The sequence below is a fragment of the Nocardiopsis baichengensis YIM 90130 genome (genome assembly GCF_000341205.1).
GTDB lineage: Bacteria > Actinomycetota > Actinomycetes > Streptosporangiales > Streptosporangiaceae > Nocardiopsis_A > Nocardiopsis_A halophila.
Genome location: NZ_ANAS01000027.1, coordinates 1 through 57195, shown reverse-complemented (window position 1 = coordinate 57195; position 57195 = coordinate 1). Strand labels below are relative to the sequence as shown.

Genomic DNA, 57195 nt, shown 5'->3' with positions numbered 1-57195 from the left:
CCGCACCCCGTCGCTGATCGCGATCCCGGCGGAACTGGCCCATGCGACCCTGGCGATCCTCCTGCTGTTCACCGCCCCGCCGCACCTCATTGTGGTGCTGCTTCCCCTGGCCTACGGCACGTACTACATCGTGGGCTCGGTGCTGGCGTGGCGCATGCTGGCGCGCCGGCTGAACGGCCTGGACGGGCGGCGCACCCTGCGGACCCTGCTGCTGCTCTACGCCGCCTCGGTGCCCAGCGCGATCTTCGGGGTCGCCATGGTCCTCGCCTTCGGGGTGCTTCCGGGCACCTATCTGCCCGCGCTGCTGGGCATCCTGGCGGGCGGCCTGGTGGGGATCCTGCTCTTCGTCCTCATCGCCCCCCGCCTCGGGGTGACGGAAGTCACAACATTCTTCGGTATGGTACGAACCCGCCTACTCCGTCGCTGATCACCCTGACCGGATGACCGTACGTAACCGCTGGAAGGAGGGCAGAGTGCGTTCGGTGCGGTGTACTTGTCCTCCGGGGACGCCGCCCAGGCGTCCTAGCATGGAACAGCAGTTCTCCTCCGCCCCACCCGTGAATCTCCGAGCTGCCCGAAGGGAGGTCAGGGACCGCCGACATGGCCGGCCCCAGCGTTGACGGCACCCCGGCGCCCCTCGCGCCCGCCCCGCTGGCCCCCCGGTCGTCGTGTCCGTCACTCCCGGCATGAGCACTTCCATGATCGAGCCGGGCGCGCGGCTCGCAGGCCGCTACCGCCTAGACGAAATGGTGAGCCAGACCGAAGGCGCCTCCTTCTGGAAGGCGACCGACGAGACGCTCGCCCGCCTGGTCGCGGTGTGGACCTTCACCGAAGGCTTCCCCCGGACCGGGGACGCCGTCCGTGCCGCCCGCGCCACCAGCCGCATCGCCGACTCCCGTGTCACCCAGGTCTTCGACGCCGACGACACGGGCCCCACCCCCTACGTGGTCGAGGAGTGGGTCGTCGGCCAGTCCCTGACCGACCTGCTCAAGCAGGGGCCACTGGAGCCCGAGCGGGCCGCCGGCCTGGTCGCCGAGGCGGCCGAGACACTGGCCACGGCCAACGCCACCGGGCTGTTCCACCTCAACCTCACCCCCGACAAGCTCATCTGGAGCGTCGGCGGGGCGGTCAAGCTGACCGGCATCGGGGTGGACGCCGCGCTGCGCGGCATCGCCGCCGAGCACCCCGCCCGGGAGGACGCCCAGGGCCTGGGGCGGCTGCTGTACGCCGCGCTCACCGGGCACTGGCCGGGCCCCGGACGGGTGGACCTGCCCCCGGCGCCGCTGGTCGACGGCCTGCCCCGGCGGCCCGCGCTGGTCGCCTCCGGCGTCCCGCCGCGCTTCGACGAACTGGTGGGCCGCTCCGCCTTCCAGGCCCCGGTGGGGCCCGGACCGGTGGGCAGCGCCCGCGAACTGGCCGAGGCGCTGGCGGACGTGCCGCGCCTGGTGCCGATCCCGGTCTCCCCGGCCGCCGCCCCGTCGGCGCCGGCTCCCGAGCGGGGCACCTCGCGCGACACCGGGCAGATCCCCTCCGCCGAGCACCGCTCGGGGGGCTCCCGCGGACGGGACCGCGGCGGCCGCGCCCGCGAGCAGACCGCGGGCGACCGCCCGCGCGGCAACAGCCCCCTGCCCCGGATCCTCATGGGCGCCGCGGCGCTCATCGTGTTCATCGGCGTCGTCGTCGGCGCCTGGCACATCGGCTCCAGCATGAGCGACGGCGGCGGCACCGAGGGCACCGAGGCCGGGGGCAGCACCGAGACCGACGGCAAGGAAGGTGACGAGGGGGACGAGGTCCAGATCTCCCCCCTGGCTCCGGAGAGCGCCCAGATCATCAGCGACGGCGATGCCGACCACGCGGACAAGGCCGAGCTGACCATCGACGGCGACCCCTCCACCGCGTGGAAGACCTCTACGTACGACGATGTCGACTTCGGCCTGCTCAAGAACGGCATCGGCGTGGTGATCGACATGGGCGGCCCGGTCGAGCTGCACAGCGCTGACCTGGACCTGGGTCCGGGAGGCAGCGACGTGGAGATCCGGGTCGGCGACGACAAGAGCCTCGACGCCCTGCAGCCCGTCGCCACGGAGTCGGGCATCGAAGGACAGAACTCCATCGAGCTGGACGACCCTGCGAAAGGTCGCTACGTGCTCATATGGTTCACTGATATCCCCCAGGTCGACGGTGGATGGCGGGGGAGCATCAACGAAGTAGAGCTGCACGGGAAATCGTGACGAAGGTGATGGACGCAGTCCAAGAGCTCCCCGACAAGGAGCTGTTGTCCAGACACGCTCGCGGTGACGAGAAGGCGTTCGACGAACTGGTCCGCCGCCACCGCGAGCGCATGTGGGCTGTCGCGATCCGTGTGCTGGGCGACCCGGAGGAGGCCGCCGACGCGCTGCAGGACGCCTTCCTGTCCGCCTTCCGCGCCGCCGGCCGGTTCCGCGGAGAGGCCCAGGTGAGCACCTGGCTGCACCGGATCGTGGTGAACGCCTGCCACGACCGGATGCGCCGCCGCATGGTGCGCCCCGCCGTGCCCACCGACGACGCCACCCTGGACGTGCTCTCCAACGAGCGCGCCAAGGCCACCGCGTCGGTCCCCGACTCCGCGGGGCGCAGCGACTCCCGGATGGACGTGCACGCCGCCCTGGACAAGATCCCCCCGGAGCAGCGCCTCGCGCTGGTCCTGGTGGACATGATGGGCTACCGCGTCGACGAGGCAGCCGGGATCCTCGAAGTGGCCCCAGGCACGGTCAAGAGCCGGTGCGCGCGCGGCCGGGCGAGACTTCTTCCCTATCTGACGCACCTGCGGAACCCTGAACGCCCCCGAGACGTCACATCCCCGAGAGGAGGTGACGGGAGACCGTGACGTCTCATGTGGACGCGGAGACTCTCGCGTTGTCGGCCGAAGGGCTACTCGACGACGAAGAAGAGCGCTCCGTCCGGACTCACGTGGCCGGATGCTCCCAGTGCGCGGATATCCAGGCCGCTCTGGGCGATGTCCCCCGGCTGCTGGCGGAGACACCGGTCCCGCCGCTTCCCGAATCGGTCACGGGACGTCTGGACGAGGCGATACGCGCGGAGCGGGCGAACCCGGCCCCCGGCGGCGGCACCCCATCGGCCGCCGGCGAGGACGACGGGTCCACCGGTTCCGACGACCGATCCGCACAGGAGCCGGGCGGGACCGTCGACGGCGACGCCGCCGAGGAACTCCGCTCGCGTGCGGCCGAGGTGGTGCCGATGCGCCGCCGCGGCATGGCGCGCTGGATGCCCTACATCGCCGCCGCGGCCGCCGCCGTCTTCGTGTTCGGCGGGGGTGCGGCGCTGTTGCGGGGCATGGGCGACGATGGGGCCGGGCAGGGCGGTCCCACCAGCCTGGGGACCGGTGAACCCCATGCGATCAAGCCCTACAGCCCGGAGTTCGTGGAGAGCGGCACCGGGTACACCGCGGCGGGCCTGGAAGAACAGGCCGGTGAGGTGCTGGAACTGGCCGACCCTGAGCCGGCCTCCGGCGCCCCTGAGGGCGACGAGGAGGGGACGGGAACCTCGTCCCTGCCGTCGCCCGCGGGGGTGCCCGCCGACGTCTCCTCGTGTGTGGAGGGGATGGGCGACCCGTCACCCGTCCTGGTGGACATCGCCACCTACGCGCCCGAGGGCGGGTCGGCCGAGGCCGCCTGGGTGATGTACACCGACGACGGCTCGGGGTCGTACACGGTCTCCGTGGTCTCCCCGGAGTGCACCTCCGGCGACCCCGCGGACGCCGTGCTCGACTCGGCCGCCGTCTCCGGCCCCTGAGCGTGCACCGGTGCCGGCGGCCCTGCGCCGCCGGCACCGGACACCGCGCCCGCCCTCGTCCTCGGCCCGCTCCGCACAAGTTCTTGCCCGCACAGGTCACAGGCGGGTCTGGCGGGGGCGGGAATGGGGGGCGCCTAGCCTGTGTTGAGAGGAACGATCTACCCGCAGGGTCACGGGCGGAAGTGACCTCCCCCAGCGAACGAAGGGCCGACGAGCGTGAGCGACGTCCGCAACGTAATCATCATCGGGTCGGGGCCGGCCGGCTACACCGCGGCCATCTACGCCGCGCGCGCCTCGCTCGAACCCCTGGTGTTCGAGGGTTCCATCACCGCCGGCGGCGCGCTGATGAACACCACCGAGGTCGACAACTTCCCGGGCTTCCCCGACGGCGTCATGGGGCCCGACCTCATGGACAACATGCGCAAGCAGGCCGAGCGCTTCGGCGCCGAGCTGGTGGCCGACGACGTGACCGAGGTCGACCTGGCGGCCGACCCCAAGGTGGTCAAGGTCGGCGACGAGACCCACCTGGCCAAGAGCGTCATCATCGCCACCGGGTCGGGCTACCGCGAGCTGGGGGTCCCCGGGGAGAAGGAGTTCTCCGGCCGCGGCACCTCCTGGTGCGCCACCTGTGACGGCTTCTTCTTCCGCGACAAGGACATCGTCGTGGTCGGCGGCGGCGACACCGCCATGGAGGAGGCCACCTTCCTGACCCGCTTCGCCAAGTCCGTCACCGTGGTGCACCGCCGCGACGAACTGCGGGCCAGCAAGATCATGCAGAAGCGCGCCTTCGACAACGAGAAGATCCGCTTCGTGTGGAACAGCGATGTCACCGAGGTCCTGGGGGAGTCCAAGGTGACCGGTGTCCGCCTGCGCGACCGCCTGACCGGCCACGAGAGCGTCCTGGACGTCGAGGGCGTGTTCATCGCCATCGGCCACGACCCGCGGGTGGAGCTCTTCTCCGGCCAGCTCGACCTCGACGACGAGGGCTACCTCGCGGTGCAGGCGCCGACCACCAAGACCCGGGTTCCCGGCGTCTTCGCCTGCGGCGACGTGGTCGACCACACCTACCGGCAGGCGATCACCGCCGCGGGCACCGGCAGCGCCGCGGCCCTGGACGCCGAGCGCTACCTGGAGAGCCTCAACGACTGACCGGACGGCGCCCCGCGGCGCCCTCCGGTGACCGACGTCCCGAGCGAAACCCGTAAGGAGTGAACGACGTGGCGGACCTGAAGCACGTCACCGATGCGACCTTCGAGGAGGAGGTCCTCAAGAGCGACAAGCCCGTGCTGGTCGACTTCTGGGCCGAATGGTGCGGGCCGTGCCGCCAGGTCGCCCCCATCCTTGAGGAGATCGCCAAGGAGTACGGCGACAAGCTGAGCATCGTCAAGCTCAACATCGACGAGCAGCCGAACACCACGCGTGAGTACGGGATCATGCAGATCCCCACGATGAACGTGTTCAAGGACGGCGAGGTCGTCAAGCAGATCATGGGCGCCAAGCCCAAGCGGGCCCTGCTGAAGGACCTCGACGGCATCATCTGATCGCCCTGCACGGCGCGAACCGCTCTGCGCGAAGCACACCGCACGAAGGGCCCAAGGGGAGACATCCCCTTGGGCCCTTCGCCGTTTCACGTGAAACCGCGCCTGTGGAACGCCGGCTCCGGACCCATGACGGTTTCTCGTGTCATGGCTTTGTCGCCATATCGCGCTACCGCTTCGTCCCACCGGCCGCACCCCACCCCGTCTCCCCGGCGGCGCTCAGACGTCCACAGGAGCCCCAGAACCTCCTGAGGTATTCCCTGTGCGGACGAACGGCCCCTCGACCCTCCTGGGGGATCTGAGAGCCTCCCCGTGCGCACCTCGGCCGCTTTCCCCGGCCCGGCCGGACCGATGGGCCTCTGACCGATGCGTCGCCGTATCGCCCTATCGCCCTGTCGACATGTCCGCGTCGCACAGGCGTCGCAGCGCATCGGCGCGACGTCAGCCGACCGGGGATGCCAGACGCTCGCGCACCTCCCAGAACCGGGCCGCGAAGTCGTCGCCCGGGCAGGCCGTTCCTCCCCAGTCGCGATGCATGGCGACAGCGTGCACCTTCCGCGAGGCACCGGTCACCGGGTTCGTGTAGTCGACACGGGCGGCCGGATCCACCCCGCTCAGCGCGCACAGCGTCCGCACCACGCGCACCAGCGCGTCACGGGCCTGCCGGGTCGGCATGGCCGAGGTGAAGTCCCCCAGGAGGCACACCCCGATGTTGCCGGAGTTGTGCCCGACGGCGTGGGCGCCGGTGACGCACCGCGCGGAGCCCGGCAGCGGCGCCCCCTGGAACACCGGGAGCGGGCCGCCCGTCGCCCGCCCCTCGTAGACCGTCCCGTCCGGGTCGATCAACAGGTGGTACCCGACGTCGCCCCAGCCGTTCTCCCCGGTGTGCAGCCAGTAGATCGCGCGGACCGTCTCACGCGGATCCCGGGCCACCGGCATCGCGGCGTGGTGCACGGTGACCACCTGGACCGGATGGAACTCCGGTGCCCACCGCTCCGTCCCGTCGCTCCCCCGCCTCAGGTCCTCGTCGGCGCCCCATCCCGCGCGGGTGACGTAGGGCAGGGGCAGCGCCCCCTGCACCCCTCCGGTCTCCACGAGGCCGTCCGCCTCACCGCTCATCCGCCGCCTCCGGCCGGTGCGCGTGTCGATGGCGGTCGTCTCGACCGCCTCCTGGCCCTCCAGTTCCACCTCGTACCCGGTGGCCCCCGACGGTGCACGCAGCAGGGCGCCCCCTTCCTCGCCCGCGTCCGACCCGTGCCCGCCGGGGCGGACCTCGTGCCAGGGCCCCGGACCGTCCGGCCCGAGGAAGCGCATCCGCCCCTCCCCCGCTCCGTCGGCCGGGGCGACGGCGACGTGGTCGAAGGGGCGTCCGGGGACGACCGGACCACCGGCCGCAGGGACGCGCTCCACTGCGGTCCGGGGAAACGACGGCGGCTCCCCCGCCGTCGGCACCGCGCGCGCCAGCGCCTGCGACGCTCCGCCCCAGCCGCCTCCGAGCAGCCGTTCCCCCAGCACCAGCGCCGCCGCACCGGCACCGGCCGCAACCAGCCTCCGCCTACGCACCATGGACCCCGTCCCCCGCCTCTCGAACACCGAGGACCGGCCCTCCGCCGTGCGGAGGGCCGGTCCTCGGCCGGGGCGATGGCCCCGGCGGTTCAGGAGTCTAGGCAGCGCATCGCGTACGCCGCAGGGATTCGCGGATATCCCTGGGGCCGATGTTTCCCGTGAAACATCGCGGAGGGGACGCCGTCCCGGGACGGCATGTCGACACGTCCGCATGCGGGCACATCGGCAGGTGGTCGCATCGACAGGGATACGCGACAGGGGCGCATCGGTGGGTCCGGCGGCCGGAGCACGAAAATCGGCAGGAGGCCCCCGGGCCGCGGTCCTACTCCTTCTCCGGCGCCATCGCCGCGATGATCCGCTCCAGGTCCTCCTTGGTGGCGAACTCGACGACGATCTTGCCCTTGCTGCGCCCCATGTCGACCTTCACCCGCGTGTCGAAGCGGTCGGACAACAGTCCGGCCAGCTCCTCCATCTCAGGGTCGGCCTTCCGCGGCGCCGCCTGCTTCTTCTTGGGCTTCTCCTCCTCGGTCTCCCCGAGGGCGATCAGCTCCTCCAACGCGCGGACCGACAGGCTCTCCTCCACGATGCGACGGGCGAGGCGGTCCTGGGTGTCGGAGTCCTCCACCGACAGCAGCGCCCGGGCGTGCCCGGCGCTGATCACCGACGCGGCCACCCGCCGCTGCACCGCCGGCGAGAGGTTGAGCAGCCGCAGGGTGTTCGTGATGTGCGGACGGGAGCGCCCGATGCGCCGCGCCAGCTCCTCGTGGGTGGTGCCGAAGTCGTCCAGCAGCTGCTGGTAGGCGGCCGCCTCCTCCAACGGGTTGAGCTGCTGCCGGTGCAGGTTCTCCAGCAGCGCATCGCGCAGCAGCTCGTCGTCCCCGGTCTCGCGGACGATGGCGGGGATACGGTCGAGCCCGACCTCCTTGCTGGCCCGCCAGCGCCGCTCCCCCATGATCAGCTCGTAGCGGTCCGGCCCGAGCCGGCGCACCACGATGGGCTGGAGCAGCCCCACCTCGGCGATGGACGCTCGCAGCTCGTCCAAGGCCTCCTCGTCGAAGTGCTGCCGGGGCTGGCGCGGATTGGGCGTCACCGTGGAGAGAGGGATCTCCTCCAGGTAGGCTCCGTCGACGGCGGCGCGTTCGGCCGCGCCGTCCTCGGCGGCATCGGCCGCCTCCTCCGGGGCCGCCGGCCCCTGGGGGATCAGCGCCCCCAGCCCCTTACCAAGACCCCGCCGCTGCTGGCTCACCGACGTCTCCCTTCCTGAACCCTCACTGGACTCCGGCGCCCGCCTCGGCCCGGTAGGCGATCTCCCGGGCGGCCTCCATATAGGCGACCGCGCCGGTGGATCCCGGATCGTAGGTCATCACGGACTGCCCGTAGCTGGGCGCTTCGGAGACGCGGACACTGCGGGGCACCAATGTCTTGAGTACCAGATCCCCGAAGTGTTGGCGGACCTCGTCGGCGACCTGTGAAGCCAGGCGGGTGCGGCCGTCGTACATGGTCAGCACGATGGTGGAGATGTCCAGCGACGGATTGAGGTGCGACTTGACCAGATCGACATTGCGCAGCAGCTGCCCCAGCCCCTCCAGCGCGTAGTACTCGCACTGGATCGGGATGAGCACCTCCTCGGCGGCGACCATGGCGTTCACGGTCAGCAGCCCCAGTGACGGCGGGCAATCGATGAGGATGTAGTCGAGCTCGCTGGTGTCATAGGCGCCCAGGGCGCGCTTGAGCCGCGCCTCCCGGGCGACCAGCGAGACCAGTTCGATCTCGGCGCCGGCCAGGTCGATGGTGGCGGGGACGCACCACAGGTCGGGGATTCCCGGGACCGGGCGGGCCAGATCCCGCAGCCCGGCGTCCTCGATCAGGCAGTGGTAGATGGTGCGGGCGTCCTGGTCGCGCTCCATCCCCAGTGCGGTGGAGGCGTTGCCCTGCGGGTCCAGGTCGACCACCAGCACGCGCTGACCGTGCATCGCCAGCGAGGCGGCGAGGTTCACGGTCGTGGTGGTCTTGCCGACGCCGCCCTTCTGGTTGGCGACGCCGATCACGCGGCAGTTCTGCGGGCGGGGCCAGATGTCGTCTCCGTAACCGCGCACGCTCATCGCGGCCTGGGCAGCGCGCGCTATGGGCGTATCGAGGTCTTCGGCGGGAGCGCCCGGGTCATCGGCGCCGGATCCGGTTTCACGTGAAACAGGGCCATCAGGGTGCAGGTCTCGGGGCGACCAGCTCGGCGTTTCACGTGAAACATCGACGCCGCCATCGGTGTGGTTCTCGGGCACGAATGAGTTCACCTCTTCCGTCCGCGCTTCTTCCTTCCGGCCGCGGCGCGTCGCGACGGGTGCGGACGCTCGGTCTCGGACGTCACCGTGACACGAACGACCGTGGTAGCGGGATCGACTTTACCGCTCCCCACCCGGATCACATCGGCGGCGCAGGGGCGCAGCGCCGACAATTCCCCGCGCGCCGACTCCAGTTCACTTTCCGCCTGCTCCCCCTTCAGCGCGAGCAGGCTCCCGTTCTTGCGCAGCAGCGGCAGCGCCCACCCGGCCAACCGGGTCAGCGGGGCCACCGCCCGGGCGGTGACGATGTCGGCCTTGAGGCCCTTCTGGTCCTCGGCCCGCCCCCGGAGGACGCGGACGTTCTCCAGTTCCAGGGTCTGGACCACCTCGCGGAGGAACACGGTCCGCCGCAGCAGCGGCTCCAGCAGCACCACCGAGATGTCGGGCCGGAGGATACCGAGCACCACCCCGGGCAACCCGGCCCCGGACCCCACGTCGACGAGGTCGGCGTCCTGCGGGACCAGTTCCTCCACCACGGCGCAGTTGAGGATGTGCCGGTCCCACAGCCGCGGCACCTCCCGCGGCCCGATGAGACCCCGCTCCACCCCCGCACCGGCGAGCAGGTCCGCAAACCGCGCGGCCGTCTCGGCCCGATCCCCGAACAGCGCGACCGCCGTTTCGGGCGGAACCGTGCGATGGTCAGCGCCGGAGGTCATCTGTCACCACCTTGGTCTCTCCCATGGTCTCGCCGCCGCCCCGTCACCCCGGCGCTCCGCGCGCCGGTCGGCGTGTCCGCCTATTGGCCTCTCGCCGAATCGATCAACGGACATGTCGGCCGGTCGCCCTGTCGACTTCTCCCCCACGGCGTCCGCATCGTTGCGGCACTGCGGCACTTCGGCGCTGGGACGCGGCCGCACGGGGCGTGAGGCGGCGCGACGGTCGTCAGCGGGGCGCGGTCGGCCCGCGTGGGTCCGGACAGCAAGAGGCGCCCCCCACATCCTATGTGTGAGGGGCGCCCGAGTTTCACGTGAAACGTCGCGCGGACGCTCAGTCGCCGGGGAGCACCACCACATAGCGGTAGGGCTCCTCACCCTCGGACTCACTCGTGAGCCCGGCGTCGGCCACCGCGTCGTGCACGACCTTGCGCTCGAACGGGGTCATCGGCTCCAGCGCCTTGCTCTCCCCGCTCTTCTGCACCTCGGCGGCCGCCTCCGAGCCCAGGGTGCGCAGCTCACTGCGCCGGCCCTCGCGCCAGCCCCCGACGTCCAGCATGAGCCGGCTCCGATTGCCGGTGCTGCGGTGCACCGCCAGCCGGGTGAGCTCCTGAAGCGCCTCGAGCACCTCGCCGTTCTCGCCGATGAGCTCGTCCAGCGTGGCCCCGACCACCGAGACCACCGCACGGTCGCCCTCGACGTCCATGTCGATGTCGCCGTCGAAGTCGGCGATGTCGAGCAGCCCCTCGATGTAGTCGGCGGCCACGTCGCCCTCGTTCTCCAGGGCCTCGATGTCGATCGTCTCTTCGGGCGCGTCCGCCACCGCGACGCTGCCGCCGCTCTCCTCGGGGGCGTCGGTGTTGCCGTTGCTCACAGCGTGCTGTCTCCTCACGTTCGCGATCCCGCCGACCGCGCGCTTCTGGGGCGTCTCGCCTGCGCCCGGACGGCGTGCCCGGCCGGGTCGGCCGGGACTGCCCTACTTCTTCGGACGACCGCCGCCGCCGCGCTTCGCCCGGGGCTGCTTCTTCGGCTGCTTACGCTCGATCTTAGGCTCTTCCACCGGTTCCGGGGCGCTCTCCTTGCGTTTGCCCAGAAGGCCCTTGGCCGACCCGTTGGCGGCGCCCGACGCCCCGCCCGCGGCCGCACCGGCCTTGGCCTCCTCGCTCCCGGGAGCGGGGAACTTGCGGTACATCAGGTGCTGCTGCCCCATGGTCCACAGGTTGGAGGTGACCCAGTAGACCAACACACCGATCGGCATGCCCAGACCGAAGAGACCGAAGGCCGGCGCCAGGTACATCATGATCTTCTGCGACTGCGCCATCGGGTTGTCGGCCATCTGCACCGTGGTGCGCTTCATGCTCTGGCGCATGGTGAGGAAGGTCGTCGTCCCCATGATCACACAGGCGATGACGATGACGATCTTGGCGACCACCGGGTCGGAGCCGTAGCTCTCCAGCTCGGCCGAGGAGCTGGTGAACTGGGCGGCGACCGGGACGTGGAAGATGAGGGCGCCGCGGGCGCTCTCCACCAGGTTCTCGGTGAAGCCGTACTGCGCCTCGCCCTGGGCGACCGAGCGCAGGACGCTGAACAGGGAGAAGAAGACCGGCATCTGCAGCAGCAGGGGCAGGCAACCCATGATGGGGTTGGTCCCGCTCTCCTGGTAGAGCTTCATCATCTCTTGCTGCTGGCGCTGCTTGTCGTTCTTGTAGCGCTCTTTCACCTTCTGCAGCTGCGGCTGCATGTCCTGCATCTTCCGCTGCGTGTGCATCTGCTTCACGAACAGCGGGACCATGATCAGCCGCATCAGGACCGTCAGCAGCACGATGGACAGGCCCCACGCCCATCCGCCGTCGGGGTCGAACCCGATGAAGGTCAGGGCCGAGTGGATCTGGATCAGCACCCACCCGACGATGTTGTACAGCCAGTCCAGCACCGGCCAACTCCCTCTTATGTCAGTTCGGCGACGGGTTCGCGGATCCGGTCCCGGACGCGCCGGGGCCCTCTCCCGTGTCGCTCGGTTGGTGGTCGCGTGCCCCCGGGCGCGGGGGAACCGGGTCGAGTCCGCCCGGATGGAAGGGGTGGCAGCGCGCGATCCGGCGCACGGCCAGCCACAGCCCCCGCAGCGCTCCATGTACCTGGAGCGCCTGCACCGCATAGGCGCTGCAGGAGGGGTAGAAGCGACAGACCGGGGGGAACAGCGGCGAGACGAACCGCTGGTACCCCCTGATGGGCACGATGAGGGCCCGCGCAAGGGGCCGGGGTCTGTCGTCGGTCATGAACCCGCCCGCTGATCTCCGTCGGCGCGAGCGGCGTCGCCCCCACCCCGTCCCTTGCGGCGGCGTGTCGCACCGCTCTTGGGGCGCCGGACCGCGGCGAGGGCGGCGTCGAGCCGCTCGGCCAGAGTGTCGTATCCAACGTGGGCGGCCAAGGGTTTGGCCCGCACTACCAGCAGGCTACCCGCAGGCAGGTCGGCGATCCGGTCGCGCATCAGGTGGCGCAGGCGGCGCTGCACCCGATTGCGCACCACCGCCGACCCCACCGCCTTGCTCACGGTGAACCCGACCCGGGGCCGGGCGTCGGCGTCCGGGTCGTCGGGGCGGGGCAGGAGCAGCACGACGCCCAGGGCGTCACGGCCGGCCCGCCGCCCCCGTCGCATGACGCGGCCGAAATCGGCGCTGCGCCGCATGCGGTTGCGGGACGACAACATGGGTTCGGTCCTCGAACACAAGAAGGGGACCGGCCTGCGGGCAGACCGGTCCCGAAGTCATCGGCTGAGCCGTGGGTCAGTGGCTCGCGGTCAGGCGCGCGCGCCCCTTCTTGCGACGGGACGCGATGATGGCACGGCCGGCGCGGGTCCGCATGCGCAGCCGGAAACCGTGGACCTTGGCACGGCGCCGGTTGTTCGGCTGGAACGTACGCTTACTCACTGCTGGGCTCCAGGGGCGTCTTAGAGAAGTGCTTGCGCGCGGTACCGCGATGCGGGCCGCACATGTCCTGCTCAACAACGTCGCGGGGACGTCCGAGGCTCAGGAACATCGCCCGCTCGCGCCGCTCGCCGGATGCTCCGCGCCGAGCGGGGCGCATTCCGGTAGCGACTTAAGCATAAAGAAGATACGGCCGTGCCCGTCCCCGGTCAAATCGGCCGCCGGTGCCCACCTGGAAGGACGCATGCGGGCGGGAGGCCGAAGACCCTGCGGCCGCGCGGTTTCCACACTACCCACCGGTTGTGGACGACGCGCTGTCCACAGCGGTGGAAGATCCCCCACACACCCCTAAGCTGTGGATAACGTGGAGCCGGGGCGATCGGCCCTCCGGAGCGTCGGCCCGCGCGGCGCCCACCCGGCCGCCCCCAGGTCACTACCCAGGGTGAACAGGGAATTGTGGACAACCTGCGGTTCCCGCCCATCCCGGCCTGGCCTGTGAACGAACCGGTGCACAACTTGTGGACACCGCCCCCACCCTGTGGAAAGCGGGCGGCCGGTCCCGAACACGGCGCGGGCACCCGGCCGACGCTCCGTGCACAGGCAATCCACAGCGAACCCCCGCTCCGCCCACAAGGAGGGGACCCACGACTCCCCGGTCCACAGGGGCCGGGACGACCGGGACAATGGGGCGTCCGGCCCGCACGCGCGGGGCCCGGGCACCGCCGAGCAGCCGACCGCCGAGAAGGGGACGAACCATGGCAGGGCACCGTGTCTGAGGCGCAGGTCAACCTCGCGGTGGTGTGGTCCAGCGTCCTGGACGGGCTGGACAGCAACGCGCTGCCCCCGCACCAGCGGGCGTGGTTCCTGCAGACCCGGCCGCTGGGCCTGATCGAGGACACCGCGCTGCTGGCCGCGCCGAACGACTTCGCCAAGGAGATCCTGGAGACCCGGCTGCGGGAGAGCATCAGCCGGGCCCTCTCCGCCGAGCTCGGCCGGGAGATCCGGGTGGCGGTGACGGTGGACCCCACGGCCGTGCAGCCCGCCCCGTCGCCGGCCCCCCAGCCCCCGTCCGCGCAGAACCCGCCGCCCCCGCCCTCGCCGGCCCAGCCGCCGTCCCCGCAGGGCACGCGGCCCGCCCCGTCGGCCCCCCGTCCGGACGAGGAGGAGCGCCCGGCCCCGGAGAACGGCCCCGCCCCGGCCGATCTGCCCGCTCCCCCGCCCTCGGAGGCCCTGCCCGACGGGCAGTTCGGCCGCCCCGAACCCGCGCGCGGCCATCCACAGCCCTATGGACGGAGTGAGTCCGCCCACCGCGACCAGGGCGCCGAGCCGCCCGGCGAGGACCTGCTCGCCGGTCCCCCGCCCGCGCAATGGGAACAGCGCCCCCAGCAGTGGGACTCCTCCCCTCGCGACCACCGCCCCTGGGACCACGGCGCCCCGGCCCAGTGGGAGCACCCCTCCCCTGAGCAGCAGGGCCGTCCGCCCCAGGGATCCTGGGACCGGCCCCAGTGGGAGCAGCCCGCCTGGGACGCGCCCGGCCCGCAGGGCCAGCAGGGCCACCAAGGGCAGCAGGGGCAGCAGGGGCAGCAGGGGCAGCAGGGGCCACAAGGGAACCACGGTCAGCAGGCCCCTCAGTCGGGCCGTCCACAGGGGTGGGAAGAGCGGCGGCAGCCCCAGTGGGAACGGTCACCCTGGGAGGAGCCGTCGGCCCCGGCCTGGGAGCAGGGCCGCTGGGAGCCGGCCGCGGAGGCACAGCCGTCCCCGGCCGGCGGGACCGAGGGGCCGGGCGCGGAGGCCCCGGCCTCCGGTGACGGCCCGGTCCCGCCGCCGCCGGCGCCCAGCCCGCCGGACACCGAGGGCGGCAACCAGCCGCACACCTCGGCCGAGCCCGCGCGGCTGAACCCCAAGTACACCTTCGACACCTTCGTCATCGGCGCCAGCAACCGCTTCGCCCACGCGGCCGCGGTCGCCGTCGCCGAGGCGCCGGCCAAGGCCTACAACCCGCTGTTCATCTACGGCGGATCGGGGCTGGGCAAGACCCACCTGCTGCACGCGATCGGCCACTACACCCAGCGGCTCTACGACGGGGCCCGGGTGCGCTACGTGAGCTCGGAGGAGTTCACCAACGAGTTCATCAACTCCATCCGGGACGGCAAGGCCGACGGCTTCCGGCGCCGCTACCGGGACATCGACGTACTCCTGGTGGACGACATCCAGTTCCTGGAGAACAAGGAGCAGACGCAGGAGGAGTTCTTCCACACCTTCAACACCCTGCACAACTCCAACAAGCAGATCGTCATCTCCAGCGACCGGCCGCCCAAGCAGCTGGTCACCCTGGAGGACCGGCTGCGCAACCGGTTCGAGTGGGGCCTGATCACCGACGTCCAGCCGCCCGAGCTGGAGACCCGGATCGCCATCCTGCGCAAGAAGGCCGCCCAGGAGGGGTTGGCCGCCCCGCCCGAGGTGCTGGAGTTCATCGCCAGCAAGATCTCCACCAACATCCGGGAGCTGGAGGGCGCGCTGATCCGGGTCACCGCCTTCGCCAGCCTCAACCGGCAGTCGGTGGACCTGCACCTGACCGGCATCGTGCTCAAGGACCTGATCCCCGACGACGAGGGCCCCGAGATCACCGCCTCGGCGATCATGGCGCAGACCGCCTCCTACTTCGGGCTCACCACCGAGGACCTGTGCGGCACCTCCCGCTCGCGGGTGCTGGTGACCGCCCGGCAGATCGCGATGTACCTGTGCCGGGAGCTCACCGACCTGTCGCTGCCCAAGATCGGCCAGCAGTTCGGCGGCCGCGACCACACCACGGTGATGCACGCCGACCGCAAGATCCGCTCGCTGATGGCCGAGCGCCGCTCGATCTACAACCAGGTGACCGAGCTCACCAACCGCATCAAGCAGGAGTCGCGCAACGGGTGACGCGCCCGGCGACCGCAGCTTTTCCGGGCCGCCTCGGGGGCCGGATCCCCTGCCGCACGGCCGGATCCGGACGTTGTTTCCCCAGGGGCGGCCCTTTTTCTGTGGACAACCCGTGGACAACCCTGGGGACGACCCCCGGATTCCTGTGGGCAGGCTGGGGACGGCCTGTTGACGGTGTGCGGACGCCGCTCCGCCCCGGTCCACCGCCCCTGTGGGTAAGCCGTGGACAACCGGTGGACGAGGGGTGGATAACCCGGGGAGAACCTGTGCACGCCCGAGCGGCCTCCACAGCCGCGCGCGTTCTCCACAACCGCCGCCCACAACCCCGGTGGACAAAAATCTCCGGTCTGACCTGCGCAAAGGACCTCTATCCACACTGTCCACAGCCCCTACTATTACGGCTCCCCTTGTTAAACCCCATGAGGCTTCAAAATCAGGTTCGGGCCCGATCTGTGGATGAGCGCCTCCCGGCCTCCCGCACGCCGCTGGGCCCCCTCCACCGGTCAGGTGTTGCGGGCAGCGCAGGGCGGTGAATGCGGGTACCGTGTGAAGCCGTCCCCGAGGTGAGCCCGCGCCGTCTCCACGCCCCACCGCTCACTGGGGTCAGCAGACGCCTTCGAGGAGAGTGAGTCGGAAAGTGAAGTTCCGGGTCGAACGCGACGTACTCGCGGACGCCGTCGCCTGGACGGCGCGCAGCCTGCCGGTCCGCCCCTCGGTGCCGGTGCTCGCCGGGATGCTGCTGGACGCCTCCGAGGACCAGGGCCGCCAGCGGCTGCGGCTGTCCAGCTTCGACTACGAGGTCTCCGCGCAGGTGTCGGTGGACATCGAGATCGAGGAGCCCGGCACCTGCCTGGTCTCCGGCCGCCTCCTCGCCGAGATCACCCGCAACCTTCCTCCACAGACGGTGGAGATCGCGACCGACGGCGCGAAGGTGACGGTCTCCTGCGGCAGCGCGAAGTTCACACTGCTGACCCTGCCTGTGGAGGACTACCCGACCCTGCCGGACATGCCCGGGCAGACCGGGTCCGTCGGCAGCGACGTCTTCGCGGCCGCGGTGGCCCAGGTGGCCGTGGCCGCCGGCCGCGACGACACCCTGCCGATGCTCACCGGCGTGCGGGTGGAGATCGAGGGCGACACCCTGACGCTGGCCTCCACCGACCGCTACCGCCTGGCCGTGCGCGAGATCACCTGGACGCCGCAGGACCCCGGCGTCTCCGCGGTCGCCCTGGTCCCCGCCAAGACCCTGGCGGACACCGCCAAGTCGCTCACCTCCGGCGCCGAGGTGTCCATCGCGCTGTCCACCGGCGAGAACGCCGAGGGGATGATCGGCTTCGAGGGCGGCGGCCGCCGCACCACCACCCGGCTGCTGGACGGGGAGTTCCCCAAGTACCGCGCCCTGCTGCCGGACTCCTTCAACTCGGTCGCCGAGATCAACAAGTCCGAGTTCATCGAGGCGGTCAAGCGCGTGTCGCTGGTCGCCGAGCGCAACACCCCCCTGCGGCTCGCCTTCGGCGAGGACCGCCTGGTCCTGGAGGCCGGGACCGGTGACGAGGCACAGGCCGTCGAGGTGCTGGACGCGTCCCTGGAGGGCGAGGAGATCCAGATCGCCTTCAACTCGTCCTTCCTGCTGGACGGGCTGGGCGCGGTCGACTCCGACATCGCCCGGCTGCAGTTCACCACCTCGACCAAGCCCGCCATCATCTCCGGCAAGCCCGCCGACGAGTCCGCCGCCTCCGACTACCGGTACCTCATCATGCCGGTGCGGCTCTCCGGCTGAGCCGGGGGCCGGTATTCCAGCCCCGGCGACGGCCGGGGACGAACAGGGTCCTAGGGGGAGTCACGATGAAGCTGGGCATGGTCGGCCTGGGCAAGATGGGCGGCAACATGGCCGCGCGGCTGCGGGACAAGGGCCACGAGGTGGTCGGGTTCGACTTCGACCCCGCCGTGAGCGACGTGGGCGGCCTCGCCGAGCTGGTCGAGCGCCTGGAGGCCCCCCGCACGGTGTGGCTGATGGTCCCCGCGGGCGAGGCCACCGACGGCGCCGTCGAGGAGCTGGGCGGCCTGCTGGACGAGGGCGACCTGGTCATCGACGGCGGCAACTCGCACTACGTCAAGGACCGTGAGCACGCCGACGTCCTCAAGGCCAAGGGCGTGCACTACCTCGACACCGGGGTCAGCGGCGGCGTCTGGGGCCGGGAGAACGGCTACGGCATCATGGTCGGCGGGGCGCCCGAGGACGTCGCGCGGGTGCGGACGGTCTTCGACGCGCTCACCCCGGACGAGGGCGGCGGCTTCGTGCACGCCGGCGGCGTCGGCGCCGGGCACTTCGTCAAGATGGTGCACAACGGGATCGAGTACGGCATGATGCAGGCCTTCGCCGAGGGCTTCGAGCTCATGCAGGCCTCCGACATCGTCGACGACGTCCCGGGCACCTTCGACAGCTGGCGCGAGGGGACCGTGGTCCGCTCCTGGCTGCTCGACCTGCTGGTGCGGGCGCTGGAGGAGGACCCGGAGCTGGAGGGGCTGCGCGGATACGCGCAGGACTCCGGCGAGGGGCGCTGGACCGTCCAGGCCGCCGTGGACCACGCGGTCCCGGCCCCGGCCATCACCGCGGCCCTCTACGCGCGCTTCGCCTCCCGGCAGGAGGACAGCCCCGCGATGAAGGTGATCGCCGCCCTGCGCAACCAGTTCGGCGGGCACGCCGTGGCCACGGCCACCGACGACCCGGCGCGCACCCCGCGCAGCTGAGCCGCGCCGTTTCACGTGAAACCCGGGAACGCCGGGGGCGCCGGCCCCCGGTGCTCGTAGGAGGGAGAGGCCGGATGTACGTCTCGCACCTGCAACTGGCCGATTTCCGCTCCTATGAGTCCGCCCTCCTGGAGCTGGAGCCGGGCGTCAGCACCTTCGTCGGCCCCAACGGGCAGGGCAAGACCAACCTGGTCGAGGCGATCGGGTACGTGGCCACGCTGGGCAGCCACCGCGTCTCGGCCGACGCCCCGCTGGTGCGCCGCGGCGCCGAGCGGGCCGTGGTCCGCTGCGCGGTGGTCGCCGGTGAGCGGCGGGCGGTGGTCGAGCTGGAGATCAACCCCGGCAAGGCCAACCGGGCCCGGCTCAACCGCTCCCCCGCCACCCGCCCCCGCGAGGTGCTGGGCGTGCTGCGCACCGTGCTCTTCGCCCCCGAGGACCTGGCCCTGGTCAAGGGCGACCCCGGGGACCGCCGGCGGTTCCTGGACGAGCTGCTGGTCTCCCGGGCCCCGCGCTTCGCCGCGGTCCGCTCGGACTACGAGCGGGTCCTCAAGCAGCGCAACGCCCTGCTGAAGTCGGCCTCGGCCCGCTACCTCAAGCGCCAGGAGGTCGACCTGTCGACCCTGGACGTGTGGGACGAGCACCTGGTCACCGCCGGCGCCGAACTGCTCGCCGGGCGCCTGGCGCTCACCGCCGAGCTGCAGCCGCTGGTGGCCAAGGCCTATGCCGAGCTGGCCGGGTCGGACGGAGCCCCGGCGCTGCGCTACCGCTCCTCGGCCGACCCGGACGCCCCCGACCTGGCCGCCGACCGCGACCACCTGGCCGCGGTGCTGCGCGCCGCCCTGGCCGACGCGCGCCACCAGGAGCTGCAGCGCGGGGTCAGTCTGGTCGGCCCGCACCGCGACGACCTGGTGCTGGCCCTGGACGACATGCCCGCCAAGGGCTACGCCTCCCAGGGCGAGTCGTGGTCCTTCGCGCTGGCGCTCCGGCTCAGCGCCTATGAGCTGCTGCGCGCCGACGGCGAGGACCCGGTGCTCATCCTCGACGACGTCTTCTCCGAGCTGGACGCCGCCCGGCGGCGCCGGCTGGCCGAGCACGTGGCCCACTGCGAGCAGGTCCTGGTCAGCGCCGCCGTCCCCGAGGACATCCCCGAGGAGCTGCGCGGGGCGCGGTTCCGCGTGCGCGAGGGGGAGGTCGAGCGTGACTGACGACGAGGGCGCGAGCGCCGCCCCCTCCCCCAGCGGCATCGACCTGGCCCGCCAGGCGCTGGCCCAGGCCCGCGCCGCCGCACGGGAGCGGGGCGCCTCCCCCGGCCCGCGGCCGCAGCAGCGGCGCCGGGGCCGCGTGCGGTCGCGCCGCGACCCCCAGCCCTTCGGCGAGGCCGTGCGGGCATGGCTGGCCGAGCGCGGGTACGCCGAGCAGGTGGCGGTCGGCGGGGTGTTCGGCCGCTGGAGCGAGATCGTCGGCGAGTTCAACGCCCAGCACCTGCGCCCCGTCTCCTACGAGGGGGGCGAGCTGGTGGTGGCCGCCGAGTCGGCCACCATGGCCGCGCACGCGCGCGCCATGGCCCGGGACCTGATCCGCCGCCTCAACGAGGAGCTCGGCCAGGGCACGGTGCACACGATCAAGGTGAACGGCCCGGGCCGGGGGCGCGGCGCCGGGCGGCTGCGCGCACGGTGACCGGCCGGTAGTCGCCGGGTGACCGGCCGGGGGCCGGGCGGCGACCCCGCCAAGAGTCCTGAACCGCTCCCGGATTCGTCGGCACGGGGGGACGCGTGTAGGGAGTCGGGTCCCATTCCGTTCGCGCGTTGTGGGGCGCCACAGCGTCTCTGATGCCACTTTCCTGCGGTGCGCGCGGTATCATGGAGACGGTTCTTCGGACGCTTTCGCCGGTACGGCTCACCCCAGACGAGGGTGGCGGGATCAAGGGGTGGTGAGCGGGGTCCGGCGGTGGTGCGGCGTGCGTGCCCTCCTCCCGGAGCCGCCCGTCCCCGCTGATCCCCCTCGCGCGCGGGGGCGGACCGACCGCAATGGCGTCCCCCAGCAGGAGGGTGTTCCCACTTGGCCTACGATGCTCGATCGATCACGGTTCTGGAAGGGCTCGAGGCGGTACGCAAGCGCCCCGGCATGTACATCGGCTCCACCGGTGAGCGGGGTCTGCACCACCTGGTCTACGAGGTGGTGGACAACTCGGTCGACGAGGCGCTGGCCGGCCACGCCGATGCCATCGAGGTGACCCTGATGGCCGACGGCGGCGTCCGCGTCGCCGACAACGGGCGCGGCATCCCCGTCGACCTCCACCCGGTGGAGAAGCGGCCGGCGCTGGAGCTGGTGCTGTCCACGCTGCACGCGGGCGGCAAGTTCGACGGCAAGTCCTACGCGGTCTCCGGCGGCCTGCACGGCGTGGGCGTCTCCGTGGTCAACGCGCTGTCCAGCCGGCTGGAAGCCGAGGTCCGCCGGGACGGCCACGTGTGGCGCCAGCACTACGAGGTGACCCGGCCCACCGCGGACGTGGCCAAGGGCGAGGAGACCGCCGAGACCGGCACCCAGATCACCTTCTGGGCCGACCCGACGATCTTCGAGACCACCACCTACAGCTTCGAGACGCTGGCCCGCCGCATGCAGGAGATGGCCTTCCTCAACAAGGGGCTGTCCATCACCCTGCGGGACGAGCGGCCGGAGTTCCTCGCCGACGGCCCGGTCGTGCAGACCTTCCACTACGAGGACGGCCTGGTCGACTTCGTCCGGCACATCAACGCCAAGAAGGAGCCGTCGCACGCCTCCATCATCGACTTCGAGGAGGACGGCGAGGGCATCTCGGTCGAGATCGCCATGCAGTGGAACCAGTCCTACACCTCCTCGGTGCACACCTTCGCCAACACCATCAACACGGCGGAGGGCGGCACCCACGAGGAGGGCTTCCGCACGGCGCTCACCTCGGTGGTCAACCGCTACGCGCGCGACCAGAAGCTGCTGCGGGAGAAGGACGACAACCTCACCGGCGACGACATCCGCGAGGGCCTGACCGCGATCATCTCGGTCAAGCTGGCGGACCCCCAGTTCGAGGGCCAGACCAAGACCAAGCTGGGCAACACCGAGGCCAAGTCCTTCGTGCAGCGGGTCACCCACGAGCACGTGCGCGACTGGTTCGAGCGCAACCCGGGTGAGGCCAAGGACATCGTCTCCAAGGCCAGCCAGGCGGCGCGCGCCCGCATCGCGGCCCGCCAGGCGCGGGACCTGACCCGGCGCAAGACGCTGCTGGAGTCCACCTCGCTGCCCGGCAAGCTGTCGGACTGCCAGTCCACCGAGCCGGAGAAGTCCGAGGTCTACATCGTCGAGGGCGACTCGGCCGGCGGTTCGGCCAAGGGCGGCCGCGACCCCCTGTACCAGGCGATCCTGCCGATCCGCGGCAAGATCCTGAACGTGGAGAAGGCGCGGATCGACCGGATCCTGAAGAACAACGAGGTCCAGGCGATCATCACCGCCCTGGGCACCGGGATCCACGACGACTTCGACATCGACAAGCTCCGGTACCACAAGATCATCCTGATGGCCGACGCCGACGTCGACGGCCAGCACATCCGGACGCTGCTGCTCACCCTGCTCTTCCGGTTCATGAAGCCGCTGATCGAGGCCGGCCACGTCTACCTGGCCATGCCCCCGCTCTACAAGGTCAAGTGGGACACCCGCGGCAACGACGTGAACTACGTCTTCAGCGACCGCGAGCGGGACGAGGTCATCGCCCGCGGGGTCGCCCAGGGCAAGAAGGACCCGCGCCCGCGCGACCTGGTGCAGCGCTTCAAGGGTCTGGGCGAGATGAACGCCAACGAGCTGTGGGAGACCACCATGGACCCGGCCAGCCGCCTGCTGCTGCAGGTCACGCTGGACGACGCGGCCCAGGCCGACGAGATGTTCAGCGTGCTGATGGGCGAGGACGTGGAGTCGCGCCGCTCGTTCATCCAGCGCAACGCCCGCGACGTCCGGTTCCTGGACATCTGACCGGGGCGCTCCCCCACAGGCAGGCCCGACAAGTCTCAGCAGAAAGGTTCGACATCCCGTGACGGATGCGAATACCCCGCAGGAACCGGAGCCCGACGAGACCGGCGGCGTCGCCCAGCGGGTCGAGCCCGTGGACATCCAGGTCGAGATGCAGCGCAGCTACCTCGACTACGCGATGTCGGTGATCGTCGGCCGCGCCCTGCCCGACGTGCGCGACGGCCTGAAGCCGGTGCACCAGCGGGTCCTCTACGCCATGTACGACGGCGGCTACCGCCCCGACCGCGGCTACTTCAAGTGCGCCCGCGTCGTCGGCGACGTGATGGGCAACTACCACCCGCACGGCGACAGCGCCATCTACGACACCCTGGTCCGGCTGGCCCAGCCCTGGTCGATGCGGATGCCGCTGGTCGACGGCAACGGCAACTTCGGCTCGCCGGGCAACGACCCGGCGGCGGCCATGCGCTACACCGAGTGCAAGCTCGCCCCGCTGGCCATGGAGATGCTGCGGGACATCGAGAAGGACACCGTCGACTTCCGCCCCAACTACGACGGCCGCTCCTCCGAGCCCGAGGTCCTGCCCGCCCGCTTCCCCAACCTGCTGGTCAACGGCTCGGCCGGGATCGCGGTCGGGATGGCCACCAACATCCCGCCGCACAACCTGCGCGAGGTGGCCGACGGCGTCAACTGGTACCTGGACCACCCCGAGACCGACGACGAGGAGCTGCTCGAGGCCCTCATCGCGCGGATCAAGGGCCCGGACTTCCCCACCAGCGGGCAGATCGTGGGCCGCCGCGGCATCGAGGAGGCCTACCGCACCGGCCGCGGCTCGATCACCATGCGCGCGGTGGTGGAGATCGACGAGGACTCCCGTGGCCGCCAGGTGCTCGTCGTCACCGAGCTGCCCTACCAGGTCAACCCGGACAACCTGGCGCTGAAGATCGCCGAGCTGGTCAAGGACGGCCGGGTCAGCGGGATCGCCGACGTCAAGGACGAGACCTCCGGGCGCACCGGCCAGCGGCTGGTGATCGTGCTCAAGCGGGACGCGGTCGCCAAGGTGGTGCTGAACAACCTGTTCAAGCACACCCAGCTGCAGGAGACCTTCGGCGCCAACATGCTGGCGCTGGTCGACGGGGTGCCCCGCACCCTGCGCCTGGACCAGCTCATCCGGCACTGGGTGGCGCACCAGATCGAGGTCGTGGTCCGCCGCACCAAGTTCCTGCTGCGCAAGGCCGAGGAGCGGGCGCACATCCTGCGCGCGCTGCTGCGGGCGATCGACCGGATCGACGACGTGATCGCGCTCATCCGCTCCAGCGCCTCGGCCGACGAGGCCAAGTCGGGCCTGATGGAGCTGCTGGAGATCGACGACGTGCAGGCGCGCGCGATCCTCGACATGCAGCTGCGCAAGCTGGCGGCCCTGGAACGGCAGCAGCTCACCGCCGAGTACGACGAGCTGATGGCGCAGATCGAGGACTACAACGCCATCCTGGCCTCGCCGGAGCGCCAGCGCTCCATCATCCGCGACGAGCTCACCGAGGTCGTGGAGAAGTACGGCGACGACCGCAAGACGCACATCGTCCCCTTCGAGGGCGACATGCGCATGGAGGACTTCATCGCCGAGGAGGACGTCGCGGTCACCATCACCCGCGGCGGCTACGCCAAGCGCACCCGGCTGGACGGCTACCGGGCGCAGAAGCGCGGCGGCAAGGGCGTGCGGGGGGCGCAGCTCAAGCAGGACGACATCGTCCAGCACTTCTTCGTCACCTCCACCCACCACTGGATCCTGTTCTTCACCAACAAGGGCCGGGTGTACCGGGCGAAGGCCTACGAGCTGCCGGAGGCCGCGCGCGACGCCCGCGGCCAGCACGTGGCCAACATGATGGAGTTCCAGCCCGACGAGGAGATCGCGCAGGTCATGGCGTTGCGCGGGTACGACGTCGCGCCGTACCTGGTGCTGGCCACCCGCGACGGGCTGGTCAAGAAGTCCCGTCTGGAGGACTTCGACTCGGCGCGCTCGGCCGGCATCATCGCGATCAACCTGCGCGAGGGCGACGAGCTGATCGCCGCCCGGCTCGTCTTCCCCACCGACGACCTGCTGCTGATCAGCAGCGACGCGCAGGCGATCCGGTTCTCGGCCACCGACGAGTCCCTGCGCCCGATGGGGCGGGCGACCAGCGGCGTGATCGGGATGCGGTTCACCGAGGACGCGCACCTGCTGAGCATGGACGTCATCCGGCAGAGCGACGGCCCCATCGACGTCCTGGTGGCCACCGAGGGCGGGTACGCCAAGCGCACGCCGTCCGACCAGTACCCGGTGCAGAACCGGGGAGGCAAGGGCGTGCTCACCGCCAAGGTGGTCGAGCAGCGCGGCGGGCTGGTCGGCGCGGTGATGGTCCACCCGGAGGAGGACGAGGTCTTCGCGATCACCTCGGTCGGCGGGGTGATCCGCACCCGCAGTGCGGAGATCAAGCAGTCGGGGCGCGCCACCATGGGCGTGCGCCTGGTCAACCTCGACAAGGGCAGCCACGTGGTGGCGGTGGCCCGCAACGCCGAGGCCGACGCGGAGGCCCCGGACGACGCCGAGGGCGCCGGGGAGGCCGAGGACGGCGACACCGGGACGGGCGGGGAGAACCCCGACTCCTGAGGCTCGCGTAAGGTTCGAAGAGAGCCCCGGGTTCGCCCGGAGAGAAGCGAGAGGGACCGGCCGCGGCCCCAGCGGCCGGTCCCCCATCCCTCGGCCCGAATTCCACCTGTCTCATGGAAAGTCCAGCGGTAACGTGGCTATGTCGGACAAGACGTCGGACCAGACGAAGGACGGCTCGGACGACGTGACGTCGCCCGAGGCGAAGACGGAACCCGGCGCCGAGGCGCCCGGGGAGGAGTCGGCGGAATCGGCCGAGCCGACCGCGTCCGCGACGGCCCCGGAGAAGTCGGAGGACTCGGAGAAGCCGGAGAAGGAGGAGTCCTCCGCGGGCTCGGGCGCATCAGGCGGCTCGGGCAGGCCCAAGGGGGCGGCGAAGGGCACGGCGAAGAAGACCGCGAAGAAGCCCTACGCGCCCGCCGGAGGCTCGACCGGTGCCTCCACCGCCAAGGGGTCCGCCAAAGGGTCCGCCAAGGATTCCGGATCCGGCAAGGGCTCGGGGACGGGCTCGGGCGGAGAGCCGGGTAAGGAGTCCGGTAAGGGCGCCACCGGCGAGTCGGACGAGGGTTCCGGCAAGAGCTCGGCCAAGGGCTCTGGCAAGGACTCCGCCACGGGGGCGGCGCCCAGGTTCGAGGCGCGAGAGGGGACGGCCATGGCGGCACCGGCATCGGGGGGCGACGGCGGCAAATCGCCGGTCGCGGCGGCGAAGACGGCCCGCAAGGCCCACCTGAGCGTCAGCAGGGTCGAGCCGTGGTCGGTGATGAAGTTCAGCTTCGTCATCTCGCTGGTGTGCTTCATCATCCTGTTCGTCGCGGTGGCGGTGATCTACGCGATCCTGTCCGGCCTGGGGGTGTTCCAGGCCCTGGCGGACATGCTCACCGCCCTGACCGAGGGCGGCGAGGGCGAGGAGGTCCCGATCGACCCGGCCGGCTGGTTCTCCCCGGCCCGGGTGCTGGGCTACACCGGCCTGATCGGGGCGCTGAACATCATCCTGATCACCGCGCTGTCCACGGTCGGGGCGATGCTCTACAACCTGGCCGCGGACCTGGTCGGCGGCATCGACGTCACCCTGACCGAGTCCGAGTGACCCCGGCCCCGACCCCGGCCGTCGGCCGCCGGACCGCCCCCGAGACGGTCCGGCCCACCCCGCAGAGCCGGTAGACTACGGGGGAACGGGACCTCGCCAGAGGCCCCGCTCCCCCGCACTGCCAGGCCCGACCGGTTCGCCGGAAGGTCCAGGATGCGGTAGAGTTCCACCCGGAACGCGGGCGTATAGCTCAGTCGGTTAGAGCGCATCCCTGATAAGGATGAGGCCCCAGGTTCAAGTCCTGGTACGCCCACCAGCGAAAAGGTCCCCACACGGGGGCCTTTTTTCATGCCCGTGCGCCGCGCAGTGAATCGACAGATGGTCGTGCGGCCGTGTCGACTCGACCGGCGGTTCGACCGACCGCCTCCGACCCGCTATGCGAAGAGGTCGGGGCGCACCGCGCGGAGCGCTCGTGCGACCTTCGACCGCCGGTGGTTGCCCGGCGTGATGTCCACGCGGACCCACGGCGGTGATCCCCGGACCGACGCCCAGGTCGGCACCGTGATGTCGCGGCCCCCGGTGTCCACGTCCAGCGTGACCATCTTGACCTTCCTGCGGTCGTTGCGCCGGCCGGTGACGACCTCGCGTTCGGCGACCGAACCGACCGCCTCCCACGGGATCCGCACGGTCCGCCCCGCGAACCACAGGCCGGGGTCCTGGATCAGCGCGACGCCGATGCCGTCGGCCGCCACCCCTTGCCGGGTGAACACCCGCGGCGCCGCCCACACCGTCCAGACCGCGACCGCCACCGACCCCACGAGGAACACGACGCCGCCGGTGATCTCGCTCGCGCCGATATACGGCTTGCCCAGCTCTGTGGCCATCCGGACGGTGATGGCCACGGCCAAGGCCACCGAGCCGACCATCGCCGCGATCCAGGCGGGGATCCAGCGCCAGCGCAGGTTCACCCACTGGGCCTCGACGGAGTCACCGGGCAGAGGACCGCCGGGATCGTACAGGCCACCGGGTGCGGGGTTACGGAAGGACACGAACGCAGTCAATCATGAGCCCCGAGGAGGCAGGTAGGGGCGGAAGACGAACCCCGGTGTGCGGCCGACGGTCTCTACGAGCACCGGACGGCCGTGGCGTCCCACCAGCGGCGTTCGTCACCGAGTCCGCCGAGCTCGACGATGACCACGTCGATGAGGCAGGCGCGAGTGGAGTCGCCGTCCTCCAGGGCGTGTTCGGCGCGGAACGCCGCCTCCTCGGCGGCCGTCATTCGGATGCTTACCTGCATCCTGACCTCATTGGACTCCATCCCGTCCTCCTAGCCGCTACGGTTGCGGTCGCTCGAAGCGGATCACCCTCGAGAGCCTGAGCGTGCCGCGCGAAGTCGACATGGGCATTCGCCGATATCTCCCCATCTCTACAGCGCGGTTCCCCCGGCCGGGGGAACCGGTGGATTCCCGGGTCGCCGGGGCGGGGCGCAGGGCCGAAGGAAACGACGCTATGCGGTTCGTCCGCACACGCCTGCCCGCAATCGTGCCGGCGGCCCTTCTCGTGGCCGCGCTGGGACCGCCCCTCCCGGCCGCGGCCGACGCCCCTCTTCCGGTGCCCGTCCCCGAGGTCGACGGTCCGCTGCCCGGCTCCCCACCGGGCGATCCGGTCTCGGACGACATCGCCGAGACCTACCCCTTCTTCTCGACCACCGAGGATCTGGAGCGGTACGGCTACGTCGAGGAGGAGTACCTCCTCAGCGGCGAGGCGAGCCTGTTCGACGGCGGCCGGGCCGTCTCGGAGCACCCCTATCGGACGCGCGTGGTGGTGCGGCGCCCCGCCGACGGCGCGGGGAGCGGAACCGCCCTGATGGAGTGGCAGAACGTCACCGCCGGGTACGACCTGGACGCCCTGTGGGGGCCGAGCGCCGAGCACATCATGCGCTCCGGCCACACCTGGGTCGGGGTGTCGGCGCAGCACGTGGGGGTCTCCCACCTCACCGGGTGGAGCCCGGCGCGGTACGGGGACCTCGACGTCACCGACGGCGGCGAGGTCGGCGACGACCAGCTCTCCTACGACGTCTTCTCCCAGGCCGCCCAAGGGCTCAAGGCGGGCCTGCTGACCGGTGGACAGGGCCCCGACCGGGTGCTGGCCATCGGGGCCTCCCAGTCGGCCGGGCGGATGACCGACTACTACGAGCGGGTGCTGCCCGCCATCGAACCGGTCATCGACGGCTACGGGTTCATGGTGGGCACCGCACCGGAGACCGAGCGCAGCGAGCCGGTGTTCCAGGTGCTCTCCGAGACCGATGTCCTCCTGGCCGGGGGCGACGGCGGTGACGGCGGCGACCGGGTGAACTTCCGGAGCTGGCAGGTCGCCGGCACCGCGCACTCGCCCTGGCACGGCCACCGCGCGCGTGAGGAGGCCGGTGACCGGGACCTGGGCGGGGTGCCGCAGTACGACTGCGCGTCGCCGCCCTACAGCAGGATCCCGCTGTACCAGGTCATGAACGCCGCCTACGAGCACCTGGACTCCTGGGCCGTCGGCGGTTCGCCCCCTCCGGAGGCCGATCCGATCGAGCGCACCTCCTCGGGACGGGTGGCGCGCGACGAGGACGGTATGGCGCTCGGAGGGATCCGCACCTCCCAGGTGGACGTGCCCACCGCGGTGAGTACGGGGGTGAACGCGCCGGCCGACGGCGACCCCGGCGGCGACGACGCGTTCTGCGTGCTCTTCGGCTCCCACGAGCCGTTCTCCGAGGAGGAGCTGGACGACCGCTACCGGACCCACGCCGGCTACGTCGCCCGGGTCGTCCGGACCGAGAGAGGGCTGGTGCGCGACGGGTTCGTGCTCCCGGTGGACTCGTTCCAGAACCGGTGGGACGCGGTGAGGTCCGACGTGGGCAGGTGAAGCCGCGGAAGCCCTGACGTGCGGGAGTGGGCCGCCCGACCGCGGCCGGGCGGCCCACTCCCGGGGTTTCGGACCGGCGATAAGTCGACATGTGGACTCGGAGACCAGGCGATCAAACGACGCGGCGCCCCTCGGATAGGCTGGCGGACGTTCGTACCGGACCGGGCAGCGCCCGTGTCTCCCTCGCGTCCCGCGCCGCGGCCTGAACCGCCGTGAACACGGCCCTGAAGGGGGTCACTTCCACCATGTCCCGGTCATGGAGCACACGCGCTGAGACCGCCGCCGACATCGGCGCCGTCCGCGCGATCAACCTGGCCGCGTTCGAGACCGCCCAGGAGGCCGACCTCGTCGAGGCCCTGCGGCGCGACCCGTCCTGGATCGACGGGCTGTCCTGGCTCGCCGTCGACGAGCACGGCACCCCGGTGGGGCACGCCCTGCTGACCCGCTGCCACATCGGCGACTCCCCGGCCCTGTGCCTGGCCCCGTGCGCGGTGCTGCCCGAGTACCAGCGCACCGGCGCCGGGTCGGCGGCGGTCCGCGCCGCCCTGGCGGAGGCCCGGCGCCGGGGCGAGCGCTTCGTCACCGTCCTGGGCCACCCCGCCTACTACCCGAGGTTCGGGTTCACCCGCGCCTCCGGACACGGCATCGGCCTGGACATCGAGGTGCCCGACGAGGCGCTGATGGCGATGTCCCTGGACGAATCCCGCCCTCTGCCGGGTGGCACCATCCGCTACGCGGCACCGTTCGGAATCTGACCGCCTGAGCCGGGGCGGCATGTCCACAGGTCGACACGTCCCCATGGGGACAGATCGCCCCGGGCTGACCGCCCCCGCCATGTCGTGGCCGTCAGGAGGCGGACACGTGCGGGTGGTTCGATGGACGCCAAGGCCGGGGACTGGGGGAGCCGGCTTCGCCTTCTGTGCGTCATAGGGGCGCCATGTGCCGATCGCCGCGCCGGTCCCTGGTGACCGGTGGTCACGTTTCGAGGGTGCGTCCCGTGGGCCCGGTATGGACCGAGTCCGGTGGAGCTGGAGGGCCATGCTGTTCATCGACCTCTTGGAACCGGAGCAGTGGAGAGTCGCGGCGATCTCTGCCGCCTTGCTGTGCACGGCCTCGTTCTATTTCTGCGTCCGACGCCTCCTGCCGGTGCTGATCTGGGTGGTCTTCCCTGTCTTCCTGCTGAGCTTCCCCCTTGCGGGGCTGCCGTCGCGGCATTTCACGGTGAACGAGACCTTCTACGCCTTCACCTTCCTGTTCACGTCGTTCGCGGTCGTACTGGCCGGGCTCAGGCCGGACATGCGCAGGGATCAGGAAAAGCACGCGGTCGGCGAAACGTACGCGATCCCTAAGTGGAAGGGCTACGTCACCGGTGCGGTGGTGACCGTCGCGGGGATCATCGTCTGCTTTCCCGCGGACGCGGTCACCGGCGGCTGAGGCCGCTCGCGCCCTGCCCTCAGCGGTCGAGGTAGGCCAGGACCGCCAGCACTCTGCGGTGTCCCTCCGTCCGGGGGTCCAGGTCCAGCTTGGTGAAGATCGAACCCACGTGCTTGCGCACCGTCGCATCGGACACCACCAGCAGGCGTGCGATGGCCGTGTTGGACTCCCCCCGGGCCATGAGCGCGAGGACCTCGCGCTCCCTGGGGGCCAACCGGTTGAGGGGACTCGACCGTGCCGCCATCATCACCTGGACCACCTCCCGGTCCAGGACCGTTCCGCCCGACGCGACCCGGGCAACCGCCTCGGCGAACTCCTCCACGTCGCCGATGCGCTCCTTGAGCAGGTAGCCGGCGCCCCCGTGGGCGTCGATCGCCAGCAGCTCCGCGGCGTAGGTCGGCTGCACGTACTGGCTGAGCACGATGATCCCCAGGCCGGGGCGCTCGCGCCGGATCCCGACCGCCGCGAGCAGCCCCTCGTCCGCGTACCCCGGCGGCATGCGCACGTCCGTGACCACGAGGTCCGGATCGTGCTCGCGGACCGCCTCCTCCAGGGCGCCGGCATCGCCGACCGCCGCGACCACCCGGTGCCCGAACCGTGCCAGGACCCCCGACACCCCCTCCCGGAGCAGCACCGAGTCGTCCGCGACCACGACGGTCAGAGCCGTCCCCGTCCCCGTCATTCCTCCGGGATCTCCAATCGCACGGTGGTCGGCCCGCCCTCGGGGCTGTCCACGGCCAGTTCCCCGCCCAGGACCGCCAGCCGGTGGCGCAGGCCGTTCAGCCCGCTGCCGTCCGGCTTCACGCCCCCGGGCCCGTCGTCGGTGACGGTCGCCCACAGCGTCCCCTCCCGCACGCCTCCCCGCACGCGCACCGAAGCGCCGGGAGCGTGCTTGGCGGCGTTCGCCAGGGCCTCGCACACCACGAAGTAGGCGGTGGACTCCACCGCGGCGGGCAGGCGCACGGGAAGGTCGAGGGAGACGTCCACCGGTGCCCCCGTGCGGGCCGCCACGTCCAGGAGGGCGGCCCGCAGCCCGCGTTCGGTGAGGACCCGGGGGTGGATGCCGCGCACCAGGTCGCGCAGTTCGCTCAGGGACGCCGTCACCTGCTCCTGGGCCCGTCCGACGGCCTCGGCCGCCGGGGAGCCGGGCGCCAGGTCCAGACGGGCCAGGCCGAGGGAGGCCTTCGCCGCGACCAGGCGCTGCTGGGCGCCGTCGTGCAGGTCGCGTTCGATGCGGCGGCGCTCCTCGTCGAAGGCCTCGGCCAGCGCCGCCCGCGACGCGGTGACGGCGCTCAGCTCCGCGGCCAGGCGCTCCTCCCGGGGCGAGAGCACCGCGCGGGCGATCTCGGAGCGCGCCGCCGCCCATGCCGCCACCAGGTAGAGCCCGACCAGCCAGAGCGACGCCCAGGCCACCACCGTGGGGATCCATTCGAACACCCTCAACTGCTCGGCGTCCCAGTAGGAGATCACCCCCGCCAAAGGGGCGCCGAGCGCCAGGACGAGCACCACCATGTCCAGCACGTAGAAGGCGCTGAAGGTGAGCACGGCATAGCCGACGTCGCGCCACAGCCGCGGGGAGAACGGCAGGGCCCGGACGCGGGCCCAGAGGCCTTCGGCGCCGGCGGGCTCCCGCTGGGGCGCCTCCGGGCGCGGGCCCACCAGCCCCTCGCACCACCGCCCCCACCGGACGACCAGGGGGGTGCTCCCGAAGGCCGCCGCCAGGAACAGCATCCCCAGGAGCGGCCCGACGAGGCGCCAGTGCCGGCCGGAGTCGGGCCAGTACACCGCCAGCGCCTGGGCTGTTCCGAACAGGAGCGTGCCCGCCACCGTCCCCGACAGCAGGTAGGCCAGGGCGCGCCACGGCCATGCGGACAGCAGGAAGCGGTGGGGTGCGTGCGTGATCGCCGCGCGCAGGGTTCGGATGGGCACGGAGACGACGATAGAGGGCCCCGGGGCGGTGGCGCGGTAGACCGGGGTCTACCTCTCGGTCTCCACCACGGGCGCCTGCGCGCGCCCCCTCCGGCCCGCTGTGCTGGGGGCATGAACGCACTACCGGACGCCACCCGCGACGCGATCCGCGTCGACGGGGTGGCCAAGTACCACACCGCCGGCGGCCACCGCGTCGTCGCCTTGGACGGTGCGTCGCTGACCGTGCGGGCGGGGACGTTCACGGCCGTCATGGGCCCGTCCGGCTCGGGGAAGTCGACCCTGCTGCACTGCGCCGCCGGCCTGGACCGGCCCGACGCCGGGCGCATCACCGTGGACGGGGTCGAGCTCGGGGCCCTCGGTGAACGGGAGCTCACCGAGTTCCGCAGGAGGCGGGTCGGCTTCGTCTTCCAGGACTACAACCTCGTCGACGCGCTGACCGCGGCCCAGAACACGCTGCTGCCCGCGCGTCTGGCGGGGGCGCGCGCGGGGCGCCGGCACGCTCTCGCGGCGTTGGAGGAGGTGGGGCTGCGCGACCGCGCCGACCACCGCCCCTCCCAGCTCTCCGGCGGTGAGCAGCAGCGGGTGGCGATCGCCCGGGCGGTGCTGGCCCGGCCCGCCGTCATCTGCGCGGACGAGCCCACCGGCGCCCTCGACCTCGCCCGGGGGCGCCGTGTGCTGGACCACCTGCGCGCGGTGGTGGACGCGCACGGCCGGACCGTTCTCGTGGTCACCCACGATCCCGCGGTGGCCGCGCGCGCCGACCGGGTCGTGTTCATGGCCGACGGCCGCATCGTCGGCGAGCTCGGCGCGGACGGCGACGGTGCGCCCACCGCGGAGGCCGTCGCGGTGCGCATGGCCGGGCTGGAGGCGGCATGATCGCGTTCGCCATGGTCCGCCGCCGCCTGCGCGCCGTCCTGGGCGGCTTCGTCGCGCTGACCCTCGGGGTCGCCCTCCTGGCGGCCTCCGCGATCGTCATCGCCTCCTCCCTGCCGACGGTGCCCCAGCGCTACGGGGGCGCCGACGCCCTGGCCGTCCCCGAGGCCGCCGGGACCAGGTCCGACGGCGCCACCGTCGCCCGAGAGGTCTGGAGCGCCTCGGAGGCCGACGCCCTGGCCGCCGCGGCCGCCGCCTCGGACGGTGTGGCGGCGGCGGTGGCCGAGCGCCGGTTCGACGCCAGGGTGATGGACGGGGAGAGGATCCTCGGTGAGGCCGTGGACGGGGCCCCGGTCGGGGCCGGCTGGTCCTCCTTCGCGCTGGGGAGCGCGCGCCTGCTCGAAGGCGAGGCGCCGTCGGGGACGGACCAGGTGGTCCTCCCCGCGTCCTACGGGCGGTCGGTAGGCGAGAGGGCGACCGTGCTGACGGCCGGCGACGAGTGGCCGATGACCGTGTCCGGCGTCACCGACGGCGGGGACGTCCTCGTCGCCGACGACCTCGCCGCCGCGTCCGCCACGGGCGTGTCCCTCATCGGCGCGGTCGCCGAGCCCGGCACCGGTTCAGCGGCGGTCGGCGAGCGCCTCCGGGACGCCCTGGACCCGGGGGCGGAGGTGTTCACCACGGCCGATCGGGACGCGATGGCCGCGGAGTTCGACGCCTCCGACAACTGGGTGGGACAGCAGCTCCTGGTCCTGGTCGGCGCCCTGGCGGTGTTCGTGTCGGTGTTCGTGGTCGGCACCACGTTCACCTTCCAGGTGGCGGTGCGGCGGCGGGAGATCGCCCTCCTGCGGGCGGTCGGCGCCACCCCGGGGCAGGTGCGCCGGATGCTGCTCGCAGAGGCGGCGCTCGTGGGGGCCGCGGCGTCGGCGGCGGGGGCGGTGCTCGGCGGTGCGGGTGCGTTCCTGTTCGGCGACTGGATGGTCGGCCGCGAGCTGCTCTCGGGCTCCTGGGAGGTGCGCTCGGTCGCCGTTCCCGTCGCGGTCGCCGTGGCCATCGGGGTGGCCACGGCCGTCGTCGGGGTCCTGGGCGCGTCGCGCCGGGCGGCGGGCGTGGCGCCGCTGGAGGCGCTGCGTCCGGGAGAGACGCGGTCGGAGAACCTGCCGCGGTGGCGTCTGTGGGCCGCGGCGGGGTTCGCGGCGGCGGGGGCCGCCATGGTGGCCGCGACCGCGCGGTCGGACGCGGAGGAGGCCATCGGCCTCGCACTGGGGTCGAGCCTTGCGCTGCTGGTGGCGTCGGCCGTTGCCTCCCCCGTGTACCTGCCGAGGATCCTCGGCCTGGTTCCAGGCCGCACCCCACTGGTGGAACTGCTGCGCGCCGAAGCGCGCGCGGGCGGGCGCCGACTGGCCGCGGCCATGATGCCGAGCCTGTTGATCTCCGCCTTGGCGGTGACCGTGCTCGGCCTGACCGACACCCTCGGTTCAGCGATCGACGAGCATTCCCGGGGCGAGATCCCCGGCGACGCCATGGTGGTGAGCGGGGACGCGGCGGGCCTGACCGACGGGGCCGTGGGCCTGGCCCGTGAACACGCCGAAGGAGAGGTCTTCAGCCAGCTCTCCACCGGCGTGTACGTGGACGGCCGCTGGGTGGAGTCTGTCGGGCTGCACCGGTACGCCCCTCAGGAGGGGACGGTACAGGCCTCGCCCGAGACCGCCGACCGGTTCGGCTGGCAGGAGGGCGACACCGTGGAACTGACCTGGGCGGACGGCACCGTGGGCCGGGTCCCGGTCACCGTCGCCCCCTTCCCGCCGGAGCTGGAGCTCTGGGCCGAGCTCGCGCTCCCCTACGACCTGGCGCGCGAGCACGATCCGGCCCCTTTCGTGAGCGCCGCGAGCTTCGACCCGGCGAAGGCCGAAACGCTCACCGGTGCGCTGGCGGTCCAGGGGGCGCACCTGGAGAGCACCGCACGGGCGATCGACGAGGGGATCGCGGGGGAGCTGCGCCTGATGCGCATGTTCACCTGGACCATCCTGGCGCTGTCGCTGGGGTACGCGGCGGTCTCCCTGGGGAACACCCTGTCCTTGGCCGCTTCGGCGCGCCGCCGTGACATGGCCCTGCTGCGGGTGGCCGGGGCGCACCGGTGGCAGGCGGCGGCGGTGCAGACGGCGGAGTCCGGCCTGGCGGCCGTGGTCGGCCTGGTCGTGGGGGCGCTGCTCTCCCTGCCCGGCCTGTTCGCGCTCACCGTGGGGCTGCGCGACGAGTTCGACCCCCGCAAGGGGCCGGCGGAGGTGTCGGTGCAGCTGCCCTGGGCGGAGTCGGGCGCGGTGACCGCCGCCTGTCTGGCGATCGGCCTCCTCGCGGCGCTGGTGCCCGCCGTCCGCTCCCTGCGCCGCACGCCCTCGTCCATGGTCACCGACTGAGGGCGGTACGGATCGCCTCGGCGGCGGCGTGCAGGTCGGCTTCGGGGAGCAGGGGGAAGTCCTCGCTGCCCTGCACGACCGCGCCGTTGTCCAGGACCCTCTCCGTGGTCGCTCCCTTGAGCATGGTGTCGTCGAAGGGGCCGTCGGCGGTCTGCGGGGCCAGGTGGACGTGCAGGTGGTCGAAGGAGCCGCCGAAGACGTACACGTACACCAGCTCGGCGCCGGCGGCCTCCTTGACGGCGCGGGTGCTCCGGGCCAGGACGGCACCGAAGGTCGCCGCCTCCCGCCCGTCGAGTTCGTGGACGTAGCGGATGTGGCGCTTGGGCTCGAGGAAGGAGAACCCGGGTGCCTCGCCGACGACGGCCGTGGTCAGCCGCCATTCCGCGTCCTCCCAGACCTGGACCCGCATCAGCTCCGGGTCCGCGTCGGCGCCGCGGCACATCAGGCACTCCGTCACGATCACCGTCCGGTCGACGTCATGTCGGCGCCGGAACCGGGCAGACCGCTTCCGGAGGTCCGGCGCGCAGGTCCTTCTTTACCTATCCGAACGGCGCCCGCCTGTCCACAGGCTGGGGACGGCGAGGGGGGCTCCGGCCGGTCCGGACGTTTCGGCCCGGCGATAAGTCGACATGTGGACTCGGCGCTACGGGGATGCGTCGACGTATCGGTTCAGTTCCGTCCGCTCCGAGCTGCCGTCGGCGGGGAGGCCGGTCCGGTTCCTGATCTCCCGTGGAGCCCGCGGCGCCTCTGTCGGCCGGGTGTCACGTCTGCGGGCGCGGAGGAGTCGTCTCGGTGACGAATCCTCATCTGAAGCGGAGGGCCGACCGATGGCCATGACATCCAGTCCGGGAACGAGCGCGGACGCGAGGGGCGCTGACGGCGCGACCGGTCTCAACGCCAAGGCGGCACGCCTGCGCGGACTCCACCGGCCCGGTGATCCCCTGCTGCTCCCCAACGTATGGGACGCGGCCAGTGCCGGCGTGGTCGAGGAGGCCGGCCATCCTGCCCTGGCCACGGCCAGCGCGGCGATCGCCGCCATGCTCGGCTACGACGACCACGAGGGCGCGCCCGTCGAAGCGATGCTGGCCGCCGCCGAGCGCGTCGTCCGGGCCGTGCGCGTTCCCGTCACCGTCGACGCCGAGGCCGGCTACGGCCTGCCCGAGCAGGAGCTGGCGGAGCGGCTCGCCGGGATCGGTGCGGTGGGATGCAGCATCGAGGACACCGACCATGCGACCGGCGGCCTGCGCGGTGCCGCCGAGCAGGCGGTGCGGATCGCCCGGCTGCGCGAGGCCGCCCGCCGCACCGGCCGCGACCTGGTCGTCAATGCCCGCGTGGACGTCTTCGTCAGCGGCGGGGACCGGAGCGGGGAGGAGCGGGTGGCGGAGGCCGTCGAGCGCGGACGCCGGTACCTGGAGGCCGGAGCCGATTGTGTCTACCCCATCGCGGCCCCGTCGGAGTCGGCTCTGGCGGCGGTGATCGAGGGCGTCCCCGGGCCGGTGAACGCCAATTGCCTGCCCGGGGGCGCGAGCCTGGCGCGGCTGGCCGAGGCGGGTGCGGCGCGGGTGTCCTTCGGGCCCCTCCCGTTCCTGCGCGCGCTGGACACGCTCAAGGAGGTGGCGGTCCGGATCGCCGAATACGGCGACCCCTATTCCGTGTGAGCGCTTCATCGACCGGAACCGGGGCGACCGTGGCCGTCCCGGTGACCGGCCGCTTCTCGCTCTGCGGCATCATTGAGCGGTCCTCTTCCGCCCCGGACGGGTTTGGAGTGTCTCGCCGATGCCGCCGTTCGCCGCCTCGCCCAATGTGCTGTTCGACACGCGGGTGTGCGCCGTCCGGCGGCCGTCGCCGGGCTTCGTCCGGCTCACGCTGACGGGCCCGGCCCTGGACCGTTTCGGCCCCTACGGCCTCGACCAGCGCATCAAGATCCTCGTGCCCCCGGACGGCCGGATCCCTGAGGGGCTCGGAGGCGGCCTGCCGAGCGAGGCCGAGTGGCGTGCGCGCTGGCGCGCGCTCCCCGCCCCCGAGCGGCCGCTCATGCGCAGTTACACCGTCGCCGGAGTCCGCCCCGGGGACCGCGAGGTGGACGTGGACTTCTATCTCCACGACCACCCCGGCCCCGCCAGTGCCCTCGCCGTCGCCGCGCGCGGGGGCGAGCGCGTCCTGCTGTCCGGCCCGGACGTCCGGCGGGGCCGCCCCGGGCACGGGATCCAGTGGGACCCCGGCCCTGCCGGGCACGTGCTGATCGCCGGGGACGAGGCCGCCTACCCGGCGATCCGCGGCATCCTCGCCTCCCTGGCCCCGTCCGTGCGCGCCGAGGTCGTCGTGGAGGCGGGCGACCCCGCCGACGCGGCCTGGGTCGCCCGGGCCCGGCCCGGGTGCGCGCCGACCGTGGTCCCGCGCGCCGGGGAGGAGCCGGGCGACCCCCTCCAGCAGGCGATCGAGGCGTGGGCGCACGGGCACGGCGCCGCCGCGGCCGCCCTCGGCGCGGACTTCTACGCCTGGACGGCCGCCGAGAGCACCCGCGTCGCCCGGATGCGGGACCGGCTGCGCGCCGCGGGGATCGCCCCCGGGCGCATCCACGCCCAGGGCTACTGGAACGCGAAGGGCCGGCGCGGGGAGCCGCCTCCCACCAGGCAGGGGGTGGCCAAGATGAGGTGAGGCTTTGCTAAGTTAGGCTCCGCTTATGTGGCCGCACCCGGCCATCCCGTCCCGGCGGATTGGATCCCCCATGCTTCCGACCACCCCCGGCCGCCGCGCGCGGCTGCTCCCCCTCGCCCTTCCGGCGGCCGCCGTCCTCGCCGTCGCCGCGTGCGGCGGCGGCTCCGAGGACTCCGGCGGCTCCGCCGGTGCCGACGCCTCCGGCGAGACCCGCACCGTCGAGCACGCGCGGGGCGAGACCGAGGTCCCCGCCGACCCGCAGAAGGTCGTGGTCCTCGAACCGGTCCAGCTCGACACCGCCGTGGCCCTGGGCACCGTCCCCGTCGGCGCGGCGATGTTCGACGAGGCCGCCGGGGCCCCTGCCTACCTCGGCGACGAGGCCGCCGACGTGCAGGGGGTGGGCACCGTCCCCGAGCCGAGCGTGGAGAAGATCGCCGCCCTGGAGCCCGACCTCATCCTCGGGACCGAGAGCCGCCACTCCGCCCTGTACGACCGGCTCTCCGACGTCGCCCCCACGGTCTTCATGGAGACCCAGGCCGACCCGTGGCAGGACAACGTCGGGCTGGTCGCCCGCGCCCTCGGCGACGAGGACGGCGCCGAGTCGCTGATGGACGACTACCGGGCGCGCTGCGGCGAGATCGCCGAGAAGTACGGCACGGAGGGCATGACCGCCCAGCTCGTCCGCCCCCGCGACGACGTGCTCACCCTCTACGGGCCGACCTCCTTCGCCGGGAGCACCCTGGAGTGCGCGGGCTTCACCACCCCCGAGCACGACTGGGAGGACATCTCCCTGGACATCTCTCCCGAGCGCGCCCTGGAGGCCGAGGCCGACCTGGTGCTCGTCACCGCCGACGACGTCGACGACCCCGAGGCGGTGCCCCCGTCCGTGCGCGAGAACGAGGACGCCTTCCCCGAGCTGCACACCGTCGACCGGTCGTTCTGGATCGCCGGGGTGGGCCCCAAGGGCGGTATGACGGTGCTCGACGACCTCGACCGCATCCTGGAGGAGTCCGACTCCTTCTCGGCCGGGTAGCGCCCCGCACGGAACGGAAGGGCCCCAGGTGACAGGCGAGACGGCGGATCCCGGGACGGCGGCGCCCTCCCCCTCCCGGACCCCGCGCGGACGTGCGCGGACCCCCGTGTGGGTGGCGGGCGGGCTCGCGGCGCTGTCCGCGGCCGTCGTCCTGTCCCTGCTGGTCGGCGCGAATCCGCTGCCGGTGCCCGCGCTGCTGGACGCCCTGGCGGGCGGCGGGGGCGACGAGGCGCGCTTCGTGGTCGGGGAGCAGCGCGTGCCGCGCACCGCGGCCGGCCTCGCCGTCGGCGCCGCGCTGGGCACGGCCGGGGCGCTGATCCAGGCCTTCACCCGCAACCCGCTCGCCGACCCCGGCATCCTCGGGGTGAACTCGGGGGCCGCGTTCGCGGTGGCGGTGGGCATGGCCTTCTTCGGGGTGAGCGACCCCTCCGCCTACGTGTGGCTGGCCTGCGCGGGCGCGCTGGTCCTCACCGTCGTCGTCTACGGCGTCGGCGCCGCCGGGGGGCCGGCGGCCGGGCCGATCCGGCTCACGGTGACCGGGGTCGCGCTGGGCGCGGTGTTCGCGGGCCTGACCACCGGGCTCACCCTGACCCGCCCGGACACCTTCGAGCGGATGCGCGGCTGGAGCGCCGGGAGCCTGCTGGAGCGCGGCTTCGACGTGCTCCTCCCGGTCCTCCCGCTGCTGGCCGCCGGGCTGGTCCTGGCGGCCGCCACGGCGCCGGCGCTCAACGCGGTCGCGCTGGGCCCCGACGTCGCCCGCGCCCAGGGCGTGCACCTGGGCCGGGTGCGGGTCGCGGTGCTCGCCGCCGTGACGCTGCTGGCCGGGGGTGCCACCGCCGTCGCCGGGCCGATCGCGTTCGTCGGGCTGATGGTCCCGCACGTGGTCCGCTGGACGGTCGGCCCCGACCAGCGCAGGATCCTGCTCGGGACGCTGATCGCCTCCCCGGTGCTGGTGCTGCTGTCCGACGTCCTCGGGAGGGTCGCGGTGCTGCCGAGCGAGATGCCGGCGGGCGTGGTGACCGCGTTCGTGGGTGCCCCTGTGCTGATCGCGCTGGTGCGCCGGCCGAAGGCGAGCGGCCTGTGAGCGCGCCGGTCCTGCGCCGACGCCGCGTGGTGCGCCCGCGCACGGCCGCGGTGGTGCTGCCCGGCGCAGTCGTGACGGCCGTCCTCGGCGTGCTCGCCCTCGGCCTGGGCGACTACCCGCTCAGCCCGTCCCAGGTGGTCTCGGTGCTCGCCGGGCGCAGCGACGGGTTCGAGCGCATCGTCGTCATCGAATGGCGCCTCCCGCGCGCGCTGGCGGCCGTGGTGTTCGGCGCCGCCCTCGCCGTGGCGGGCGGCGTGTTCCAGACGCTGACCCGCAACCCGCTGGCCAGCCCGGACATCGTCGGCCTGGCGAACGGGTCGTTCACGGGAATGCTGGTGGCGCTGCTGGTGCTGGGCGGGGGATGGCCCCTGCTGATGTCGGGGTCGCTGGTGGGAGGCCTGGCCGCCGCGGTCCTCATCTACGTGCTGGCCTACCGGGGCGGCATCAAGGGCTTCCGCTTCATCGTGGTGGGCATCGGGGTCTCGGCCATGCTGTCCTCGTTCAACACCTGGATGCTGCTGCGGGCGGACGTGGAGACCGCGCTGTTCGCCTCGGCGTGGGGCGCGGGCACGCTGAACACCGTCACGGCGGAGACCGCCTACCCGGCCGCGGGCGCGGCCCTGGCCCTGCTGGCGGTGCTGCCGTTCGCGGCCCCCGCGCTGCGGCAGATGGACCTGGGCGACGACATGGCGCGGGCCACCGGGGTGCGCGTCGACCGCGCCCGGGCGGCGGCGATCGCGGTGGCGGTCGCCCTGGTGAGCACGGTGACGGCGGTGGCGGGGCCGATCGCGTTCGTGGCCCTGGCCGCACCGCAGATCGCCCGCCGCCTCGCCAAGGCGCCGGGGATCCCCCTGGCGGCGTCGGGGACGGTCGGCGCCGGGCTGCTGCTGGCGTCCGACCTGATCGCCCAGCACGTGATCCCCCTGACGGTGCCGGTCGGCGTGGTGACCGTCGTCTTCGGCGGCGCCTACCTGGTGTGGCTGCTGGTCCACGAGGCCCGCAAGGGGCGGTGACGCGCTCACCCGCCCCCTCCGTCGTTGATCTCGGGGAACTCGGGCTTATGACGGCGCTCTTAACCCCGACTTCCCCGAGATCAACGGGGATCAGGGCCGGTGGGGCCGCCGGGGGCGCGTTCGGCGTCCCCGTTTCGGTTCCCCGGGACGGGGGACATTCCGGTGGTTCCCGGCCTCGCCCCGATGGAGGATCCCCCCGATGGCGCCCGTCACCGATCGCGTTCTGTTCAAGGTCAGCCACAACCTCTCCGTCGAGAACGCCGGGATCAACCTGCGCCGCCACACGAACCGGGAGACGCTGCACGTGGTCGCCCGTCCGGCCGCCGGCCACGCCGACGTCGAGGTGGCGTGCGGGCACTGCGGCCGTACCGAGCGCTACCGGATCCTCGACCAGGAGGGGACGCGGGCCCTGCGCCGGGCCTCGGCGCTGAAGTGGGGCGGGATCGCGGCCGGCGTCGCGGCGGCCGAGGCGCTGCTGCTCCTCACCGGCGCGGCGGGCACCTTCCTGGGCGCCCTCCTCGTCTTCCTCGGCATCGTCGGGCTCCTGGTCAGCGTGGTGGCGACCGTGGCCGGACCGGGCGACCTGCACGGGACCACCCGGATCGACGAGGACGGGAACCCCTGGCAGCCCACCGCCACCAAGGAGGAGCGGAGAAGGGCCCGCACCGAGCGGGTCCCCGAGGGGACCAGCGCCTACTGCATGGTCCTGGTCGAAGCGGCCGGGGAGCCGGAGCAGTGGGATCAGCCGGGTCGGCGGCCCGTGGACGGTCCGGGCGGCCTTCCCGGCTGATCCCGGACGCGGCTCAGACCCTCCCGGCGGGGGACGTGGTCGGCGCCTTCTGCATGGTCACGATCGAGCCGGTCCAGGAGGGCCCGAAGACGGGGTGAGAGCCCGCTCCGGGTAGGACAGGGCCACGGACGTGACACCGACGGGGAAGGGCGGTGCCATGGGCGCCTGGCCCCTGTGGGCGAGCGCGGCGGTCCTGATCGGTGCGGCGGTGCTGCTCACCGTGGGAGGTGGGCCCTTCACGCGGCTGGTCGACCGGCTGGCCGACCGCACGGGCATCGGCGAGACGATCGCCGGGATCGTGATGGTCGGCGCCGTCACGTCGCTGCCCGGACTGCTGACCAGCATCGTCGCGGCGAGTGCGGGCGACACGGAGCTGGCGATGGGCAACGCCCTGGGCGGCATCGCCGTGCAGACCGCGTTCCTGGCCCTGGCCGACCTGTACTACCGGCGCTCCAATCTCGAACACGCCGCGGCGTCGCTGCAGAACCTCCTCGCGCCCGTCGTCCTGGCCGTCATGCTCGGCGTGGTGCTCATGGCCGGGGCCGGACCGCAGGTCACCGTGGCGGGCGTGCACATCGCCTCGCCGGTGCTGGTGGGCTGCTACCTCTACTGGCTGCACTTGTCGCGCGAGGTCCGCGACCGCCCCCTGTGGAGGGTGGTGCACACCAAGAGCACCCGGCCCGACCTGCCGGAGGAGGGACCGTCCGACACCTCCGAGCGCCTGTCCGTGATGTGGGTGAAGTTCGTCCTGCTGGCCGCCGTCGTCGCGGGGACGGGGTACGCGGTGGGCGGGGCGGGGCTCTCGGTGGCGGCGCAGACCGGCCTGTCCAGCGGTGTGGTGGGCGCCGTCGTCACCGGTGTGGTCACCTCCCTGCCCGAGCTGGTCACGGTGCTGTTCGCGGTGCGCATCCGCGCGCTGCACCTGGCGATCGGCGACATCGTCGGCGGCAACGGCTTCGACGTGCTGTTCCTGTCGGCGGCCGACGTCGCCTACCGGGACGGGTCGCTGTACGCCGCCATGGGGCCGCGGGTGGTGCTGCTCATCGGGCTCGCCATCGTCCTCAACCTGCTGGTGGCCGCGGGGCTCATCCGCCGCGACGAGTCGGGTATCGGGTTCGAGGGGGTGGCGATCCTCCTCGTGTACGCGGTCGGGGTCGTGTCCCTGGCCGCACTGGGGTGAGCGCGGGGGGCCGACCGGGGCCGGCCCCCGCGGGGAGGGCGGAAGGGTCAGGCCCCTCCGGCGGGCACCGGCGCGGCCGTGCCGAGCACTGCGCCCGCCATGCCCTCGTGCCCTGCGGCGTTCGGGTGGACGGGCGCGGCGTCGACCGCGTTCAGCGGCTCCATCCACCGCACGTCCTGCGGCTTGCACAGGTCGTGGCCGATGGACCCGGTGTAGGTGTCGACGTACTCCGCGCCGTGGGCCTGGGCCCGTTCGGCGAGCATGTCGTTCAGGCTCTTCTGGGTGTCGCGCAGCCAGGGGGCGTCCCCGGCGGCGATGGGAACGGTGGAATGGCAGTTGGACCCGTCGTCGGGCATGATCACCGGGTAGCCGAGGAGCAGGACGCGCGCGTCCGGCGACCGCTCGGCGATGCCCTCCAGCACCCCGTCGATCTTCGGCGCGGTCTCGGCGATCCGCTCCTGCAGCCGGTCGGTTCCGCCGTAGGTGTAGCTGTTCTTGCACGGCTCGCCGTAGGGGTTGAACGTCCCCAGGAACGCGCACCGGGTGACGATGTCGGCGAACCCCATGTCGTTGCCGCCGACCTGCAGCGTCACCAGGTCGGTCCCGGCGCCGAGGGCGTCGAACTGCGGCGGGTTGGAGCCCTGGGGCTCGGTCATGTGCTCGGTGGTGGCGCCGCCGCAGCTGATGTCGGTGAAGGAGCCGGGCGACAGGTCGGCGGAGACCAGGGTGGGGTAGTTGCGGTCGGAGCGGCCGCATTCGGCGTCGACCTCGTCGGGGATGCCGACGCCGGAGGTGAAGGAGTCGCCCAGGGCCGCGTACTCCTGTACGGCGCCGTCGGTGGGGACGGAGACGGCCGAGGCCGGGGCGGCGCCCAGCATCGGGAGGACGAGCGCCGCCGCGGCGACGGGGGCGGCGGCCAGGCCGAGTCGGCGGGTGCGGGGGGATGGGGGCATGGCGCGACCTCGCGTGGTGTCCGAGGGCGGCCGGGCGCACAGAGGCCCGGGCCGCGGGGTGCGGGGGACTCGGAGGGACACGGGGGAGGCTGCGCGCAGCGGACGGTGCGGACGTCCGCGAAAAACCCTTACCGGTGAGTAATCCTCACTGCGGCGCCACCGGCCCGTCAATCCCCCTGACGGGCCCAAGCCGGTCAGGAATCGAGAAGCGCAGGCCACGGCGCCGCTTCTAGGGTGAGCGGCATGGACATCACGATTCACACCACACCGCTTCCGCACGTCGATCCGGAGGAGTCGGTCGCCTTCTACCGCGACGTCCTCGGCTTCGAGGTCCGCTCCGATGTGGGCCAGGGCACCATGCGCTGGGTGACGGTGGGACCCGCCGGGCAGCCCGGGACCTCCATCCTCCTGGCGCCGTCGGCGGTCGACCCGGGGCTCACCGAGGACGAGCGCCGCATGATCTCCGAGATGATGGCCAAGGGCACCTACGGTTGGATCCTGCTGGCCGCCCCGGACCTCGACGGCGTCTTCGAGAAGGTGGTGTCGCGGGGCGCCGAGGTCGTCCAGGAGCCCACCGACCAGCCCTACGGGATCCGCGACTGCGCGTTCCGCGACCCTGCGGGGAACCTCGTCCGCATCCGCCAGGCGGACTGAGTGCGAAGGGGCCCACAATGTGCGACCCCTCGTGGGGGCGGGCGCTCGCGGAGCATGTGCGGCACCGACGGAACGGCAGCGACGACCGGACGGAGGGACCGATGAAGGACGCGCCGCCGCGCGGGCGGGCAGAGCGGATCCGGGACACACGGGCCAAGCTGGAGGAGGAGATCGACCTCTGGGTCTCCACGTCGAGCCCGTCGGCCGGCCCGTACCTCGTACCGCTCTCCTTCATGTGGGACGGCGAGACGCTGCTCCTCGCGACGTCGCGGGCGTCGGTGACCGGGCGCAACCTGCTCACGGACGGACGGGCGCGGATGAGCCTCGGGGGGACCCGCGACGTCGTGGTCATCGACGGCACCGCCGATCCGGTGGAGAACACGGAGATGCCCTCCGAGATCGGCGATGCCTTCGCCGACAAGTGCGGGTTCGAGCCGCGGGACGACGGCGCGTCCTACCTGTACTTCCGGGTCCGGCCGCAGCGCATCCAGGCCTGGCGCGAGGTGAACGAGGTCGAGGGGCGCGACCTGATGCTCGACGGGCGCTGGCTGGACGGCCGGTCGCCCTGACTTCTCGTCCACACCCTGTGGACGGGCACGGAGAAGGGGCCGCGCCTCGCGCGACCCCTTCTGTCGTCTCCCCCGTCCGCCTCAGGCCGTCAGGCGCGGCCCGGGGTGCGGAACAGGTGCTCGGAGCGCAGGGCGGCGTACCCCGGCTTGATCACGTCGTCGATGATCACGATCCGCTCGTCGAACGGAAGGAACGCCGACTTCATCGCGTTCAGCGTGAACCACTGCATGTCGTCCAGCGTGTAGCCGAACGCCTCCGAGAGCTTCTCGAACTCCTCCGACATCGACGTGCCGCTCATCAGCCGGTTGTCCGTGTTCACCGTGACCCGGAACCGCAGCCGCCGCAGCAGGCTGATCGGGTGCGCCTCGATGGACTCGGCCGCCCCCGTCTGCACGTTGGAGCTCGGGCACATCTCCAGCGGCATCCGGGTGTCGCGCACGTACTGCGCCAGGCGGCCCAGCTCGGCCGCCCCGTCGTCGCCGACCTTGATGTCGTCCACGATCCGCACGCCGTGCCCCAGCCGCTCGGCGCCGCAGTGCTGGATCGCCTCCCAGATCGAGGGCAGCCCGAAGGCCTCCCCCGCGTGGATGGTGAAGTGCGCGTTCTGGCGGCGCAGGTACTCGAAGGCGTCCAGGTTGCGGGTGGGCGGGAAGCCCGCCTCCGGGCCCGCGATGTCGAACCCGGCCACCCCGGCGTCGCGGTGCCGGACCGCCAGCTCGGCGATCTCGGTGGCGCGGGCGTTCTGGCGCATCGCGCACAGCAGCGTGCGCACCATGATCCGGTGGCCGGCCGCGGCGGCGCGCCGCTCGCCCTCGGCGAAGCCCTCCTGCACGGCCTCGACGATCTCGTCCAGTCCCAGCCCCCTCTCCTGGAACAGCTCGGGGGCGTAGCGCACCTCGGCGTAGACGACGCCGTCGGCGGCCAGGTCCTCGGCGGCCTCGGCGGCCACCCGCACCAGCGCCGGGCGGGTCTGCATCACGCCGACCGTGTGCGAGAACGTCTCCAGGTAGCGCTCCAGCGAACCGGAGTCGGCCGCGTCGCGGAACCAGCGGCCCAGCTCGACGGGGTCGGTGGCGGGCAGCCTGTCGTAGCCGGACTCGGCGGCCAGCTCGGCGACCGTGGCCGGGCGCAGCCCGCCGTCGAGGTGGTCGTGCAGCAGCACCTTGGGCGCCCGGCGGATCTGGTCGGGGGTGGGCCGTTCGGACTGACCGAGCATCGAGACTCCTCTGGGGTCGGGTTCGTTGCGGTGGATCGGGTCTGTCGTATACGTGTGCGGCCCGCCCCTGCGAGGGGACGGGCCGCACGGCGGGGGCGGCTAACCGATGAGGATGCCCGCGATCGCGGCGCTCATCAGGTTGGCCAGGGTGCCCGCGATGATCGCGCGCACGCCCAGCTTGGCGATGCGCTTGCGCTGGTTGGGGGCCAGGTTGCCCAGGCCGCCCAGGAGCACGGCCAGCGAGCCGACGTTGGCGAAGCCGGTGATCGTGAAGGTCACGATGGCCACCGTCTTGTCGGACAGCTCGGCCATCTGCGGCGTGAAGTCCAGGAAGGCCACGAACTCGTTGAGGATGAGCTTCTGGCCGAGGAAGCCGCCGGCGGCGACCGCCTCGCTCCACGGGACGCCGATGACGAACATCAGCGGGGAGAAGATCCAGCCCAGGATCTTCTGGAAGCTCAGGTCCTCCATGCCGAACAGGCCGCCCAGAGCGCCCAGGCCCATGTTGAGCAGGGCCACCAGGGAGATGAACGCGAGCAGCATGGCGCCGATGTTCAGGGCCAGCTTCAGGCCCTCGGTGGCGCCGCGGGCCGCGGCGTCGATGACGTTGTGCGGCTTGGTCTCCTCCTCGTCGGCGAGGGCCCCGGTGGCGCCCTCCTCGGTGTCGCCCGCGCCGGAGGAGGTGCCGGTGCCGTGCGCATGGCCCTCGGCGACGGCGGTGTCGGGGGTGTCGGCGACGGCCCCGCCGCCGGCCGGGACCGCGGGCACCTTCTCCTGGCCCTCGACGGCGGCCTCGGAGGACTCCTTCTCGGTCTCCGGCATGATGATCTTGGCCATCATCAGGCCCGCCGGGGCGGCCATGAAGGCGGCGGCGATCAGGTACTCCATGCTCGCGCCGAGCAGGTAGTAGCCGATGAGCACGCTGCCGGCGACCGTGGACAGGCCGCCGACCATGACCGCGAACAGCTCCGAGCGGGTGAGCCGGCTCAGGTAGGGGCGGATGACCAGGGGCGCCTCGGTCAGGCCGAGGAAGATGTTGGCGGTGGCGTTCATCGACTCCGCCTTGCCGGTGCCCAGGACCTTCTGCAGCCCGCCGCCGATGATGCGGACGACCCACTGCAGGATGTTCAGGTAGTAGAGCACCGCGGTCAGGGAGGACACGAAGATGACGACCGGCAGCACCTGGAAGGCGAAGACCGATCCCTCTTCGGGCAGGACCGGGCCGAACAGGAAGTCGATGCCCTCGTTCGAGGCGTCGATGAGGGACTGGAAGCCGAGCGCGATGGCCTGCAGCGCGGCCTTGCCCGGAGGCAGGTAGAGGACGACCAGGCCGAAGACGACCTGGACGGCGAGTGCTCCGAAGACCGTGCGCGGGCGGATCGCGCGCCGGTCGGTCGAGAAGGCGAACGCGATGGCCAGGATCACCAGCATCCCGCCGATGCCCCACAGCACGTTGAGCACGTCCATGCCCCCTCCCTTCTTAGGTGTGTGATGCGCGCCTGCCGGGCCGCGGGGGTCCGCTCGGCCGCCGTGGCGGAGGTCCCGCCGGGGATGTAAACGATTACCGTGATGCAGCACACTGCAAGCGTGTGAGATCTTTTGTCAACCCGTCAGAGTTGTCACAGAACATCGTAAATGAGCTGGTGAGTCCTTGACCGCAAGCCGGATCGCGTGTCCTGCCAGGCTCTCCCGTGCATGAGAAAACGATTTCTCGACACCCTGTCCCCGCCCGGTTCCGAGGAGTGAAGTGATGTCGGTCACCATCAAGGACGTCGCCGAGCGGGCCGGAGTGTCCGTGGCCACCGCCTCGCGAGCGCTGTCCGGCGGGCGCGGGGTCCGGCCGGCCAACAGGGAGCGCGTGCTGCGCGCCGCCCGCGAACTGGACTACGAGCCCAACGCGGTGGCCGCGGCGCTGCGCAGCCGCACCACCAACAGCATCGGCATCGTGGTGCCGCGCATCTCCAACCCCTTCTTCGCCACCCTGGTCGAGGCGGTGGAGCGGGAGGCCGCGCGCGGCGGCCGGGGGCTGTTGCTGGCCGCCTCCCAGTACGACCCCGGGGTCGAGGAGGCCCAGCTGCGCTCGCTGCTGGACCGGCGGGTCGACGCGCTGATCGCGGTCCCCTGCCACCGCGAGCACAGCCGCGCGGCCATCGAGGCGGCGGGGCGCCGGGTGCCCACCGTCCAGCTCGACCTGTGCCTGGACGGCGGGGGCGGGAGCTGGGTGGGGGTGGACAGCGAGGCCGGGATCCTGGCCTCGGTCGAGCACCTGGTCGCGGCGGGGGCGCGCACCCTTGCCTATGTGGGGTCCGAGCCCACCGACTCCTCGGCCCAGGCCCGCCTGGACGGCTTCCGCGGTGCGGCGCCGCTGTGCCCGGGCGGCGCCGAGCGGGTGCTGCTGGGCGACTTCAGCCTGGACTGGGGGCACACGGCGGCGCGCCGACTGCTGGAGCGGCCCGGCGCGCTGCCCGAGGGCATCGTCTGCGGCAACGACACCATCGCCCTGGGGGTCCTGCGCGAACTGGCCCGCGGCGGGGTGGACGTGCCGGGCCGGGTGATGGTCACCGGGTTCGACGACATATCCTTCGCCGAACTGGCCGAACCGCCCCTGACCACGGTGCGCCAGCCGCAGGAGCAACTGGCGGCCGAGGCGGTCCGCACCCTGACCGACCGCCTCGGCGGAGGGGCCGAACCCCACCGGAGGGTCGCCATCGCCCCGGAACTCGTCATCCGGGGAACCACCCGCCCGACCGGGTGACCGTGCCGCGGCGGACAGGACAAGGGGGCGCCGGGAAGGGCGCCCCCCTTGCCGTCCGTTCTCGGTGCCCTACAGGCTCGCGCCGGGCTTGAGGGCGCGGGCGATGCGGACCACGCGCTCGGCCTGGACCTGGGCGGCCTTGCGGGAGGTGTCGTCGACCGGGTTCTGGCCCTGGGCGTCCACGTGGGAGGTGCCGTAGGGGTTGCCGTCGACGAACTTGGAGCCGTCGGTGTAGCCGGGGGGAACGATGATCCCGCCGAAGTGGTAGAAGGTGTTCGCCAGCGCCAGCAGGGTGCTCTCCTGGCCGCCGTGCTGCGTGGCCGAGGACGCGAAGCCGCTGTAGACCTTGTCGGCCAGCTTCCCCTCCGCCCACTGCGGGCCGAGCGTGTCGATGAACTGCTTGAGCTGCGAGGCGATGTTGCCGTAGCGGGTCGGCGAACCGAAGATCACCGCGTCGGCCCAGACCACGTCGTCGGCGCTCGCCTCGGCGACGTCCTTGGTGGCCTCGATGTTGGCGGCCCACGCCGGGTTGCTCTCGATCGCCGCCTCCGGGGCGAGCTCGGCGGCCTTGCGCAGCCGCACCTCGGCCCCCGCCTTCTCCGCCGCGTCGGCGAGCTCCTTGGCCAGCGCGGAGACGGTGCCGGTCGAGGAGTAGTAGATGACGCTCAGCTTGACGTCGCTCATGGTGGTGCCTCACACAGATCGCTTGCGGGATGACTGCTTGCTAGAAAAATAATGCAAACACATTTATTCCCTCGCAAGGGGGTGGAGTGCGCTGTGAGGGGAGGCACACGGGGCGCGCGGGCTCCGCGCCGCCGCGGAACCCGGTGCGCGAGTGGCGCAGGGGGAGGGACAGGCGGGGACGGCCGGGGTACCCTTTGCGCCGTGAAGACGGTGCAGGCGGCGCGGAAGCGCGGATGGAGGGCGCGCCCCGGGTGGGTGCTCGCCCTCGCCGTCGTCCTCGCCCTGCACTACGTGTGCCTCGTCTGCATGGCCGCGGCCGCCTCCGCCGGCGAAGTGCCCGCGCAGGTGCACACCGAGGCGGTCGCCGGCAAGGCGGTCGTCGCCGATGCGCCCGCCGAGCCGACCGGGGCGCAGGCCCTGGCCCCCGACGCCGCGCACGACGACTGCGACGCCCCGATCATCAATACGGCCGCCTACTTCGGCACCGACAGCGACGACTCCGGTGTGAAGTCGCCCGCCGACCACCGGACCGCCTCGACGGCGCTGCTGCTCATGCTGCTGCTGAGCGCGGCCCTGGCGGTCGTCCTGCGGCTGCCGCCGGTGCGGCGGGGCGCCGCGCGCGCCGCCGTGTCCCGGGCCGCCTGGCGCCCCAGCGGCATCCGGCTGCTCACCACCCTGTGCATCCAGCGGGTGTAGATGCCCGCGCACCGCCGCCACCCCCTGGCGGTGCGCCCTTCACCGGACCCCCCGACCTTCTTTCCCGGCGCCCGGCCCCCGACCCGGGGCGGCGCCCCGAAGCGATCCTGGTGAGGACATGACCAGAAATCTCAGCATCACCCTCGGCCTCCTGCTCGTGCTCGCGCTCGCCTTCGGCGTCTTCGCCGTGGTGCGCTCGGTGACCGGAGGGGGCCCGGCCGAAGCAGAGCGGGTCTCCGCCGAGACCCTCGTCCGCGAGGACAGCCACTACCTCGACGAGGTGGAGGGGGCCGACGTCACCATCGTGGAGTTCCTCGACTTCGAGTGCCCGGCCTGCGGCCAGATGTACCCCGTCATGGAGGACGTCCGCGAGGAGTACGACGGCCAGGTCAACTTCGTCGTCCGCTACTTCCCGCTGCCCGGGCACGTCAACGCCGAGGCCTCGGCCGCGGCCGCCGAGGCCGCCTCCCGGCAGGACGCCTTCGAGGAGATGTACCAGAAGCTCTTCGAGACCCAGGAGGAGTGGAGCGGCGCCTCCGAGCCCACCCCGGAGGTGTTCGTCGACTACGCCGAGGAGATCGGCCTTGACCGCGAGCAGTTCCTGGAGGACATGAACGACCCCGCGATCCTGGAGCGGGTCAACGCCGACATCCCCGACGGCACCGAGGCCGGCGTCGAGGGCACCCCGACGATCTTCGTCAACGGCCGCCTAATGTCGTCCATGCCCACCGAGAAGCAGCTCAGCGACGTCATCGACGAGGAGCTGGAGGCGGCGCAGGAGGAAGGGGGCGAGGAGTGACCGCCCAGGAGGCCGCCGCCGGCGGCGCCCCCACGTCGGCGCCGTCCGGTACGGGAGCCGATGCGCCGATCGTCGGCCGGGCGCTGCCCTGGGTGCTGGCGGTCGGCGGCGCGGTCGGCCTGCTGGCGGCGTTCGCGCTGGCCATCGAGAAGATCAACTCGCTGGCCGACTCCGACTACGTGCCCACGTGCAGCGTCAACCCGGTGATCAGCTGCGGCACGGTCATGGACACCCCGACGGCGGAGGTCTTCGGGTTCCCGAACCCGCTGTTGGGCATCGCCTGCTTCGCCGTCGTGACCGCCGTCGGCATGGCGCTGCTCTCCGGGGCCTCGTTCCGGCCGTGGTTCTGGTGGGGCCTCCAGGGCGGCGTGCTCTTCGGCATCGGGTTCGTGCACTACCTGATCTTCCAGAGCCTGTACCGGATCAGCGCGCTGTGCCCGTACTGCATGGTGGTGTGGGCGGTGATGATCCCGATCTTCGTCTACACGACCCTGGACAACGTGCGGACGGGCCGCATCCCGCTCCCGGCGGGGGCCCGGTCGGCGGCCGGGGTGCTGATCCGCAACCACACGGTCGTGGTGACGGTCTGGTTCCTGCTGGTCATCGCGGCCATCGCCCAGGCCTTCTGGTCCTTCTGGACGGGTCAGATCTAAAGGCCTGAGGAAGTGGTGCGGACCGCCCGCCGCGTCGTTACGCGGCGGGCGGTCCCCTATTTGCCGGAAGGGGGCGGTGGTCCGGGGCACCGGCGGCCGTGAAACCGGATGCGCGTCCGTCCGTCACCCGTCGCGCCGGGCGGCGTCCTCCTCAGCGGCCGCGCGGACGGCGTCGCGGACCGCGCGCGCCGCCCGGCCTCCCCAGCGGGACCGGGGCCCGCCGAAGGGATCGGGGGCGTTGCCGGCGACGCCGGTCCGGCACGCCACGGCAACCGCGTCCGAGGCGGTCCCCGTGCACGCGAAACCGGCCTCCATCACCGCCTGCACCTTCGCCTCGACCACCGTGGCCAGCAGGTTCGCCAGCCCCGAATCGGACAGCGGCTCGGGCACCGCCACCACGATGTTGATCGTTCCGGGGCCGGGTCCGGCCAAGGGGGCGCCCAGCCGGATCTCGTCCAGATCGGGGGAGTCCGCCGCCCAGGTGGGGCGACCGATGCCGACGGTGGCCAGCGCCTCGGCCCCGCCGTCCGCGGCGAAGCGCGCGCGGGACACCTCGGCAGCCGTCATCAGTCCCACGCCCCGCCCGCGCACCCCTGCCCGGGACGCGATCTGTCTCAGGTGCACGGCCGGGTCGAGCCGCCGGTAGTCGCCGGAGACCTGGGCGTTCACCACGAACGACCGGTCGCCGAGCCCGCCACCGAGCACCGCCGAGGAGAGCATCCGCCATCCCGGTCCGGCGTCCCACACCAGCGCCCGCAGCTCGCGCCCGTCCTCGCGGCGCGTGTGCAGGCGCGGTGCGATGAGCGCGCCCCCGGGTACCGCTGTTGTCCGTTCCCGCCTGTCCACGGCGCGACTTTAGCGCTCCCCCGCCTCCGCCGGGCGGTGGACCGCAGCCGTGGCGAGGGCGCACACCCATCCCAGCGCCGCGCCCCACAGCAGACCGGCCACCGCGCCGCCCGCCGCGTAGACCGCCCAGCCCAGCGGGCCGAGCCCCATCGCGACCGCCGGGGCGGCCCCGCGCAGTACACCCGCGAGCGCCGTACCGGCGGCGAAGGCACCCCACGCCGACAGCGCGGTGCGTCCCCGGCCGGCGGCGGGGCGGCGGCGGGCGGCGCGGGCGGTGGCCAGCCCGGTGGCGGCGGCCAGCACCGCCACCGCCGCCAGCTCGGTCACCAGGGCCGACCACGGCTGCTCGCCGAGCGGCACCGCGCGCAGCGGCGGCGGGCCGAACGGGGCGCCCAGGGCGGAGGGGACCACGAGCGGACCGGCGGTCGCGGTCAGCCAGGTGAGGAAGGCCGCCGAGCCGAACAGCAGGCAGGGGGCCAGTGCGGCGGCCGCGGCGGCGGCGCCCGTGCGCGCGGCGGGCGTCGCCGGGCTATTGCGAAAATCATTCACGTTCTGCAGGATAGTGATCCAGGTCTCACAGGGACAGGGGTTCGGCGGAGACTCCCCTCCCCCGCCGAACCCCTGGTGCGACGCGCCCCCGCCTCCGACGAGGCGCGCCCCCCGAACACGTCCCCCGAAGAGGAGTGCGGTGAGCAGAACGACGCGGACCCGGCGCCCCGTCCTCCGGGCGGTCGCCGTGGCCGCCGTCCTCGTGACCGCCGCGGCCGGCGTCGCGGCCGTCACCCGGACCGAGCCCGGTCCCCCGCGCTACATCACCGACGACCAGGGGCGCGCCCTCTTCCTGCACGGTTTCAACACCTCCGGCTCCACCAAGGCCGACCCGGACTCCCTGCCGTGGATCACCGAGGAGGACGTGCAGCACGAGTACGACACCATGGGCACCAACTTCGTGCGGCTCCTCATCCAGTGGAGCGCCGTCGAACCGGAGCCGGGAGAGTACGACGAGGCGTACCTGGACGCCGTCGCCGAACGTGTGGACTGGTACGGGGAGCGCGGGTACCACGTGCTGCTCGACATGCACCAGGACCTGTACGGGGCGGACGTCTCCCCCGACCGCCACTCCGGGAACGGGGCGCCGGCCTGGGCCACCCGCACCGACGGACTGCCCGTCGCCGAACAGGACATGTGGGAGCTGGTGTACCTGGAGCCGGGGACGATGCGCGCCTTCGACCACTTCTGGAACACCACCGGCGACCACCCCGAGCTGATGGAGCACTACGCCGACGCCTGGGGCCGCGTCGCCGAGCGCTTCGCGGACGACCCCGCGGTGATCGGCTACGACCTGATGAACGAGCCCTTCGGGGGAAGCCTGCAGGGTCCGGCCTTCGAACGCGGGCCCCTCGCCGAGCTCTACCGGCGCTGCACCGAGCGGATCCGCGGCGCCGACACCGACACGTGGATCTTCGTGGAGGGCCAGGCCGTAGGCGTGAACTGGGGGACGCCCTCGGCGCTCCCCCGGCTGGACGACCCCCGCCCGGGTGAGCCGCGCATCGTCTACGCGCCGCACGCCTACCCGCTCCCGATGGACCTCGGCCGGTCCTACACCGGAGAGGGGCGCGGACAGGTGGACACCGCCATCGCGCTCTGGGAGGAGAACGTCAGGGTGACCGCGGAGCGCTTGGGCGCGCCCGTCGTCCTCGGCGAGTTCGGCCTCGACATGTCGGGCGACGGGGCGGAGGCCTATGTGGCGAAGATGCTCGACGTCACCGACTCCATGGCGACCGGGCGCGCCTACTGGTCGAACGACCACGACGGGTGGGGCCCCTGGGCCGATGAGGACCTGACCCCCGGTCCCCTGGCCGAGGTGATGGATCGCGCCTACCCGCGCGCGGTCGCGGGCGACCCGCTGGACGTCGGCTACGACCCCGGCGGCACGGGTGGGGGCGCTGGTGGCTCCGGGGGCTCGGACTCTCCGGAGTCCCCGCAGCTCACAGTTCGGTTCAAGGCGGTGGAGGGCGTCACCGGCCCCACGGAGGTGTACCTGCCCGAAGGGGAGTTCCCCGATGGCGGAGAGGCCCGGGTCGCCGCATCGACCGGAGGCGAGGCCGAGGCCTCCGTGGAATGGGACGCCGAACGTAGAGTCCTGGCCGTCGAACTCGCGTCCCCTGCCCCCGGAACAGAGTACGAACTGAGAGTTCGTCCCGATCGGCCGTAGTCGCGCTCGGGTTTATCAAGAGAAGAGTTCATCAAGAGAAGAACCCCCAAGAGAAGTCCCCGGTCACCGGGTTCGGCTATGGGGAGCACCGTGGGCCTGCGAGCCGTGTTTTCGGGGGGCGGGGATCGGGCGTGCGGACGGCCGGGGCGGTGGGGCGGCGACGGAGCGGCCGGGTAGCCGCTTATGCCTGCTTGCCGTCCGCCGGGCCCCTGTCGGCCCAGGGGGGAGGAGCGGCGGCGGAGGAGCAGGTGCCCCGCTCACTGCTTCTCGCCGGCTGCCGGGTTCCCGCCGGTCGGACGGGGAGGGCGGCGGCGGATGAGCGGGGCGCCCCGGTCGTGTCCGCCGGCGTGGTCGGACTCTGCGGGCCCCGGCCGCCCCCCGGGGGCGCTGCCTGCCGCCCGCAGCGACACCCTTGTTGATCTCGGGGAAGTCGGGGTAATACCGGCCGGTATTACCCCGACTTCCCCGAGATCAACGGCGAGGAGGGGCGCACCGGGGGCGGGGGCGCCGATCGCGCTGCAGAGGTCGCACCGCTCGGAAGGGCGCGGCCGAAAGCTCCACCACTCCAGCGCACACGACCGGCGCCCCGCTTGCTGCTGCTTCCCGGCTGCCGGGTTCCCGCTGGTCAAGCGGGTAGGGCGGCGGTGAAGGCCGGGCTGTTCCCCCGGGCTTGGCTGTCGGGCGCCGGACAGCCCCTGCCCCCGCGCGTGTGGGGTGCGCGCCGCCCCGGCCGGCCCCCACGGGTGCCGAATCGACCCCAACTGGATTGGGAACGCATCGGTCCTTATCCGCGCCCCGCCCTGGAACGGGCGGCCCTCCGCCATTCCAGGACGCTCCAGAACGGGCACCCCTCTCCGGTTCCAGGGCGCCCGGAAAAGGAAAGGGACCTTGTTTCCAGGGCGGCTTTTCACGGGAAGTGACCGGCCTTCCAGGGCGCCTTTGCCGGGCAATATTGCAGCGCCGTCCATCCATGATCGACATGTGCCCTGACCTTGGAGAACCATGCTTCTATGAATTTCTTCAGGAAATCTTCTTCCGGGCCCCGAAAATGGTGGCGGGTGGTTCATAATGGGTGTATGGCAGATCAGCGGCACCCCGGCGCCCCGGCCGGATCTCCTGCGGAGGAGATCCGGCGGGGATGCGCGGGTGTGCTGGGCGGGGTGGAGCGGGCCCTGGCCTCGGACGTGGCCCCCGGCCACAGTGAGACCCTGACGCGCTCCATGGCCGCTCTGGCGGGTGGCCAGGACGCCCTGGACCTGGCCGCCGCGCGGCTGGCCGCCCGGATCGGTGAGACCGGGGCCCTTGCGGGCTCGGGGCACTCCACGGTCGCCGGGCTGCTGCGCGCCAATGGCCGCTCCTCCTCACAGGCGAATGCCGTGGCCACCGTGGCCGACCACCTCGAGGACTACCCGCAGGCGGTCGAGGCCGCCGAGGCGGGGCGGGTGTCCTTCGGCCAGCTCGCTCTGGTGGTGGAGTTGTCGGAGAGGGCGGTGGCCGGGCGCTGCACCGACCGCCACCCCGAGGCCGGTGACTACCGTTCCAGGGCCGAGGACATCATGGTCCGGGCCGCCGCCTCCGGGGCTGGCGACCGCACCCTCAAGCGCATCGGCAGGGAGCTGCCCCAGCGCATCAGCCCCCCAGAGCACGAGGAGCACAACCGCCGCGCCTACGAGGGGCGGGGGCTGCGCTTGGA

Annotated in this window: 53 protein-coding genes, 1 tRNA gene and 1 pseudogene (1 of these 55 only partly in view); 35 read left to right on the top strand and 20 right to left on the bottom strand. The window is 72.6% G+C overall.

Annotation, left to right across the window (positions count from 1 at the left end; genetic code table 11):
* The 6 genes from murJ to trxA form a co-directional block, all read left to right on the top strand.
* Positions 1-427, top strand: the 3' portion of a protein-coding gene (gene murJ, locus C892_RS0121045) for a murein biosynthesis integral membrane protein MurJ (protein WP_017558803.1). The gene continues 1409 nt to the left of window position 1, outside the view; 427 of the gene's 1836 nt are visible here — the last part of the coding sequence; its start codon lies off the left edge, out of view; its stop codon occupies positions 425-427.
* Between the two features lie 259 nt (positions 428-686).
* Positions 687-2231, top strand: a complete 1545-nt coding sequence (locus C892_RS0121040) for a protein kinase family protein (RefSeq protein WP_026124530.1) — start codon at positions 687-689, stop codon at positions 2229-2231.
* A gap of 8 nt (positions 2232-2239) precedes the next feature.
* The gene (gene sigM / locus C892_RS0121035; protein ID WP_017539602.1) at positions 2240-2866 is read left to right on the top strand and encodes an RNA polymerase sigma factor SigM; all 627 of its coding nucleotides are present in this window, start codon (positions 2240-2242) and stop codon (positions 2864-2866) included.
* The gene (locus C892_RS0121030; RefSeq protein ID WP_239647467.1) at positions 2863-3792 is read left to right on the top strand and encodes an anti-sigma factor family protein; all 930 of its coding nucleotides are present in this window, start codon (positions 2863-2865) and stop codon (positions 3790-3792) included. Before sigM ends, C892_RS0121030 begins: the two co-directional genes overlap by 4 nt.
* 216 nt (positions 3793-4008) lie before the next feature.
* Positions 4009-4941, top strand: a complete 933-nt coding sequence (gene trxB / locus C892_RS0121025) for a thioredoxin-disulfide reductase (RefSeq protein ID WP_017558799.1) — start codon at positions 4009-4011, stop codon at positions 4939-4941.
* Positions 4942-5009: 68 nt separating this feature from the next.
* Entirely contained in the window at positions 5010-5333 is a 324-nt protein-coding gene (gene trxA / locus C892_RS0121020; RefSeq protein WP_017539605.1) for a thioredoxin, read from the top strand.
* A gap of 438 nt (positions 5334-5771) precedes the next feature.
* Here the strand turns inward: trxA and C892_RS0121015 are convergent, their stop codons facing one another.
* From C892_RS0121015 to rpmH, 9 genes are all read right to left on the bottom strand, one after another.
* Positions 5772-6896, bottom strand: coding sequence for a peptidoglycan recognition protein family protein (locus C892_RS0121015; RefSeq protein WP_040685535.1), 1125 nt, complete (start codon positions 6894-6896; stop codon positions 5772-5774).
* Positions 6897-7218: 322 nt separating this feature from the next.
* Positions 7219-8142: a ParB/RepB/Spo0J family partition protein gene (locus C892_RS0121010; protein ID WP_017539607.1), complete on the bottom strand. Its 924-nt coding sequence runs from the start codon at positions 8140-8142 to the stop codon at positions 7219-7221.
* A 22-nt stretch (positions 8143-8164) separates the two neighbouring features.
* Complete coding sequence (locus tag C892_RS0121005) at positions 8165-8998, bottom strand: ParA family protein (protein WP_017558797.1); 834 nt, start codon at positions 8996-8998, stop codon at positions 8165-8167.
* A 185-nt stretch (positions 8999-9183) separates the two neighbouring features.
* A complete protein-coding gene (gene rsmG, locus C892_RS0121000) occupies positions 9184-9891 on the bottom strand; it encodes a 16S rRNA (guanine(527)-N(7))-methyltransferase RsmG (RefSeq protein ID WP_017558796.1) in 708 nt (235 codons plus the stop codon).
* 331 nt (positions 9892-10222) lie between these two features.
* Positions 10223-10711, bottom strand: a complete 489-nt coding sequence (locus C892_RS0120995) for a Jag family protein (protein WP_026124528.1) — start codon at positions 10709-10711, stop codon at positions 10223-10225.
* 153 nt (positions 10712-10864) lie between these two features.
* Entirely contained in the window at positions 10865-11821 is a 957-nt protein-coding gene (gene yidC, locus C892_RS0120990; protein WP_017539611.1) for a membrane protein insertase YidC, read from the bottom strand.
* A gap of 19 nt (positions 11822-11840) precedes the next feature.
* Positions 11841-12164 (bottom strand): membrane protein insertion efficiency factor YidD, encoded by a 324-nt coding sequence (yidD, locus tag C892_RS30810; RefSeq protein WP_017539612.1) that lies wholly within the window; start codon positions 12162-12164, stop codon positions 11841-11843.
* On the bottom strand, positions 12161-12595 hold the full coding sequence (gene rnpA, locus C892_RS0120985; RefSeq protein ID WP_017558794.1) for a ribonuclease P protein component: 435 nt from the start codon (positions 12593-12595) through the stop codon (positions 12161-12163). Before rnpA ends, yidD begins: the two co-directional genes overlap by 4 nt.
* A gap of 76 nt (positions 12596-12671) precedes the next feature.
* Positions 12672-12815, bottom strand: a complete 144-nt coding sequence (rpmH, locus tag C892_RS30805) for a 50S ribosomal protein L34 (RefSeq protein ID WP_083932661.1) — start codon at positions 12813-12815, stop codon at positions 12672-12674.
* 765 nt (positions 12816-13580) lie between these two features.
* On the opposite strand from rpmH, the gene dnaA reads away from it, so the two are divergent.
* The 9 genes from dnaA (at position 13581) to C892_RS0120940 (ending at position 26459) form a co-directional block, all read left to right on the top strand.
* On the top strand, positions 13581-15734 hold the full coding sequence (gene dnaA, locus C892_RS0120980) for a chromosomal replication initiator protein DnaA (protein WP_017558793.1): 2154 nt from the start codon (positions 13581-13583) through the stop codon (positions 15732-15734).
* 637 nt (positions 15735-16371) lie between these two features.
* The gene (gene dnaN, locus C892_RS0120975) at positions 16372-17511 is read left to right on the top strand and encodes a DNA polymerase III subunit beta (protein WP_017558792.1); all 1140 of its coding nucleotides are present in this window, start codon (positions 16372-16374) and stop codon (positions 17509-17511) included.
* Positions 17512-17576: 65 nt separating this feature from the next.
* The gene (gene gnd, locus C892_RS0120970; protein ID WP_017558791.1) at positions 17577-18482 is read left to right on the top strand and encodes a phosphogluconate dehydrogenase (NAD(+)-dependent, decarboxylating); all 906 of its coding nucleotides are present in this window, start codon (positions 17577-17579) and stop codon (positions 18480-18482) included.
* A 74-nt stretch (positions 18483-18556) separates the two neighbouring features.
* Positions 18557-19687, top strand: a complete 1131-nt coding sequence (recF, locus tag C892_RS0120965; RefSeq protein WP_017539617.1) for a DNA replication/repair protein RecF — start codon at positions 18557-18559, stop codon at positions 19685-19687.
* On the top strand, positions 19680-20159 hold the full coding sequence (locus C892_RS0120960; RefSeq protein ID WP_017558790.1) for a DciA family protein: 480 nt from the start codon (positions 19680-19682) through the stop codon (positions 20157-20159). The genes recF and C892_RS0120960 overlap by 8 nt, the downstream gene beginning before the upstream one ends.
* Positions 20160-20540: 381 nt before the next feature.
* On the top strand, positions 20541-22478 hold the full coding sequence (gene gyrB, locus C892_RS0120955) for a DNA topoisomerase (ATP-hydrolyzing) subunit B (protein ID WP_083934436.1): 1938 nt from the start codon (positions 20541-20543) through the stop codon (positions 22476-22478).
* A 58-nt stretch (positions 22479-22536) separates the two neighbouring features.
* On the top strand, positions 22537-25119 hold the full coding sequence (gene gyrA, locus C892_RS0120950; RefSeq protein WP_017539620.1) for a DNA gyrase subunit A: 2583 nt from the start codon (positions 22537-22539) through the stop codon (positions 25117-25119).
* A gap of 139 nt (positions 25120-25258) precedes the next feature.
* Positions 25259-26203: a DUF3566 domain-containing protein gene (locus tag C892_RS0120945; RefSeq protein ID WP_017539621.1), complete on the top strand. Its 945-nt coding sequence runs from the start codon at positions 25259-25261 to the stop codon at positions 26201-26203.
* Positions 26204-26382: 179 nt separating this feature from the next.
* Positions 26383-26459, top strand: a tRNA-Ile gene (locus C892_RS0120940).
* A gap of 118 nt (positions 26460-26577) precedes the next feature.
* Here C892_RS0120940 and C892_RS0120935 read toward each other — a convergent pair.
* Complete coding sequence (locus C892_RS0120935) at positions 26578-27192, bottom strand: hypothetical protein (protein ID WP_152513444.1); 615 nt, start codon at positions 27190-27192, stop codon at positions 26578-26580.
* Positions 27193-27266: 74 nt separating this feature from the next.
* Positions 27267-27440, bottom strand: a complete 174-nt coding sequence (locus C892_RS31880) for a hypothetical protein (protein WP_193374798.1) — start codon at positions 27438-27440, stop codon at positions 27267-27269.
* 212 nt (positions 27441-27652) lie between these two features.
* Here C892_RS31880 and C892_RS0120925 point away from each other — a divergent pair, with 212 nt between their 5' ends.
* From C892_RS0120925 to C892_RS0120915, 3 genes are all read left to right on the top strand, one after another.
* Positions 27653-29050 (top strand): alpha/beta hydrolase domain-containing protein, encoded by a 1398-nt coding sequence (locus C892_RS0120925; protein WP_017558786.1) that lies wholly within the window; start codon positions 27653-27655, stop codon positions 29048-29050.
* A gap of 245 nt (positions 29051-29295) precedes the next feature.
* On the top strand, positions 29296-29805 hold the full coding sequence (locus tag C892_RS0120920; RefSeq protein ID WP_026124527.1) for a GNAT family N-acetyltransferase: 510 nt from the start codon (positions 29296-29298) through the stop codon (positions 29803-29805).
* A 283-nt stretch (positions 29806-30088) separates the two neighbouring features.
* Positions 30089-30484, top strand: a complete 396-nt coding sequence (locus tag C892_RS0120915; RefSeq protein WP_017558784.1) for a hypothetical protein — start codon at positions 30089-30091, stop codon at positions 30482-30484.
* 19 nt (positions 30485-30503) lie between these two features.
* Here the strand turns inward: C892_RS0120915 and C892_RS0120910 are convergent, their stop codons facing one another.
* Entirely contained in the window at positions 30504-31166 is a 663-nt protein-coding gene (locus C892_RS0120910; RefSeq protein WP_193374797.1) for a response regulator transcription factor, read from the bottom strand.
* The gene (locus C892_RS0120905) at positions 31163-32413 is read right to left on the bottom strand and encodes a sensor histidine kinase (RefSeq protein WP_017558782.1); all 1251 of its coding nucleotides are present in this window, start codon (positions 32411-32413) and stop codon (positions 31163-31165) included. The genes C892_RS0120910 and C892_RS0120905 overlap by 4 nt, the downstream gene beginning before the upstream one ends.
* 111 nt (positions 32414-32524) lie before the next feature.
* Here C892_RS0120905 and C892_RS0120900 point away from each other — a divergent pair, with 111 nt between their 5' ends.
* On the top strand, positions 32525-33289 hold the full coding sequence (locus C892_RS0120900) for an ABC transporter ATP-binding protein (RefSeq protein WP_017558781.1): 765 nt from the start codon (positions 32525-32527) through the stop codon (positions 33287-33289).
* Positions 33286-35703 carry an ABC transporter permease gene (locus tag C892_RS0120895; RefSeq protein ID WP_017558780.1) on the top strand — a complete coding sequence of 806 codons (2418 nt, stop codon included), beginning with the start codon at positions 33286-33288 and terminating at the stop codon, positions 35701-35703. The genes C892_RS0120900 and C892_RS0120895 overlap by 4 nt, the downstream gene beginning before the upstream one ends.
* Here the strand turns inward: C892_RS0120895 and C892_RS0120890 are convergent.
* Positions 35693-36145, bottom strand: coding sequence for an HIT family protein (locus C892_RS0120890; protein ID WP_017539636.1), 453 nt, complete (start codon positions 36143-36145; stop codon positions 35693-35695). The genes C892_RS0120895 and C892_RS0120890 overlap by 11 nt on opposite strands.
* A 385-nt stretch (positions 36146-36530) precedes the next feature.
* Between C892_RS0120890 and C892_RS0120885 the strand changes: the two genes are divergently transcribed.
* From C892_RS0120885 to C892_RS0120855, 7 genes are all read left to right on the top strand, one after another.
* Positions 36531-37361: an isocitrate lyase/PEP mutase family protein gene (locus C892_RS0120885; RefSeq protein WP_017558779.1), complete on the top strand. Its 831-nt coding sequence runs from the start codon at positions 36531-36533 to the stop codon at positions 37359-37361.
* 118 nt (positions 37362-37479) lie between these two features.
* Positions 37480-38361, top strand: a complete 882-nt coding sequence (locus C892_RS0120880) for a siderophore-interacting protein (RefSeq protein ID WP_017558778.1) — start codon at positions 37480-37482, stop codon at positions 38359-38361.
* A gap of 70 nt (positions 38362-38431) precedes the next feature.
* Positions 38432-39394: an ABC transporter substrate-binding protein gene (locus C892_RS0120875; protein WP_017558777.1), complete on the top strand. Its 963-nt coding sequence runs from the start codon at positions 38432-38434 to the stop codon at positions 39392-39394.
* 106 nt (positions 39395-39500) lie between these two features.
* The gene (locus tag C892_RS0120870; protein ID WP_017539661.1) at positions 39501-40478 is read left to right on the top strand and encodes an iron chelate uptake ABC transporter family permease subunit; all 978 of its coding nucleotides are present in this window, start codon (positions 39501-39503) and stop codon (positions 40476-40478) included.
* Positions 40475-41491: a FecCD family ABC transporter permease gene (locus C892_RS0120865; RefSeq protein WP_017558776.1), complete on the top strand. Its 1017-nt coding sequence runs from the start codon at positions 40475-40477 to the stop codon at positions 41489-41491. The genes C892_RS0120870 and C892_RS0120865 overlap by 4 nt, the downstream gene beginning before the upstream one ends.
* 199 nt (positions 41492-41690) lie before the next feature.
* Entirely contained in the window at positions 41691-42281 is a 591-nt protein-coding gene (locus tag C892_RS0120860; RefSeq protein ID WP_017558775.1) for a hypothetical protein, read from the top strand.
* Positions 42282-42438: 157 nt separating this feature from the next.
* The gene (locus tag C892_RS0120855) at positions 42439-43461 is read left to right on the top strand and encodes a sodium:calcium antiporter (protein ID WP_017558774.1); all 1023 of its coding nucleotides are present in this window, start codon (positions 42439-42441) and stop codon (positions 43459-43461) included.
* 47 nt (positions 43462-43508) lie between these two features.
* Here C892_RS0120855 and C892_RS0120850 read toward each other — a convergent pair whose 3' ends face one another.
* Positions 43509-44414: an SGNH/GDSL hydrolase family protein gene (locus tag C892_RS0120850; protein ID WP_017558773.1), complete on the bottom strand. Its 906-nt coding sequence runs from the start codon at positions 44412-44414 to the stop codon at positions 43509-43511.
* 243 nt (positions 44415-44657) lie between these two features.
* Here C892_RS0120850 and C892_RS0120845 point away from each other — a divergent pair, with 243 nt between their 5' ends.
* Together C892_RS0120845 and C892_RS0120840 are read left to right on the top strand one after the other, a co-directional pair.
* On the top strand, positions 44658-45068 hold the full coding sequence (locus C892_RS0120845) for a VOC family protein (RefSeq protein ID WP_026124525.1): 411 nt from the start codon (positions 44658-44660) through the stop codon (positions 45066-45068).
* 101 nt (positions 45069-45169) lie between these two features.
* Positions 45170-45637 carry a pyridoxamine 5'-phosphate oxidase family protein gene (locus C892_RS0120840; RefSeq protein WP_017558771.1) on the top strand — a complete coding sequence of 156 codons (468 nt, stop codon included), beginning with the start codon at positions 45170-45172 and terminating at the stop codon, positions 45635-45637.
* Positions 45638-45726: 89 nt separating this feature from the next.
* Here C892_RS0120840 and C892_RS0120835 read toward each other — a convergent pair whose 3' ends face one another.
* A complete protein-coding gene (locus C892_RS0120835) occupies positions 45727-46854 on the bottom strand; it encodes an adenosine deaminase (RefSeq protein ID WP_017558770.1) in 1128 nt (375 codons plus the stop codon).
* Positions 46855-46953: 99 nt separating this feature from the next.
* Positions 46954-48321 (bottom strand): NupC/NupG family nucleoside CNT transporter, encoded by a 1368-nt coding sequence (locus C892_RS0120830; RefSeq protein ID WP_017558769.1) that lies wholly within the window; start codon positions 48319-48321, stop codon positions 46954-46956.
* Between the two features lie 283 nt (positions 48322-48604).
* Between C892_RS0120830 and C892_RS0120825 the strand changes: the two genes are divergently transcribed.
* On the top strand, positions 48605-49609 hold the full coding sequence (locus C892_RS0120825) for a LacI family DNA-binding transcriptional regulator (RefSeq protein WP_017558768.1): 1005 nt from the start codon (positions 48605-48607) through the stop codon (positions 49607-49609).
* Positions 49610-49678: 69 nt separating this feature from the next.
* On the opposite strand, the gene wrbA is transcribed toward C892_RS0120825, so the two are convergent.
* Positions 49679-50293: an NAD(P)H:quinone oxidoreductase gene (gene wrbA, locus C892_RS0120820; protein WP_017539670.1), complete on the bottom strand. Its 615-nt coding sequence runs from the start codon at positions 50291-50293 to the stop codon at positions 49679-49681.
* 201 nt (positions 50294-50494) lie between these two features.
* Here wrbA and C892_RS0120815 point away from each other — a divergent pair, with 201 nt between their 5' ends.
* From C892_RS0120815 to C892_RS0120805, 3 genes are all read left to right on the top strand, one after another.
* Positions 50495-50989 (top strand): hypothetical protein, encoded by a 495-nt coding sequence (locus C892_RS0120815; protein WP_152513443.1) that lies wholly within the window; start codon positions 50495-50497, stop codon positions 50987-50989.
* Between the two features lie 118 nt (positions 50990-51107).
* Positions 51108-51788, top strand: coding sequence for a DsbA family protein (locus tag C892_RS0120810; RefSeq protein ID WP_017539672.1), 681 nt, complete (start codon positions 51108-51110; stop codon positions 51786-51788).
* Complete coding sequence (locus C892_RS0120805; RefSeq protein WP_017558766.1) at positions 51785-52441, top strand: vitamin K epoxide reductase family protein; 657 nt, start codon at positions 51785-51787, stop codon at positions 52439-52441. Before C892_RS0120810 ends, C892_RS0120805 begins: the two co-directional genes overlap by 4 nt.
* Before the next feature lie 123 nt (positions 52442-52564).
* On the opposite strand, the gene C892_RS0120800 is transcribed toward C892_RS0120805, so the two are convergent.
* A complete protein-coding gene (locus C892_RS0120800; RefSeq protein ID WP_017558765.1) occupies positions 52565-53287 on the bottom strand; it encodes an adenosylcobinamide amidohydrolase in 723 nt (240 codons plus the stop codon).
* Positions 53288-53296: 9 nt separating this feature from the next.
* The gene (locus C892_RS0120795; protein ID WP_017558764.1) at positions 53297-53836 is read right to left on the bottom strand and encodes a hypothetical protein; all 540 of its coding nucleotides are present in this window, start codon (positions 53834-53836) and stop codon (positions 53297-53299) included.
* A 139-nt stretch (positions 53837-53975) separates the two neighbouring features.
* Here C892_RS0120795 and C892_RS0120790 point away from each other — a divergent pair, with 139 nt between their 5' ends.
* Both C892_RS0120790 and C892_RS0120785 read left to right on the top strand, forming a co-directional pair.
* On the top strand, positions 53976-55502 hold the full coding sequence (locus tag C892_RS0120790) for a cellulase family glycosylhydrolase (RefSeq protein WP_017558763.1): 1527 nt from the start codon (positions 53976-53978) through the stop codon (positions 55500-55502).
* 1076 nt (positions 55503-56578) lie between these two features.
* A pseudogene (locus C892_RS0120785) lies at positions 56579-57195 on the top strand (HNH endonuclease); the annotation flags it as partial.

What these genes read in the sequence shown, in the direction of transcription:
- C892_RS0120835 (WP_017558770.1), bottom strand. Translation starts at nt 46,854, where the DNA reads ATGCTCGGTCAGTCCGAACGGCCCACCCCCGACCAGATCCGCCGGGCG.
- C892_RS0120880 (WP_017558778.1), top strand. Translation starts at nt 37,480, where the DNA reads ATGCCGCCGTTCGCCGCCTCGCCCAATGTGCTGTTCGACACGCGGGTG.
- C892_RS0120850 (WP_017558773.1), bottom strand. Translation starts at nt 44,414, where the DNA reads ATGCCCCCATCCCCCCGCACCCGCCGACTCGGCCTGGCCGCCGCCCCC.
- C892_RS0120860 (WP_017558775.1), top strand. Translation starts at nt 41,691, where the DNA reads ATGGCGCCCGTCACCGATCGCGTTCTGTTCAAGGTCAGCCACAACCTC.
- C892_RS31880 (WP_193374798.1), bottom strand. Translation starts at nt 27,440, where the DNA reads ATGCAGGTAAGCATCCGAATGACGGCCGCCGAGGAGGCGGCGTTCCGC.
- C892_RS0120810 (WP_017539672.1), top strand. Translation starts at nt 51,108, where the DNA reads ATGACCAGAAATCTCAGCATCACCCTCGGCCTCCTGCTCGTGCTCGCG.
- C892_RS0120895 (WP_017558780.1), top strand. Translation starts at nt 33,286, where the DNA reads ATGATCGCGTTCGCCATGGTCCGCCGCCGCCTGCGCGCCGTCCTGGGC.
- yidD (WP_017539612.1), bottom strand. Translation starts at nt 12,164, where the DNA reads ATGACCGACGACAGACCCCGGCCCCTTGCGCGGGCCCTCATCGTGCCC.
- wrbA (WP_017539670.1), bottom strand. Translation starts at nt 50,293, where the DNA reads ATGAGCGACGTCAAGCTGAGCGTCATCTACTACTCCTCGACCGGCACC.
- recF (WP_017539617.1), top strand. Translation starts at nt 18,557, where the DNA reads ATGTACGTCTCGCACCTGCAACTGGCCGATTTCCGCTCCTATGAGTCC.
- C892_RS0121040 (WP_026124530.1), top strand. Translation starts at nt 687, where the DNA reads ATGAGCACTTCCATGATCGAGCCGGGCGCGCGGCTCGCAGGCCGCTAC.
- C892_RS0120890 (WP_017539636.1), bottom strand. Translation starts at nt 36,145, where the DNA reads ATGTGCCGCGGCGCCGACGCGGACCCGGAGCTGATGCGGGTCCAGGTC.
- C892_RS0120885 (WP_017558779.1), top strand. Translation starts at nt 36,531, where the DNA reads ATGGCCATGACATCCAGTCCGGGAACGAGCGCGGACGCGAGGGGCGCT.
- C892_RS0120900 (WP_017558781.1), top strand. Translation starts at nt 32,525, where the DNA reads ATGAACGCACTACCGGACGCCACCCGCGACGCGATCCGCGTCGACGGG.
- C892_RS0120875 (WP_017558777.1), top strand. Translation starts at nt 38,432, where the DNA reads ATGCTTCCGACCACCCCCGGCCGCCGCGCGCGGCTGCTCCCCCTCGCC.
- C892_RS0121005 (WP_017558797.1), bottom strand. Translation starts at nt 8,998, where the DNA reads ATGAGCGTGCGCGGTTACGGAGACGACATCTGGCCCCGCCCGCAGAAC.
- C892_RS0120915 (WP_017558784.1), top strand. Translation starts at nt 30,089, where the DNA reads ATGCTGTTCATCGACCTCTTGGAACCGGAGCAGTGGAGAGTCGCGGCG.
- C892_RS0120925 (WP_017558786.1), top strand. Translation starts at nt 27,653, where the DNA reads ATGCGGTTCGTCCGCACACGCCTGCCCGCAATCGTGCCGGCGGCCCTT.
- C892_RS0120845 (WP_026124525.1), top strand. Translation starts at nt 44,658, where the DNA reads ATGGACATCACGATTCACACCACACCGCTTCCGCACGTCGATCCGGAG.
- C892_RS0120910 (WP_193374797.1), bottom strand. Translation starts at nt 31,166, where the DNA reads ATGACGGGGACGGGGACGGCTCTGACCGTCGTGGTCGCGGACGACTCG.
- C892_RS0120855 (WP_017558774.1), top strand. Translation starts at nt 42,439, where the DNA reads ATGGGCGCCTGGCCCCTGTGGGCGAGCGCGGCGGTCCTGATCGGTGCG.
- gnd (WP_017558791.1), top strand. Translation starts at nt 17,577, where the DNA reads ATGAAGCTGGGCATGGTCGGCCTGGGCAAGATGGGCGGCAACATGGCC.
- C892_RS0120920 (WP_026124527.1), top strand. Translation starts at nt 29,296, where the DNA reads ATGTCCCGGTCATGGAGCACACGCGCTGAGACCGCCGCCGACATCGGC.
- C892_RS0120840 (WP_017558771.1), top strand. Translation starts at nt 45,170, where the DNA reads ATGAAGGACGCGCCGCCGCGCGGGCGGGCAGAGCGGATCCGGGACACA.
- C892_RS0120830 (WP_017558769.1), bottom strand. Translation starts at nt 48,321, where the DNA reads ATGGACGTGCTCAACGTGCTGTGGGGCATCGGCGGGATGCTGGTGATC.
- C892_RS0120945 (WP_017539621.1), top strand. Translation starts at nt 25,259, where the DNA reads ATGTCGGACAAGACGTCGGACCAGACGAAGGACGGCTCGGACGACGTG.
- C892_RS0120825 (WP_017558768.1), top strand. Translation starts at nt 48,605, where the DNA reads ATGTCGGTCACCATCAAGGACGTCGCCGAGCGGGCCGGAGTGTCCGTG.
- sigM (WP_017539602.1), top strand. Translation starts at nt 2,240, where the DNA reads ATGGACGCAGTCCAAGAGCTCCCCGACAAGGAGCTGTTGTCCAGACAC.
- rsmG (WP_017558796.1), bottom strand. Translation starts at nt 9,891, where the DNA reads ATGACCTCCGGCGCTGACCATCGCACGGTTCCGCCCGAAACGGCGGTC.
- C892_RS0121015 (WP_040685535.1), bottom strand. Translation starts at nt 6,896, where the DNA reads ATGGTGCGTAGGCGGAGGCTGGTTGCGGCCGGTGCCGGTGCGGCGGCG.
- rnpA (WP_017558794.1), bottom strand. Translation starts at nt 12,595, where the DNA reads ATGTTGTCGTCCCGCAACCGCATGCGGCGCAGCGCCGATTTCGGCCGC.